Here is a 57,671-nt window from a genome sequence, read left to right as displayed (position 1 = left end):
TCTACCGAACTCTTGTCTTCTCCCCCTGCGCCATCGGGCGACCACGTTTCCAGAAACTTGATATTGTCCAACTCATCGAAGGTAAACTCTTGTGCAGCAATGACCTTGCCGTAGTGATCAACCGGCGACAGCTCACCTTCACATTCGTAATACTCCAGGCGTGCACGCACGTCATACCAGTAGTTTTCCCTGCGCAGGGTGGCGCCGTCCCCGGTTTTCAAATGGCGTTCAATCAGCGCATCGGCAGCGTCATACTCTTGTTCGAGCACCTGGACTTCATCCTGCAACTCGAAACGGCGCTCGATTTCGCGGTCGAAGTCATCGTAGGTCAAGAAGGTGCCCAGGCGCTGTGCACCGTCGGTGGTCACATAACTTTTCGTGCGCCCCAGTTCGTCGTACTCGAACTGCGCCTGAGTGGTGCCAAGCTCGGTGCTGATCAAACGCCCCGTTGAGTCATATGTGTAAATCTGCGCGCCACCCAATACGTCCACATAGGCCAGCTCCCGACCGAGTAGACTGTAGTTGTACTGCATGGTATAGGTCTTGGCTTCCGCCCCGTCCTCGCGCACCGTGCGTTTTTCCACTTTCATCTTGCCCGTACTGAAGTAATCACGCTGCAGCACCGTCTGGCCATTTTCCTTGCATTCTTCCAGGCGTGCATTCAAGGGGTTGTAGATGAAGTTGAGGTCGCTGTTACTCACGCGACGCTGGGTGGGTTCCTCACCCAACTGCGGCTTGTAAACGTAGTCGATCCGTGCATTGCGCGGGGTGATCACCCAGCTTGCCTGGCGGTGGCCCGGCAGGTAATGCATCACTCGCTTTCGCCCGCCGGTCTTGGACTCGATCATGCGGTCCAGGCCGTCGAAACGCTGCTCACCCAACAGCTTGCCATTTACCGCAATACTGGTCGGCAAGTCTTCACCACTGTGCTGAGCGTACTCGCGATGTACCGTGCTGCCATCGGCCAATATTTTATCGACCACGCGGTCAAACACGTCGTACACCGACCGCTCCGTCGCACCACGGGCATCGATCTCCCGCACGTTGCGACCCAGGCCATCGTAGAAGTACCGATGGCGGCTGATTCGCTTGCCTGTGGTATCCACCCGTTGTTCTTCGATCGGGTGGTCGAAGGTGTTGAGCCATTGCATCGTCTTGCCCCCCTTGATCTTGCCATCGGGGGTTTGCTTCCAGCTGGTGCGCAATGCCTGCGGGCCGTCCGCGAGCGTCTGGCCTGGGCGCAGCCCATTGGCATGCCGGGGCGCTTTGCGTGGGCTGTCGACGGCGAGTGCCTGCGCACTGGGCGATGAACCAATCAGGTCGGTTCGCTCCACGATCATCACGCCGTCGGCACCGATCTCGGCGTACTGTTGATTCCAACCGTCATACTTGATGGTTTTGGGCAATTCCAAGGTGATGCGCGTTACCGGTCCGCCTGGGTTGTCAGGATCGATTTCGTCCATCCAGTCAAACTGCACTTCCTTCACCAGGTTGCCGAACACATCGTAGTCGGCGGTGTAGTTGGTACGGAATTCGACCTTGCGCTTTTCATCCTGGGCGTCAGCGTCATGCCGCTCGGTCTTGACCACCCGACTCATCCCATCGAGCTCGGCCCGCGTGGCCACACCTTTGACGTCGACTTCGGTTTGTCGCGCCAGCTGCCCGTCGGTCGCCACCAGGGTATAGCTGTAGCTTCGCGACGCTGTGTACTCAGGTTCTCTGGGCGCAACGGTTTCCTTGGTGACTCGACTCAACTCGTCGTATTCGTATGCGATTTCCACCTCGTTGTCGTCGAGATTGAGCAGCGGCTGGTTGATCAGCACGCACTGGCGCAGCGTAATCTGCTTGGTCGAGTTGCGCGGCTCCGCTTCGCCCTCGACCGGCTCACCGTCATCGAAGCCGATCACTGTCTGCAGCGTTTCCAGCACGGTACTGTTGTCGAGGGTGTCATATTCGAATTCAGTCAAAGTCATGGCCTCTGGCTTGCCATGCATGACGACTGCCTGAGCCTGCACTCGGCCGTGAAGCAGCGAATCAGAGGGGTTCGCGATGTACTCGAACGTGGTGTCACGCACGGTCGTTTGCATCGACAGCCACGCATTGGCTGGCAGCTCGATCAGCTTCTCCTGCTTGGGCTGCAACCAATATTCCCCCACCTTTCGCCGTAGTGTTCGCTGGCGTGACGGTAAAACCGAACCGTGACGGCCATAGCGGTAGTTCGTGCGCAAAATGGGCGCCGGTGGTTGAGCCTCGAACCCGGGCGATGGATAGACCGTGCGGTTTTTCAAGTGCCGTACGAAGCCGTGCGGGTCTGGCGGGCAATCCTCCTCGTTGTCTCCAGGCTGGTAGTACTCGCTGACCGTTCGCACACCATTGGCCTGAACCTCCAGCGTCTGGTTGCCGGCATCGTCATAGCCGTATTCGCGCACCTCGCTTCGTTGGCGCGTCGAATCGTGGCGCATTCGCCATTGCTCGGTAACCTGCTTGGGTAGCTGGAAGTAAGGCGGTTGCAGGGCGAACTCTACGTTGGCGTCGCCGTGGTAGGCCGTAGTGGTCTGCGTCACGTACCATTGCTGTTCGGGTGCATCGGCCTTGTCGTAATCGAGCACGTCACCCAGTTGTTCGGTTACCTGCCGGGTCATCAGATGATGGCGGTCATACGTGCGGACGATCTGGCGCACGACCTCATCTTGTACAACCAACTGCTCGGTGCTGGAATACACGTACGACGCGCCAACTTGATAGAGGTTGTCCTCCCCCTCCCTCCAAGAGGCTGAGCTGTTCCCGCCCATGAAGTTCTCGGCGCTGTAGGTATACTCCGTTTCGATCAACTTCTGCCCGCCCTGAGGGTCAAGCACGTGGCGCTTCACCCGCGGCAGCCGTTCGACAGGCGCACCCGCTGGCAACCGATGGCCGGCATTATCATAGGTAATGGTCTCGACGCTGCCGGTCGGCGCGGCCACGCGCTGCAGACAGGTCATGTTTTGCGTGCTCGGGTCCTTGAGGTAGTCAAACCGCCAACTGCCTTGGTCCTGGGTTGGCAGTACCACTTTCCTGACGTCCCTCCCGGCCAGTTGCACCGAGTAGGTCGCCCGTGACGGGCCGGTCTTCGCTCGGGTGGCCACATGGAAGTTGTAACGGTCGCGGTTAACGTATTCCACCTCCAGCAAGGATTTACCGGCCATGTCCTTTATGGACTTCAGGCACTTGTGAGTAGTGTCCGGTGGATCGGTGTAGTCCAACTCGATCCAATGCCCACTCTGTGCATAGACACGATGGGGCAGCGCCACCGGTTTGCCATTACTTGAGCGGACACGCAGGTGTTCCACCTGGCCAGACTTGTGCACCACCCGATAATTATTGTCGTCGTCACGGTAAAACTTGAAACTTACGAGTTTCTGTTCATCGATGACCGCCGGCTGGCTAGTGATGCTGGAAACGACGAACTGCTCGCCCGTATACAAATACAAGGTGCGGGTCAGGGGCATGTATTGGCTGAGGCTCATGTTCCAGCCTTTGCCATAACCACTGTCTTCGGTATTCAAAGGGTTGAAGGCCAGCTGCACAGGCAGTTCAGGCCCCTGTAAATGGTTGGCTGGCACAGTGGGTAACTTGAGTGTAACCGTATATTGCCCCGTACGCGGATCGACACTGTTACTGATGAAACTCATGAAATTGAAGGCGTTGGAATGCACAACCGATGTGACTGTCATCGTATTGATCTCTGGGAATTCATGTTCGGCGGTGGCTTGCCAAGGCAAGCCACCGCCCTGTGGCTTCAGCTAGCGGCTACTGCAGATCAAGCATGAAATGGTTGCGATTCAGCCCGACATACATCACTCTCAGATAATGGCGATTGCCTTCCTGATCGAGCAGACTGAACTTGAACGGACGTAATAGGGTAGGCCGCACTTCTTCCTCGAAATCGTACAAGGGGTCAGGGTGATGCTCCAGTTGGTGCCGAAAAGGGAAGTTTATTATCCGCGTCAGGCTGATCATCAAGGCATTATCATGGGGAGCATAATTCGGGTGCAATGCCTTCAATGGCACACCACGATGTGCTGACATGAGAACCAGCTGGGGATCATAAATCATCTCTTCCTTCGAGTTTCCAAATACGTAGCCGCTGTAACTGCACAGCGTGTCCTCGTATTCCTCGGTCTCCCAGCGCATCACTGACAGGTTATCATCCGTCTCGACCCTTATCTCCACGAAGTAGATGACATTCAGCTCCCTCGTGAGATGTTTCAAATACCAGTAGTCTACCGTTAGGGTTTTATAGCTGGCGGTTGCAGGAGCTGAGTGCAACACGGTTATTGAATTGAAACCGGAGCATCATGCCGCATTGCCATGGCATTTTGCATGACCTCTCCCATCACCTCGATGGGGCATTTGAAGTCGAAGCGCTTGCGCGGTCGCATGTTCAGTTGCAGCGCAATGGCGTCCAGCTCCTCCTGGCTATGTACCGACAGGTCTGTGCCCTTGGGCAAGTACTGGCGAATCAGGCCGTTGATGTTTTCGTTGCTGCCGCGCTGCCAGGGGCTGTGCGGGTCGCAGAAGTAGATCGCCACGCCGGTTCTTTGGGTGATCTCGGCGTGTCGCGCCATCTCCCGGCCCTGGTCGTAAGTCATGCTCTTGCGCATCTCCAGCGGCATGCTATTGAGCGCGGCGCTGAAGCCTTCCAGCGCCGAAGTCGCCGTTGCGTCGTTCATCTTCACCAACATCAGGTAGCCACTGGTGCGTTCCACCAGCGTACCGACGGACGAGGCGTTGGCCTTACCCTTGATGAGGTCGCCTTCCCAATGCCCCGGCATCAGCCTGTCTTCAATCTCCGGCGGGCGCACATGAATACTGACCATCTCGGGGATCTGGCCGCGCCGATCCACGCCACCAGAGCGCGGCCGGCGCGTCGTCTTGCCTTGGCGCAGACAGATGATCAGCTCCTTACGCAGCTCACCCACTGGCAGGGCATAGATCGCGTTGTAGATCGTCTCGCGACAGACGTAGGCATCTCGCAGGTTGGGTATGTTCATGCTGCGCAGCTTGCCGGCAATCTGCTCGGGAGACAAACGCTCACGCAGCATATGGGTCACCAGTTCGAAGCGCTCGCTACCCGGCAACAGTTTTCGCATCGGTCGACAAACCTGGCGGCGGGCCTGCATTTGCTGCTGAGCCAGACGGGCCGAGTAGCCACCGCAAGCACCTCGGTTACGGCGCAGCTCACGGCTGATGGTCGAAGGGGATCGGTTGATCAAGCAGGCAATCCTGCGCAGGCTGAAGCCTTGGGTACGACCGATTTGAATGGTGGCGCGCTCTTCAACGCTGAGTTCGGTATAAGACATAGGGGCAGCACCGTACCGGAAAGGTCAGGTGTTGCACTCAGTTTTTGCCGCCGCCGCTGAACGTATCACCCCCATGCTCCGCGCCTTCATGCTCGACCCGAACAGGTTGCTTAGACCAGTCAAAAGCTTCGATGGCAACCCCCGGCCGCATCATGCCTGTTACCTTCACCTCGCCATCTTGGTGACTTATTCTTTGCGAGTGTTGCCACTGCCCGCCCAACCCCGCTTTTTTGAACTGAGCGTATATAGTGACGTCCTGCGTAGCAGTGGTTTGGAGCCAGAAGTGCCTGATCAACTCGCCTTGTTCTTCTGTAGGTGCGCCCCCCCCGAACACCCCCCGGCTGCGTTTTCAACTTCGGGTTTTTTGTACGGCGCACCACCCAGGTTTCTGGCTTATCCCCTGGCTCGATACCCTCATCCACGAAGTCTAACTGACCGCCTCCTTCCAGATAAAAACCGAACGTTCGCATATCGTCTTCGCCGATCGGTTCAACAAACGAATCCCCCTGTTCGGTGATAATGCTAACTTCCACCTGAATTTGCTGCATGCCGTTGGCGAAGCACCTAGGCGCCGATAATGTCCTGAGCGTGAAGTTCGATAGCGCCTTCCAGCCTGATGCGATTGACGACCGCGTGCCAGTACCCATGCCATCTTCGCCATGTTCGACAATGGCGTACCCGAAAGCCATGCCCATCAAGTCTGCCATCACCACGCTTGCTGAAGACTCCGGCTTGAGCGGTGGGGTGTACAGCCCGTCAGGTGTGATCTCACCCTCGCCGACCACTGTCCATTCAATTTTAGCTTCCTGCAGGGTGGCTGGTGGCGTCTGACCCGCGGCCAACAATGCCTCGCGCCAATTCAAGGAAGAGAACTGAATGGGTGCTTGCGCGTTCTCGCGGGGCACATGAAAGGGCTCAACGTATATGGCAGCAGCCGTGTTGACGATGACCACACACGCCTCGGCGGACGACTGAATACCTTCGTTGTCGTACCTCACACGAATTCGCTGACGCTGAATACCCGATGTGTGTTGTGCCGTGTAGGTGAATGTCGCCTTGTTCCCGTTTTTATCCAACTTACCCAGTTCTTCGCCTTCGAGCGACCAGTCTACGGCCGCACTACCGCTCACGACGAACTCGATGGGCCCGTCACCGTTTGACCAGTTCACGGTCTGTGGGGCAATGGTCAGGGGCTTGTCGGTTTCCACCACGAGTGCGGATGCAACCAAGGATTCGTCATCGTCCAAAGCATGACCCGTCACCAGTATCATCTGTGTCGGCCTGGCGAAGCTTTCCCGGGCAGTCGCTTGATAAAGGCCGCCATTCATCGTGCCCGTCGCCCCCGGACGGAATAAATTGCGCGCCTGCCATTCAACCACCCCGCTGCCGCCTGACATAGCGAACGGCTGTTTCATAGCAGCCCCCAGCGTGGAGATGGCAGGCTGCACTTCACGACTGAGCGCGCCACGCGCCAGCGCCCCGAAACTTACCGAGGCATCAGCCAGCAGGTGGGTTTCACTCAAGGCCACCCTACGGTCATTTCCCAGCGCTAACGAGCGCACTACATCGGCGGGCTCGCCCAGCTGGAGTTCCTGCATAATGGGTGGCGTAAGCAGCATGACGTCGGTGCTGGCTTCATTGGGCAACGGATAAGGGTAGGGTTGCGACGGCATATTACCCCCCTTGAAGTCCACGCCTTTTTGCATGAACACTACCAGTGCACCATCACCCTCAAAGCCTGGGGTTGCCGCCCATGGCGCGGGAAGAGTTATCAAGGCCCCCTTGCGCAGGTCCAACGGCTCATAGTTGCGCAAGTTGAACGAGCCCATTTTCAAAACCCTGCGCTCTTCGTTCTGTTGAACCAGCCACTGGCCCAGGCGTTTGCCAATTTGGGTGCGTTCGTAGTTGTCTAAACCAAGGTTGCAGATATAACGACTGGCCTGGGCGATGTCGATCACGATCTCTTGCTTCATGCTGATCGGGTCTAACCGCAGTTCGAATTTGCACTGCGCCTCCAGGTAGAAGCCCTGTGTTTCGCGAATAGTGAAGCTGCGATGCAAACGAGGCGGTTGGCCGGCCAGCTGAAGCCGGTAGCGGAAATCGCCAGCCAATAGGTTCATGCGTACGGTGACGAGCCGGTCTGTCGACACAGCGCCCTCGAACGATACGTGTGCTGCGCCCAGGACCAATCCCTCGATCTCGATTATCTGCTCACTGCCTTCATTGATCGAGAAGGCATCATCAAAAGGCTCGAGATAAGTCAGTTTGCCCAACGACTGCAAGTAGTGGTCCTGCAGTGAAGTATTCAACGCCTTGCGGCTGAGCGCCATCACGGCGCCCCAACCGAAGAACCGATCTTCCTCACTTAACCGCTGTAAAAGCGCCGATGTAGAGAACGGATTCATAGGTCACGCTCCTGCAAGTTCAGTAATGTAGCGAGGGGGAGTGGAATAATGACGAAGTTCCAAAATGGGATGAAGCCGGTGTCATAAAACGCAGCCACGGCAATATAATGCTCCCCCCCGGCGGCCGGCGGGGTGTACTTTCCAGACTGGCTCAAGTCGCCCTTACCACTCAGCTTGTACCAATTGGCAGGCGACAGTTCCATCTCGCTGCCGTCGTTTTTTGTCCCCCAAAAGGAAAATTGTATTCCGTCCTCCTCTTCGGTGTATCTGAAGAAGCAATTGGGTGTGGCCAGTTTTGGAAGAAACATTTCGCATACGACTGGTGGACCGTCGCCCTGTTTGACTTCTATTCTGTCGATGCGAATCGCTTGGTCCAGCTCCTCATTGCTATCATCCGGGAACTCTATTGGGGGGCGGCGGCAAAAACTGAGTGCAACACCTGACCTTTCCGGTACGGTGCTGCCCCTATGTCTTATACCGAACTCAGCGTTGAAGAGCGCGCCACCATTCAAATCGGTCGTACCCAAGGCTTCAGCCTGCGCAGGATTGCCTGCTTGATCAACCGATCCCCTTCGACCATCAGCCGTGAGCTGCGCCGTAACCGAGGTGCTTGCGGTGGCTACTCGGCCCGTCTGGCTCAGCAGCAAATGCAGGCCCGCCGCCAGGTTTGTCGACCGATGCGAAAACTGTTGCCGGGTAGCGAGCGCTTCGAACTGGTGACCCATATGCTGCGTGAGCGTTTGTCTCCCGAGCAGATTGCCGGCAAGCTGCGCAGCATGAACATACCCAACCTGCGAGATGCCTACGTCTGTCGCGAGACGATCTACAACGCGATCTATGCCCTGCCAGTGGGTGAGCTGCGTAAGGAGCTGATCATCTGTCTGCGCCAAGGCAAGACGACGCGCCGGCCGCGCTCTGGTGGCGTGGATCGGCGCGGCCAGATCCCCGAGATGGTCAGTATTCATGTGCGCCCGCCGGAGATTGAAGACAGGCTGATGCCGGGGCATTGGGAAGGCGACCTCATCAAGGGTAAGGCCAACGCCTCGTCCGTCGGTACGCTGGTGGAACGCACCAGTGGCTACCTGATGTTGGTGAAGATGAACGACGCAACGGCGACTTCGGCGCTGGAAGGCTTCAGCGCCGCGCTCAATAGCATGCCGCTGGAGATGCGCAAGAGCATGACTTACGACCAGGGCCGGGAGATGGCGCGACACGCCGAGATCACCCAAAGAACCGGCGTGGCGATCTACTTCTGCGACCCGCACAGCCCCTGGCAGCGCGGCAGCAACGAAAACATCAACGGCCTGATTCGCCAGTACTTGCCCAAGGGCACAGACCTGTCGGTACATAGCCAGGAGGAGCTGGACGCCATTGCGCTGCAACTGAACATGCGACCGCGCAAGCGCTTCGACTTCAAATGCCCCATCGAGGTGATGGGAGAGGTCATGCAAAATGCCATGGCAATGCGGCATGATGCTCCGGTTTCAATTCAATAACCGTGTTGCACTCAGCTCCTGCAACCGCCGGGCGTAATAGACGCGTGCATCCTGAACGTCGGCATTTTCATCCAGCTCCAACCTACCGCCGGCATTGCCGGAGAGAGTCCAATCAAGTGCCTGCTTGTTGGCGCTACCGGCCCAGACCACATACCCTGCATCAGGGTCACCTGGTAGGGTCAAGTTGACCGTGTTGACCATAGGGAATACCGAAACCGAAGAGGCAACCACATGGACCATGGCCTTGGCGGACCAGTCGCCTTTGCTGGCCGTTACAATCACTCGCCGGTAAGCGAAGTTGAAACTGGCCGCCGTTGGGGCTCGATAGATACCGTTCTCGATTGCCCCCACGTATTCTTCACCTGTCGGGTCACCCTCCAGCGCGGCGACGGACCATTGCACGCCCTCCAAGGGAGGGATCACCTCGAAGGTAAAGGTGCCATTGGCCACCACGACGGGTTCATTGTTAGACAGTCGGTTGGTTGTCAGCTTCGGGGCCAGGTCGCCCAATGCCGTCAAGTCACCGGGCTGATAAATGACGCGAGGCTCCACCACCGAATCGTCTGCGAACAGAAGGCCATTGAGACGGAACGCGTCAATGGAAAGTGAAACGTCTTCGAGTTCCTCAGCAAGTTGTTCCAGCCGCATGACAGGTAATTCATACGTTGCGAGGAAAGCGTCCAACTCCGATTTTAGATCATCGTGCCCCGTTCCGCCTTGGGTCTCAGTTGCGAATTGTTTCTCAACGTCAGTTTGAATCCGGATCACAGAGCGTCCGGCCTGATCTTTATCTAGCACTGGAGTGAACCTGCACTTTAAGTTCCAGTCAATCAGAACGGTAGCTTCATACTCATACTCTATCCACCCGCCCGCTGAAAAAACTGTTTCGGCCGCAAGCCCCCGCGTCTCGACACGGCCGGCCCACCGTATCTCCATCGCACCATTGACCAACGAGAAAGACCATGGGTCGCGACTGACAAAGGGAATTTCAACACCCTCTACCCCCGCGACCGGCCCCGTCCCAGGTATAACTATGGGTAATTTACTTTCACTATCAACCCCCCCTTTCGTAGCCTCGTACCGCATGAACTTTCCTGCGACGACACTCTGATATTCGAGCGTCTCGAACATTTTTAAACCTTTTATCGTCTTGAGCAGCATACGGCTGACGACCTGCTCAAAACTAATAACCAAATTACTTGAAAAACCCTCCGGCAAAAAATAGGGCAAGCTGCCTTCCCCAGGGAATCTCCGAACAAGCCTTCAGTTATGCGAGAATCCCCGCAACACCTGATCCGAGCCGCCCATGAGCCAGATGAGCTTTTCCGACTTTGAGTACGCCGGCAAGCGCAAGCAAACCCGCCGAGAGCGCTTCCTCGCCGAAATGGATCAGGTGGTGCCCTGGGCAGGCCTGCTGGAGCTGATCGAACCGTTCTACCCCAAGGCCGGCGGCGGTAGAAAACCCTATCCTCTGGAAACCATGCTGCGCATCCATCTGTTGCAGAACTGGTTCTCCCTGAGCGACCCGGCCATGGAAGAAGCGCTCTACGAAATCACGCCCATGCGCCAGTTCGCACGCCTGACGCTGAGCGCGCCAATCCCCGAAGACACCACGATCATGAACTTCCGGCACTTGCTGGAGAAGCATCAGCTCGCACCGGCAATCCTTGCGGTCATCAATGGTTATCTGCAGGAAAAAGGCCTGTCGCTGCGCCAAGGCACCATCGTCGATGCCACCATTATTCATGCCCCCAGCTCGACCAAAAATAAAGAAGGCAAGCGTGATCCCGAGATGCACCAGACCAAGAAAGGCGGTCAGTATTTCTTCGGGATGAAGGCGCACATCGGTGCCGATGTCGAGTCCGGCCTGGTGCATCACGTCCATGGCACCGCTGCCAATGTGGCCGATGTCACGCAGGTGGCTGAACTGCTGCATGGCGAAGAAAACGCCGTGTATGCAGATGCCGGTTACACCGGTGTCGAAAGGCGCGAAGAGCATGAAAATCGGGGGGTGATCTGGCAGATTGCAGCGCGTCGCAGCACCTATTCCAAGCTGAACCAGCGCAGCGTACTGTACAAAGCCAAGCGCAAGATCGAGTTCTGCAAGGCTCAGACACGGGCCAAGGTCGAGCATCCGTTTCGCGTGATCAAGCGGCAGTTTGGTTACGTGAAAATACGTTTTCGTGGGCTGATGAAAAACACGGCTCAGTTGACCACGCTGTTCGCCCTGGCAAACCTGTGGAGGGTTCGAAAACAGCTCATGGGTATGGGTGAGGTTCGCGTTTAACACGGAGAACCGGTCGAAAAAGCTCTCCGTACATGATTTTTCGGTCACTTTTCGTCCAATGACGCTGTAGGTGCCTGGAAAATTGCAACTTGCCGCGGCTGCACGACAAGTTGATCGGAGCATCCCCAGAGGGGATGTCACCAGATCTGTCATCCAAACCAATGAGCAGCAGCACCTCACCATCACCAAAATTATCGGCGCCACGTACAGCCGCACCGCGCGCCGGCCGCGTCAAAACTCGAAAATCCCCAGGTTGTAAAGCGTCCTCGGGGTTCGGGCGCAACTCACCCAACGTGAATTTTTTCTGGGAATCCTCCAGTGTTTTAAACCATTCAAGAAGGTGTGCGCCCAGTTTACCTTCTTCGAATCGAGTATCGACGCCGGTGAAAAGAAACTCCGTGGCTCCATTGCCTGCCAGGTCAAGCTCCACCGAGCCCTCATTGGTCACATGTCCAGGCGCATTCACTAAAAAAATAGTCATCGTCATGATAGGCCCGACAAGGCCATCAACAAAGCCTAAACGTTTAATCTGGGCGCGCTGGATCCCTTGCGTATTTGAGGTCTCGTAAACAATGCCCCCGACAGCTCGCATCATGCAGCGGGCTCGTCCATCGGTAAGGGTGGCCCCCTCAAACCGCAGGCGCGGTGAGTCGAATTGTACATCGCGCAAATAATGCACAGTACCTCCCGTCCCCACAAAACTATCGTAAGGCGGAATAATCGATGCTGTATTGAAGCGAGAGATATACTCTTGCAACAATAGGTAGTTGGTCTTGTCACGGTCAAACGCAGCGATCACGTCCCATCTAAGCGTTTTGGGCTCCGCCGCCATTTCCTTCAAAAAATCGTCCAACGATTGCTTGCTCATTTAGCTATTCTCCGTTGACAACAGATCTTTCTATGCTTGTTGGATACACAGAGTCGGGGTCAATCTCTGATCATTACCCTGCCATTCGGCAGTACGTGGAATGATTCGCCGTCATCGAAACTGATCGTTGCCCACAAGTGCAGGTCAGTGTCGCTCTTTAAGTTTTTCACGTCCGCCAGAGGAACCGTCGCTACCACCATCTCTTCTTTAACATCATCAACTTCAACTTTCACGGCGTCACGTATGGTTCTTTCGTAAGTAACACCAGTCGTCAGCATGCCGGTGACCTTTAGGGTCACTGTGTTACCCACCGCCATGAATGGCCAGACAGGCAGCACAATGTTAGGGTCTGTCACTAATTTCTTTTTAGAGAGTTCGCCGTTTGATTCCGCATCATCACAGAACGCCGGATGGTATCCACCTGGCGGCACTGGCTGTATTCTTAACTTCAACGCATCCGAAGTGAGTTCGCCCTCATTGGTAACGAGGGTGTAGGTCACCGGAAAGCGCTTGAGCGAACTCGCATTGTTCAGCTCCATGTTGGCCGCGATGTAGTCGGGGGGTATCGTGAAGAGCAAAGGGGCTGTTGGGTCGTCAGGCTCTTCGACCGTCACGTTGCCGGCGTAGGCATTGCCTTGCCAGTTCACTTTGATGCGGTCCCCTTCCCTTACCCCACTGCTAGGGACTTGTACCTTGGCCCCCTTCTCGAACTGGGTGGCGGACCCCACAGCTCCGTGGTCCTCCCCCGTGGTATCGATTACGTTCGGTGGCAAAAGGTGCCCGCGCACGCGCTCGACCTTGAACGACAACGGCTGCGAATTTACCGCCCAGCCCTGGCGCGCAATCTGGAAAAACACGTCAACGTCATCGCCAACACTGACGTCCAGTGACGCGGGGCTCACGCCGAACTGCATGACGCCATTCGGCTGGCTGCTAGCATCCAGACGCTGCACCATGACGTGGCGGTTATCCACCGTGTCGCCTAGCCAGTGGCAGAGCACTACGTCACCGGCTTCGGCGCGCACGGGGCACTTAGCCTTTATCACAAGCCCGGTCTTGAAGGCCTCCGGGTCCAGCACACCGCCCGAGAAACCCACGATCTCCATGGCCGGCAGGTAGGGTTCGGTGGCAGCGACCTCTAGCACTTCGAACGTTTGAGTCGGCGAGCGCAGCGCGATTTTGCTGCCCTTCAATATGATGGTGTAGTGAAGGTCGATGCTACGGCCTTTAAAATCACGCAACTGGCTCCTGGGGATCGAGCCGCTCAGCACAGCCGCTGCACCACCTTCTTTAGGTGAAACGTTGAACTCCTTCTGAACTGGCGAGCCGCTATCGTCCTCGCCATTGAGCACCACCTTGACCACATCACCTATTTGCAAGGCCTGGTAGTAGGGGATAATCACGGTGGCACCCGAACCCAGCGTACTGTAATCAATAACACGATCATGGGATTCGAGCACTTGCACCACCGGCAGTTGCTCATTCCATTCGGGTCTTTCGACTAAACCCACCAAACAGTGCAGCCGCAGCGACTCAGGTTGCTGGGTACCCTCCCAATCAAGCACCTGATAGGAATAAAACGCCGCCCCACCCCTGGCCCACAGAAGTGTCTCTTTTTTGATCTGCACCCGTTGGCCCAGCACCGGATCAGGATTAAAGACCGGGGTGGCCGAGTCGATGTCGTCGAACGGCAGGCCCTGCCCATCCGTGCCTCGCCATTTCACGGTGATGGTATCGTTATTGTGGATTCCGGGATAATTGACATAAGTATCAAGATCCCCCTCCAACGCATCCACATCGATTTCACGTCTGTCCGTCAATGTGGGAATAAACGGCAACGGCGGATTGATCGTTTGGGCGCGGGTAGCGGCACGCCCGCCATCTCTCTGATTTTTCAGGCTCATGCAGTTGAACTCCACAGGTTTGAAGTCTTTTTACCCCGTGATTCAACACCTGCCTACTAGCAGAAATAACAGGTAGCGGCTGATACCCCGGGGGGCAGCGAGCAGCAGGTACCTAGTATTTCTATCAGGTGCGCGAATGAGCGCGTGCTTTTACTCTCCAGATTCGTAGCACTCGACACGCGGCGGAGCGACCACGGCGCCACCCGCAGTTCAGGCTTATTACTTCGATAGCAAGCCCCCGTCAGGAGACATATCTATGTTATTCAACGCACCCGCAACCCCCCTGCTCATACGAAGCCTCATGGTGCTAGCCCTTGCCACGGTCAGCACCGTGAACAGCAACTTGGTACACGCCACCACGCCCACCAGCACAGTCCCGGGGACCATCACGTTGTATGGCAAAACAGGGGACATTTCAGACCCTGAAAACGACAGTAATAGCCACTGTGTTATTGAGGTTCTGCCCGGTGGCACTGGCCGAACAGTTGATTACATGCTCAGCAACCCAGACTCGAAATGCTTTCAATTGCGGGTTGAAAGTATCTCAATGGAGCACATGCCGCCTGCCACGCAGGTGCTGCTGACGGACGATTACTTTTGCGACACCACGCTGGGTGACGATTACCAGCCGAAACTTGATCCTAGCACGAACAAGAACTTCTGGATCAAGCTAAAAACCGGAGCCGACGGTTCCATACTTGCAAAACGAAGTATCAGCGGACTGAGCACGAAAGGGTTCCTTTACAACCAAGCAGAGGAAAAAGTCACCAAAGGCATACAATTGGTGGACATGGCCCTGTCGGGCTCCCCCCAGGAAATGACCCACACGCTATCCTGCGTGCGCGTCATAACTTCCAGCAACAAGGATACGAAATTTGGAGAAATCTTAAAGCTTGGAAAACAAGAATGGACGTCCAAATGGAGAGAAGGTGATGAAGATGCTGCGCCGAAGAAGGAGTGCGCAAAAGGCGTCATGTCCGGGCGTTATCACATGGGTAGAGAACAAGGTGATACTATGCACAAGTGTGCTGAGTTCAATACAGCTGTAGCCATTGAAAGAACGCCGTGGTCAACTATGTTTCGCGAATGCGGTATTCCCTTGAGCGGCGCTTACGTCAGCGACAAGGGCAGATACCAGGACTGTAATGAGGCTGACGTGACTGATTGGGAAAGTTTTGAGTACCGCTACTTCACCTGCCCTGTCGACCAAGTCATGGTTGGCCGCGGCCACGCCTATCAAAAATACGACGATACCGATGATACCGGTAACGACAGAGGCGATGAAAACGGGCGTACTGACTACCGATGTGCAAAGCTTTATGAGGGTGTCGTATCCGAAAGTAATCGTATCAGTGTATTGCCAGGTAAATGGACCGACCCCATAACCGAGGACGGCTCTGACCATCATGGTGATGAGCATGATGGTTATTTTAACTGTCCTGCAAACGAGGTGCTGGTAGGCCGTGCCCACCGCGGTGACGAAAGGAACTTAACCCGTTATCAATGTGCCAAGTTGCGCTTGCCCGCTCATTAATCCATTCACCAGGGTAAACTACCATGATCGCCACCTCGTCCGCGCACTCCAATGCGTTCAACTTTCTCGGTTTCATGCAAGGCGGAGTTGATCCGCGCACCGGCCAGTACACACTGGGCATCGAACTGCCCAAAATAGTCGCCAACAACCTGATCGGCCCTAACTTACCCCTTGCACTGAACTACAGCCCGTTGCAAGATGAAGACCATGGCTATGGATCAGGCTGGAGCATCAACCTCAGCCGCTATGATGTCAGTAGTCGGGCCTTGTCGCTCATCAACGGTGAAAGCTATCGTGTGACCAGCGTCTCATCCAAACCTGCTTATATTCATGAGCAGAAAATTGTGAGCTTCGAGTTTTACAAAGACGACGAATTCAACTACCGCGTCATTCATCGCTCGGGCATGATTGAACACCTGCGCACTTATTCTGAAAATGGCAAGCAAATTGCGCTGCCGTATCGAATCTATTCCTCGACTGGGCACTGGGTCGAACTCACCTACGAGGCCAAACCTGAAAACAGAAATCACCAGTGCCTAAGCGAAGTTCACGATGCAACGGGCAAGCGCCTGTTATGGGTGGAATACCAGAGCGTCGACCGCTACAGCATCCATTTGTACCCGGACGATAACGCCAGCACTTATGTGGTCTCGCTCAAAGCACGCGACGTCAGCGAGGTCTTGCTACCCGATGACCGCGGTGCGAAATGGCGTTTCGGCTATCTCAAAGATGCCTCTACCCAGAACATGCAGTGCTTGCAGACCATACACACGCCTAGCGGCAGCTTCGAACACCTTAGCTATGACAATGCAGGCCACCTAATGCCCAAAGGTAGCCCCATACCCAGGCTGCCCAGGGTCGAAACACACCAGGTGAACCCGGGTTTCGAACAGCCTGCAATGGTGACCCGTTACAGCTACTCCGCAGAAAATTTCATGGGCGGAAATAGCAACATGCCTTGGACGGAGGGGGAAGATACACTCTTCAAGCTACCAGGGGTTTATACCTACAGCTCCTCGCAACTACATGAAGTAGGTGGTGAGCTGGTTCGAAAGGTCACTCGCATTTACAACCGCTACCATCTGATGACCAAAGAGATTACCGAAGAGTTCGGCCGGGTCGCTCAGCCAGTAGCGCCGCTGGATGGCACAGCCGCAGAGCCGAAGGACGACTGGCACATCCGTGAGACCGAGACGTCATACCACGAAAACCCGAACGTGGAGTTCGCCCTGCAGCCTCGGTACTACCAGGCGCCAAAGTTCGTTGTCGAGCGCTGGAAGCTAAAGGACGATCCCACTCAGCTGCGCCAGGAAGTCACCACAACCCTGTACGATGACCACGGTAATCAGACCCTGGAGCTACAGCCTGACGGTGTGTTTACCGTCAGCGAATACTACGAGGCCGGGGAGCAGGATGGCTGCCCTGCAGACCCGCTAGGCTTCAAGCGCAGCCTCGCCAAGCGCACGGTGTACCCATCGGGGACACAGCCACCCTCCTGGGTCCCGCCCGAGGACATGCCCGCCACCGTCCCCGCGCCTGTGGCGGTCGAAAGTGGCGCACCGATAATGACCACGTATCTGCGCTATCAGCTGTTCGACATGCTGTCCGAAGAAAGCCGTCTTGTCGGTGCACCGAGCCAATACCTGGTTGAAGAGAGCATCACTGAGTGCAGCGGCCTCGGGGACGACGAGCGACTGCTGGAGCGGACCACGCAGGGTTACCACCATGCGCCAGACCAACCGGCGCTGCACGGCCGTCAAATCACTGAAGAAAAAATCCTGTACAACCCCCAGGCCAAAGGCTTGCTGGCCAGCGAGGAAAAAGTTTCCACACGCTGGAGCTACCCGGGCGCGACCACGAAGAAACGTGAGGCACCGCTTGAAATCAAAGAAACCGTAACCTGCAGAGGCGTGCAAAAAAGCTTTGTACGCTCGGTTTCCAGCCTGACAGGCCAAACGCTGATGGAGCAAGATGTTCACGGTGTAGCCATCGAGTACGAGTATGACGCGCTGCAACGGGTGATCAAACAAACCCTCGCTGCGGGTAGCCCGAATGCGTCCGTTCGCTCGTATAGCTATCGCTTGGTCGCCGCCGAGGGCCAGCAGGCCGGGATGACGGTTACCGACCCTTCCAACGTGGTCACCCATACCTTTTACGATGGTCTCAACCGCGCCATCAGCCAGACACGCCAAACTGAAAACGCAGAGCAACCCCAGCTGGTTTACGAGGCAATGCATGACGCATTGGGGCAGTTGATCCGCGATACTACCTACGACTACCATCCTCGCCTCAAGGGCGGCATGCTGGCCATCGATACCCACTACAGCTATGACGCCTGGGGCGAGCTTTGCGAAACCCTGAATGCTGACGGCACCCGACAACACACTGCCTTCTCCCCGTTTGGCACCCAGGGTGACATGGTCGCCAACTGGATGACCAGTCCCACCCAGCCGGAGCTGCGCCAGCATTTCACCCTGACCCAAAGCAATTTAAAGGAAAAGCCGTGGCAAATAGAGCGCTTTGATGCCGGCCGCAAACAAGTCGCGCGTCAGAACTTCTTTTACGATGGCCTAGGCCAAAGCACCCGTGAAGAGCAGCGGATTCGAGACCCGGAAAGCAACAATGAAACACTGACGGTCAGCAAATACCAGTACGATGAGTACGGCCGCATGACGTACACCGAACGACCAGACGGCACTGCGATGAGCAGAACATTTGCGCCGCACAGCCGCAATGAACTGGTCGAAACGATGTATGTGCACGAGAAACGCAAAGGTAAACGAACGCTGGCTGCTGGCGAGTTGGCCCATGCGCGTACGTACGATGGGCAAGAGCGCATGCTGACCTTCAGTGACGGTAAACGCACGGAACACTACGAGTACAAAGACAAGGCTGGCAACGACAGCGAGCAACAACTGGCCAGCAAACGTATCACTCAAAGCAAGCGAGAATTCAACTTCAGCTACGACCCCACCCTTTCCCTGCAACCCACTTCCATCACGGTAGGGCAAAACCAGCCGACCGCTTATGAATACGGACATCATTCCCCTGCCATCAGCCGTGCCGTCAACGACCATGGCACGCGCACCTATGACTACACCGACCAAGGCTACCTGCGACAGGAGACCTGGGACGACGCGCAGGCTGCCAAGCAGTATGTTTGCACGCATACCACCTCGCTTCAGGGCCGACAGTTACTGCGCGAGAGCAGTGATAACATCACGACTGAACACGGTTACGATGACATCGGCCGCCTTAGCTGGACCACCCAGGGCAACCTGCGCTCAGACTTCGAGTACAACGATGATGGGCGGCTGAAACTGACCAAAACCCAAGACCTGAAAACCTTGCATCGTGTCGACTGCGAGCAGGTCTACGATAGCCATGGCCAGGAGATCGACCGCATTCTGAGCCGCTACAATGATCAGCTCAAAACGACTGAACACCGTATTAGCCAAGTCTGGCGTAACGACGGCCTGCTCCATAGCCGCACGCTGTACCACGAGGGTGAACTGCAGCTCACGGAATTTTTCGACTACGATCCACGCAAACGGCTTGAGTCGTATTGGTGCGAGGGTAAGCAGGACGCGTTCCCCCGCAACGCCAAAGGGGACCCGATCGAAGAGCAAGTGTTCACTTACGATGATCTGGATAACCTGGTGAAATGCGAAACCTGGTTCCCCGATACCCCTAAGCATACCGCCACGTATCGCTGTGAAGGCTTCCAGTTGATGCAGGTGACGCATTCTCCCCCTGGCTACCTGCCCGACCGCGATATTCGCTACGATGATGATGGCAACATGCTCAACGACGAAGCTGGCAACCAGCTCGTCTATGACGACCATGGCCGCCTCGCACAAGTGTTGAGCGAGGGTGGCGACACGCTGTTCAGTTACCGCTACGACGGCCACGATCACCTTGTAGGCGTGCGCCACGGCAATGGTGCAGAGGTGCTGCGCCGCTATCAAAACGACCGTTTGCACACCACGATCGACAACGATGTACGGACCGAGTACTTGTATGAGGGCAGCCGCCCACTGGGCTTGCAATCGAGCAACGACAGCGATGGTAGTCGCCTGCTACTGACCAATATGAGCAATAGCGTGCTAGGTGAGAGCACAAAGGACACGGTGTGCGAAGCCCGTTACAGCGCTTATGGCGACAACGGCAAAGAAGACCCTGACAACGCGCTGCACGGCTTGTTGGCCTTCAACGGCGAGGCGCGTGAACGCGCCTTGGGTTGGTACCTGCTGGGGCGAGGTTACCGCGCCTATAACCCGCAGCTGATGCGCTTCCACAGCCCGGACTCGATGCCACCTGAGATCGCGGGTATCAACCCCTATCAATACTGCCTTGGCGACCCGGTGAACTGGCGCGATCCCAGCGGGCATGCGAGCTACAGGGCACCTTCAGACGAACCGGCGATCGGGTTCAGGAAGAGGAAAGGTCCCAGTAAAACCGGGGCGTGGATTCAGTTGGGCGTTAGTATCGCTGTCGCGGTGATTAGCGCCATCCCATTTGTAGGGAGCTTGATAAAAGTCTCAGCTACGGTTGGGCTCATGGCGGCGTCGATGACTACGAAGGTATTGATGGTCGTGGGCGCGGTAGGGGTGGCTGCCATGGCTGCGGGCCTTGGACTTCAGACTATGGCTATTTTCGAGAAGAACCAAGCAAAACAAACGTTGTATCAGTCGATCGGTGGCGGGCTCTCCATGCTAGGTGGGATAGCCGCCGGTTTCTCAGGGTACAAGACGTGGTCATACGCGAAAGCTGAAAAAGCAAAGAAAGCCGCTAATGCAAAAGCCGCAGAAGCCGCAACTGAAAAACCTGCCACGAGCGCTGATACAGGCCCTTCTGGTGTTGCCAGCGACGTTGATGCGATTAAAAGCTCGGTAGAGGCGGCGAACGCTAAAGCCACCGATGCACTGAGGAAAGTTGACGAGCTCGCGCTGCAGCAGGGCCCTCAAGGTGACAGGGGCCCAGCCGGACCAACCGGACCAACCGGACCAGCTGGAGCCGATGGACAGCCAGGACCCCGTGGCCCCCGGGGGTACTCCACTTCCATATCAGGCGTAAAGGATGCGGTGTTTGACATTCTAAGAGATTTTGGCCTTATACCAACCCCCTCTGGCGGATCGGAAAACAGTGCGAAAGCTAGTACGCCAGTAGTCACGAGTTTCGGGATGACTCCTGCTGGCGCTCGTGATCTAGCGAACAGCTTCAAGAAAGATAACTAGAACCAGAAATGATATACGGCCGTCTGCCTCGCAAGAGGCAGACGGCTTACAGTTTCATGGACTAATCCCACCCCCGCTCAGAACCCTCCTACATACCGTTCCCACTCCTCTCTCTACCCTCCTCACATCGCCTGACTCACCGCCCAAGGCCGCGAGTCTGGTCAACACAACACGCCTCCTGCCCTGAGCACACGGCAGCGACGCGGCCACCTTCGACACCATTCGAGACATCCCCATGCTACGCGCCAAACGGCGTCGGCAGCTGCCGTCGCGCCTTCGTTTCGCACGCTTGCTGGCCTTGGGTGGCAGCTGTCTGCTGCCGGCTGCCCAGGCCAACGAACCCGAACTGACATTCCACAGTGGTTTCCTGCGCCAGTCCCCTGGCCAGGCGCATGGCAGTGCCGAGTTGGCCCTGCAGGCCCTGGCGGCCCACCAGCCAATGGCAGCCGGGCGCTACACCGTGCAGGTGCGGGTGAACCTGGCCCACGCCGGTGACTATGCCCTCGACTTCCAGGAGCATGGCTCAGACCAAGGGCTGGTCCCCTGCCTGGGTCCAGAACTGATGGCCGAACTGGGCCTGCGCCTGGACCGCCTGGCGACCCCCATGGCGCCCAACCAGCAATGCCTTGACCTGGCCGCCCAATTGCCCGGTGCCCAGGTCGAGTTCGACAACAGCCAGTTGCAACTCGACATCGCCATCCCCCAAGCGGCGTTACGCCGCGATGCGGCAGGCAATGTGGCGCCAGAGCGCTGGAGCCAGGGCATCAACGCTGGCTTCGTCAACTACCAAGCCTCCGCCATGCACAGCAGCCAGAAGGGTGGCCCAACCCGCAGCCAGCAAGACCTGTATCTGAACAGCGGGCTCAACATTGGCGGCTGGCGCCTGCGCAGCAACCAGAGCCTGCGCGAGGATGAACACGGACAACGGCGCTGGACCCGCAGCAATACCTATGCCCAGACTGACCTCCCCGGCACCTGGGGCACACTGACCCTGGGCGAAACCTCCAGCAATGGCGAGGTGTTTCGCAGCCTGCCGTTCAAAGGCGTGCAACTGGCCTCGGACCTGGGCATGCTCCCTGACGTGTTACAAAGCTATGCCCCGGTAATCCGTGGCGTCGCTCAAACCCGCGCCAAGCTCGAAGTGCTGCACAATGGCTACCCGATCTACAGCACCTACGTCGCGGCTGGCCCCTATGAAATCGACGACCTGGGCATTGGCGGCGGCAGCGGCGAGCTGGAGATCGTGCTGACCGAAGCCGACGGGCAGGTACGTCGCTTTCTACAGCCTTACTCCAGCCTGGGCAGCTTGCTGCGCGAGGGCGTATGGCGCTACAGCGCAGCGTTCGGGCGCTACAACGCCCTCAACGGGCAGGACAAGCCGCAACTGTGGCAGGCCACCCTGGCACGCGGGTTGGGTTGGAAAACAACGCTGTACACCGGCGCTCAAGGTGGCGAGCATTACCGGGCCGGGCTGCTGGGCCTGGGCCGCGACTTCGGCCCCGTGGGTGCTGTGTCGTTCGACGTCACCCACGCCAGCAGTGACGTGGGTCAAGCCCTGGGCACCGTGACTGGGCAGAGCTTCGCCGCACGCTACGGCAAGACGTTCCAGACCCGCACCAACCTGCGCTTCGCCGGCTACCGCTATTCCACCGAAGGCTACCGTGACTTCGATGAAGCGATAGCCCAACGCAGTGCCGACAGCCATTACAGGGGTAACCGCCGCAGCCGGGTAGAAGCCTCGGTACAGCAGCCACTGGGTTCACGCAGCTCACTGAGCCTGAACCTGACCCAGGACGACTACTGGAACAGTAACCGGCAGCGCCGGCAGTACCAGCTTCAGCTCAATACACAGCATCATGACATCAGCTACAACCTGTTCGCCTCGCAGTCACTTGGCCGCAACAACTTCGACGATCGCATGGTTGGCCTTAGCGTCACGATTCCGTTGAACCTGGGCAACAGCAGCAGTGCCACCTTCGATGTGCAACAACGCGGCGGGCATCACAATGAACGCGCCAGCCTCAGCGGCAGCGACCTGGACTACCGTTTGGGCTACCAGGCAGCTGTCAGTCGGGATGACCAGGGCCGCAACAACCTGGAGCTTTCGGCGAATTACCGAAGTGCGCACGCCAGCTATGGCGCGGGGCTCAGCGAAAGTAGTGACCGCCGCACGCTCTCTGTCAACGCCAGCGGCGGCCTGCTGGCCCACGAGGGCGGCATCACCTTGACGCCCTATCTGGGAGAAACCAGTGCCTTGGTCCAAGTGCCGTCTATCGCGGGTGTAGGCGTGGAAAACGCCCCGGGCGCGCGCACCGATGCCAACGGATATGTCGTGGCACCGCATCTGCGCCCGTACCGGGTAAACCAGTTGAACCTGCTTACCGACCAACTTGGCCCAGAGGTCGAGGTAGAAAACGGCACCCAACCGGTCGTACCGCGCCGCGGCGCCATCGTCAAGGCCACCTTCCCCGCACGGCAAGTCACCCGCCTGATACTCACGTTGCAGGACAGCAGCGGGCAACCGTTGCCATTTGGTACGCAGGTCAGCGACGCGCAAGGCACTAGCCTGGCGATCGTCGGCCAGGGTGGCCAGGCACTGATCGCCACCGGCACAGATCCGCAAACCCTGAACGTGCGCTGGGGCAAGGCTGATGACCAAGCGTGTCGGTTACCTATCGCCCCGGCGCAGATGGAGCTTCGCCAAGGCTACCGCTCACAGACGCTCACCTGCCCACCCCTTTGAACACATCGCCCCAACACTGGCGCTTCACCTACGGATGTTCCCATGCCCGCAATCAGACACCTCTGCACGGCCTTTGCCATGCTCGCTTTCGCCGGTCAGGCGTATGCGGCACCCAGCTGCACCTGGGCTAGCACAGCCGGCCCGCTGAGTTACTACATAGACCTTGGCGCGCCTTGGGTAGCCCGGGACGCACCCATCGGCACCCTCATTGGCACGGTGCAAACGTTCGCCACACCCGAGGTGACCGGGCGCGAAATCCGCTGCGTCAATGACGGCACTGGCACATTAACTTTCCAGGCTTCGCCCACTGGCGCCCTGTACCCTGGGCCCCTGCCTCAGGTAGGCCCCTGGGACGTCAATGGCAAGGTGATGGAAACCGGGATAAAGGGGGTAGGCCTGTATATCCGCTTGGGCTTCCCTTTCAACGGAGCTGGTAGCAATACATTCACACCGACAGATGACGTAGCTATTCCCTATACGGGTGAGAACAACCGGGACTCAGGCGTAACCCCCCTGCAGATCAAAGAACTTTACAGCACCATGGCACTGATCAAGACCGGACCGATCCCTACCGGGCGGCAATTCTTCAGCGGCCAGATGGTCCGTAGCCAAATCAGCTTTCTTGGCGATGCACTGAACATTCATGTCAGCGGCGTAGTGCAGCAAGCACATTGCACCCTGTTGGCGAACCCGGTGAGCGCCGACCCGGTGCAGCTGGGAACCTATACCCTCGCAGATTTCACGGGGCCCGGCAGCTACACCGATGCGAAGGACTTCTACGTCACCCTCAGCGGTTGCAGAGACGACCCAGCCGGCGGTATCGCCAGCGCCTATATTCGCCTGGAAGGGGCAAAAGGGTCGGTGCCCTTGGAGCCAGCACAGGGCGTGTTCAGCCTGGACAACAAGCCGGGTAGCGCAACGGGTATAGGCATCCAGCTACTGCGTAGTAACGATAGCCCGATGCCCCTTCAGCAGGATGAAGCGGTCACGCCACTGGTTGTCGACAAGACCGTGTTGCATTTCAAGGCGCGCTTCTTTCAGACAGCGCCAACGGTGACCGCAGGGCCGGCCAACGGGGCGCTGGACTTCACCATGACCTACCGATAAATGAGCCTGGCGTGGGCACGGGAAGTGCCCACCAGGACAAAAAATATTGGCCATAAAAAAAAGGCAGAGACTTTCGTCTCTGCCTTTTTTACTATATGGAGCGGGAAACGAGACTCGAACTCGCGACCCCGACCTTGGCAAGGTCGTGCTCTACCAACTGAGCTATTCCCGCAATTTGAAGCTTTACCACGTTCGGCGTGAAGCGCCTTTACAGCCTTCACCACCACTGCACCGCATAGACGCCACAGTATTTAAACTGGAGCGGGAAACGAGACTCGAACTCGCGACCCCGACCTTGGCAAGGTCGTGCTCTACCAACTGAGCTATTCCCGCATTTGGCGTCCCCTAGGGGACTCGAACCCCTGTTACCGCCGTGAAAGGGCGGTGTCCTAGGCCACTAGACGAAGGGGACACACAACACTTTTCAGTGCACCAGAACATGAACCTCACGATTCAGCCTGGATTTTCTTTTCCTGCCCCGCCGTTAAGCAGTGCCGGAGAAACTGGAGCGGGAAACGAGACTCGAACTCGCGACCCCGACCTTGGCAAGGTCGTGCTCTACCAACTGAGCTATTCCCGCATTGGCGTCCCCTAGGGGACTCGAACCCCTGTTACCGCCGTGAAAGGGCGGTGTCCTAGGCCACTAGACGAAGGGGACACGCTACAAGCATTACTGCTTGCTTTCACTCCCTGCTGCGTTTCGCTGTGTGCTTTACGCTGCAAGTGGCGCGCATTCTATGGATGGTTCGGGGAGGCGTCAACCCCTTTGTAGAAATTTATTTAAATCAATGACTTCCGGGCACACCCAGCGCTGTTTCGGCAGCCCCGGCGGGGTTTGGCGTTGATTTTCTGGCGTCAAGTCAGCATTAATGTGCCAGCATCCAGTCATGGCACAGTTTGCCGATAGAAAAAGAGAATGGCTGTCAGGGCCTCTCGCGAGCACGCTCGCTCCTACACTCAATCATGCAAACCTATTCATGAGGCATTAACGGTGACACCACTTCTGATCACCCTGCTCATCGTGGCGGGCATCGCGTTGCTGATCGTGATCGGCTACCTCAACAATGTGGTCGAAAATGGCAAGCTTGAGCGCGCCCGGACGAAGATCGAGCTCGCCGACCGCCTGCGCCGCTGCGGCGAGATCACCGAGACGTTCCCCGGCCAGTTCATGACCCCGCCCCTCAAATTGCTGCTGACCCGCCTGGAGCTGAACCTCAACCAGCGCCTGCTGGCGGTGGACAAGCGCAATACCGAATTCAAGGCGCGCATCGCCGAACTGGAAGGGCTGATTGCCCTGGGCGACAAGATCCCGGTCAACAACCCACCTAACCCGATCCACACCGAGATCAAGGCCAAGGACGTACGCTTCTTGCTGGAGGCGCTGCACAATCAGGTGACCCGCGCTGCCCATGAGGGCTTCTTGCCTGCCGTCGAGGCAAAGCATTGGGTCAAGGAAATCCGCCATATCCTGGTGCTGCTGCATATAGAGTTCTTCAACAACCTCGGCCAACAGGCCCTGCAAAAAGGCCAGCCCGGCCAGGCGCGCCTGGCCTTCGAGCGCGGCGTACAGTATTTGCGCAAGCAGCCGGAGCCGAAAGCGTATGAAGAGCAACTGACGTATCTTGAGAAACTGCTGGCTCGGGCCAATGCCCAGGTGCTGGACCGCATGGCCCCGGCCGAGGACGAACACAACGAATTGACCGATGGGCTGAAGACCGATGAGGAGGAGACCTGGAAAAAGAAAGTCATCTATGACTGAGGCTTTGTCTGCAAGGGCGATGCCGGGTGGGCCGCTTGCCTCCTGTCAGTTCTGCCAGTTGTGAACGAACGCAAAGGGGGGCTACGGTGCATGGCAGCTAACCCAACCGCAGGTGCCCCATGGAAGCCCCTAAAACTGCCACCGCTTATGAAATGCATGGATGGCGAGCCCACCTTGTTTGCGACACAGTGGAATTGAACGAAGCGCTATCCAGGGTCCATGACACTCATCCAGACGACCTCCCGGAAGACTGCGATACGCTGGAATTTGAGATCCCAACGTCATTGGGCTTTGCCTCGCACTTGGTCAGTTGCAGGCTGGGCCGACCACTGCTGAGTTTTTCGACCTCACCCGGAAAAGACACAATCTGTGTTCGCCGGCGATTTCTGAACTACCAACACATCACCCTACGCCGGAAGCCGGGAAGCACATCAGCCGCTATAGAGGCGATCACTGTTTCGTATGAAAGTAGCCATTTGAACTTGTTTCGTGAATTTGATGCTGCCGCATGCAAAGGACTGTACGAGCCAGGTAAAAGGGTGAGGCTTGAAATTGAGCAAGGACGATCGAGCTTCTCTATCGGCTACCCGTGGCGCGCGCAGCGGGAACGCAGTTACGACTTCGACGTGCGCTACCTGACGCTACCGCCCAGCGAGCAACATGTCACGCTGCATGACGTGGATGCGCTACCCGCCAGTGAATGGCTAATGCGTCCCTTGCGCTTCTACCCGCGGGCCTCGGAGAACTCAGCACACTCTATTTTCTATATCGCCTGGCGTGAAGACAACAATGGTATCTTCGCCCCACTCACGATGACCTCCGCGAGCGCTCCTGCTGTAAGCAAGCAACCCTACGCAACCAACACCTCGTACATGAATACCTATGTCGGCCTGGATACAGTCCCTGACGCAGGTTATAGGCTCAGCGACTTCTACAGCTTGAGCCTATTGATCCACCCACGCACTTTGCATGGCTGCACAGGGGCGAAAGAACTCGACAATGTTATGTGTGGCCTGTTCGAGAAAACCCCACCTTCCATAGTGGCCGTTGAGGCGGGCACGCCCCCGGCCTCTGGTGTGGCGCCGCTCGTCAAGATGGTGAGTGCAAGCGAGTTATATAATAAAGCCTCAAACCCAGGTGCAGAAGCCAGCAACCAGGAACCTGTATGGATAGATGTTGTACCCACAGGCAATCTCACCTTTCCTCTGTACAGTACTTATGTGGTGCTCAATAGAGCGCCAACACATGAGTTCAAGTTAAGCAAAAGCGGCGACAAGCTAAAACTGGTTATGACTCACCTCGACGCCAATGGGCTCGAGCGTGAAGTCGATCCGCTTGCCACTGAATGGAGCCTCTTGGCAGGCGGTGGGCAGATTGATGCCGACGGGGTCTTCACGCCAAGCTCATCGAACAAGTTCGCGGTGATACTCGCCATCGAACCCAACCCAGAGCACCATTTCTGGGCGGTGGTGATCGTGCCCGTTCCATTGATGTCGGTGGATGATTTCCTGAAGCTCACCAGAAGGAGTTGAACCGCTGCAAGCGGTATGACTCACCCACATCGGTTACAAATCAGTTCACGCACATAGGTAACAGTCTTTTACTGGCAAGGTCGGTTTTCGAGGATCTGACCAAGCCTTGGCGAGAGCTGAAACCTATGGACCTGAAAATGCTTTTCATCGCGGATTACCTGCAGGGGCCGCCCAGTTCAGGTCGTCCACCTGGTTATACAGAAATGGCGATGAAGTCACGCTCGTCGGCGAACAGCACCTGCACTTGCGCCGCCAGAAAGGGCCGGGGCTGCTGGCCAGTATTCCTGGTCATTCATCGTTGCCGCCGCCACCGTATTCGCGGGTAAACCCGCTCCTACACGGGGGTGGAAACGCATCGGTGGCCAGACACAGGCCGTTGTAGGAGCGGGTTTACCCGCGAAAGGGCCGGGTCTGCTGGCCAATATCCCTGGTCATTCACCGTTGCCGCCGCCACCGTATTCGCGGGTAAACCCGCTCCTACAAGCGAAGAGGCCGGCACAGGCAACATCGATCAGCAGTCAGTCAACGCCAGAAAGATCGCCGCCAACCGCTCCAGCCCCACCTGGTCCGCCTCGCTGAACCGCCCGACCGTCGGGCTGTCCAGGTCCAGCACGCCAATCAACCTGCCGTCCTTCACCAACGGGATCACCAGCTCGCTGTTGGAGGCACTGTCACAGGCAATGTGGCCAGGGAATGCATGTACATCCTCGACCCGCTGGGTCTGCCGCGTTGCCGCCGCGGCACCACACACACCTTTACTGAACGGAATGCGCACGCACGCCACCTGGCCCTGGAACGGGCCCAGCACCAGCTCTTCGTTGCGGTTGAGGTAGAACCCCGCCCAGTTCAGGTCGTCCACCTGGTTATACAGAAACGCGGAAAACTGCGCGGCGTTGGCGATGAAGTCACGCTCGTCGGCGAACAGCGCCTGCACTTGCGCCGCCAGCAGGTTGTAGCCGTCGAGGCCGGCGCCACTGGCATTGAGGTCGATCATTTACTTTTGCTCCAGCAATTGCAGCCCGACCCAGTAGCGGGCGAACTGATAGGCACAACGGCCATTACGGTTACCGCGGCCGGTGGCCCAGCGCACGGCGAGGATGTCGAGTGCTTCGGTGCGCTGCCACACAAGGCCCGCAGGTTGTGCCAACTGGCCAATCCAGTGCTCGACAACGTTCAGGAAGTGATCCTGGGTAAACGGGTAGAACGACAGCCACAGGCCAAAACGGTCAGACAGGGCAATCTTGTCCTCCACCGCTTCGCTGGGGTGCAGTTCGCCGTCCACACGCTTCCAGTTCTCGTTGTCGCTCTCCTTCTCGGGCACCAGGTGGCGGCGGTTGGAGGTGGCGTACAGCAGCACGTTGTCCGGGGCCTGCTCCAGCGAGCCGTCGAGCACACTCTTGAGCACCCGGTAGTCGCCCTCCCCGGCTTCGAACGACAGGTCGTCGCAGAACAGGATGAAGCGTTGCGGCAACTTCTGCAGTTGCTCGACCACCCGCGGCAGGTCGGCCAGGTGGTCACGTTCGATTTCGATCAGGCGCAGGCCGGCGCTGGCGTGCTCGGCCAGCAGGGCACGTACCAGCGACGACTTGCCGGTACCACGCGAGCCCCACAGCAACGCGTGGTTGGCCGGCAGGCCGTTGATGAACTGGTGGGTGTTGCGGCCCAGCTGGTCACGCTGTTTGTCGACGCCGATCAGGTCGGTCAGGCGGATGTCCAGGCTGACGTCCAGCGGCAGCAGGTAGCCGCTGCGGCCATCACGCTGCCAGCGCGCGGCCAGTGTGATGCCCCAGTCGATGTGCGGGCGTTGTGCCGGCAACAGGGGTTCAAGGCGCGCCAGTACCGATTCGGCGCGGTCCAGAAAAGCGATCAAGCGAGCGTCCATGACGACTCCTAACAATTTCAGTTTTTTGGGGGCCGCTGCGCGCCCCTTCGCGGGCTTGCCCGCTCCCACAGGGCTTGCAGCCTGGGGCTAAGCTGTACCTGTGGGAGCGGGCAAGCCCGCGAAGGGGCGCCAAGCGACCCCCGCTTGGCGATCAACTGAAATGAACAGACAGACCCACCAGCAGCCGGGGCTATTCGGCTATGCTTGCGCAGCGCAAGGAACGGGAAACCGGCTCGGGACTCATGGATATCAAGTTCACCAATCGCCTGTCATACAAGCAAGCCCGGTTGACAGTCCTGGTCGGCTTCATCCTGGGAACATTGCTCAGTCTCATCCAGATCGGCATCGATTATGCCAGCGAAGACGCGTCCATCAACCGTGAAGTGAAAGCGTTGCTGCAAATCAGCCACAACCCGGCCTCGCGCATCGCCTACAACATCGACTCGGAACTGGCGCTGGAGCTGACCCGCGGCCTGCTGCAGTCGCCGGCCGTCATCCGCGCACGGCTGATCGACAACAACGAAACGGTACTGGCCGATGTCGAGCGGCCAAAACTGCAGGACCGCTCCCGGCCACTCAGCGACTTCCTGTTCGGCGAGCAACGCCAGTTCAAGGAGCGCCTGTACCTGACCCACATGCCGGAGCAATACCTGGGCACCCTGTACCTGGACATCGACACCTTCGCCTTCGGCAGCCGCTTTCTCGACCGTGCCGGCATCACCCTGCTCAATGGGTTCGCCCGCAGCCTGGTGCTCACCGGCCTCCTGTTGGCGCTGTTCTACATGATGCTGACCAAGCCGCTGGTGACGGTGATTGGCGCACTCAGCGGCAGCGACCCGCGCAAACCCCGGCAAACGCGCCTGGAATGCCCACACGGACACGAGCATGACGAAATCGGCGTGCTGGTGAAGGTCGCCAACCAGCAGTTCATCAGCATGGCCACCGAGATCGAACAGCGGCGCACTGCGGAAAACCGTCTGACCCAGTACCTGAACGAGCTGGAAGACATCGTGTCGGCGCGCACCAACGAGCTCAAGGCCAGCAACAGCAGCCTGAGCCTGTCCAACCAGGAGCTGGAACAAGCCCGCAGCCGAGCGCTGGACATGGCCCAGGCTCGCGCCGCCTTCCTGGCCAACATGAGCCATGAAATCCGCACCCCGCTCAACGGCATGCTGGGCATGATCGCCCTGGCGCTGGACAACCCGCTGCCCAGCGAGCAACGCCAGCAACTGGCTATCGCCCATGACTCGGGCAAGGTGCTGGTAGAGCTGCTGAACGATATTCTCGACTTGTCCAAGTTCGATGCCGGCCAGCTGGAACTGGAACGCATTGCGTTCGACATGGGCTCGATGGTGGAAGACACCGCCAACCTGCTGTCGCAGAACACCGCGCAAAGCGTGGAACTGACCTGCCTGATCGCCAGCGACTTCCCCAGCAGCGTGCTCGGCGACCCCACGCGCGTGCGGCAGATCGTCAGCAACCTGCTGTCCAACGCGCTGAAGTTCACCCGCTTCGGCCGTGTCGATGTGCGCTTGATGGCCATTGTCGGTGGTGTACGTCTTGAGGTACGGGATACCGGCATCGGCATCCCCGAAGACGCCCAGGCGCGCATCTTCCAGCCCTTCACCCAGGCCGGTGCCGGCATCACCCGCCAGTACGGTGGCACCGGCCTGGGCCTGGCGTTGACGCGCAACCTGTGCAAGGCCATGCAGGGCCACCTGCACATTCGCTCCGAGCCGGGCTTTGGCAGCTGTTTTACCGCCGAGTTGCCGCTGACCGTGCACACCGAAGCCATCCCGCCGGCGCCCTTGCATGGCCGCGTGGCCGCACTGAGCGCAGCCGGCAGCGGGCTCAATGAACTGTTGCAGCACTTGCTGCCTGCCTGGGGCCTGACCTACCAGCGCCATGACAGTTGCGCCACGCTGGATGCCGCAGTGATCGACCTGTTGATCACCGACGACGTCGAGCACCTGTTCGAACTGCGCCCGGCATTGAAAACCCCGATTCTGCTGGTGACTGCCTATGGCAACTTCCTGCCCAACGAGCAGTCCTTGGCTTTGGCCCCGCTGCACCAGCTGGCCCGACCATTGGCACGCAACGCCCTGTACCAGACCCTGCGCCGCACCTTGCAAGGCCATGAGCCCGAACACCCGCTGGCCATCCCGGCCATTACCCAGGAGCAAGGCCGTGCGAGGGTCCTGCTGGTAGAGGACAACCCGGTGAACCAGCTGGTGGCCAAGGGCATGCTGGCCAAGCTCGGCTGCCAGGTGCAACTGGCCACCCAGGGCGCGGAGGCCCTTGAGCTGCTGGCGCGTGAGGAATTCGACCTGGTGCTGATGGACTGCAACATGCCGGTGATGGACGGCTACGAGGCCAGCCGGCGTATCCGCCAAAGCGGTCGCTGGCCCGAGTTGCCAATCGTCGCCCTCACCGCCAACGCCATGCCCGAAGAGCGCGAACGCTGCCGGGCGGCGGGCATGAACGACTACCTGGCCAAGCCATTCCGCCGCGAAGAGCTACTGGCCCTGGTTGACCATTGGGTGCCCTTCAGCGGCTGAGCAAACGCTCGATGTCCGCCTGCAGGGCCTGTGGCTTGGTGGAGGGGGCATAGCGCGTGACCTGGCCACTGGCCGGGTCGACCAGAAACTTGGTGAAGTTCCACTTGATCTTCTGGCTACCCAAAATACCCGGGGCGCGTTGCTTGAGTTCGACGAACAGAGGGTGAGCGCCCGGGCCGTTGACCTCGACCTTGCGAAACAGCGGAAAACTCACGCCGAAATTACGCTCGCAGAACTGCGCAATGTCCCGCGCATCGCCAGGTTCCTGCTTGCCGAACTGGTTGCACGGAAAGCCCAGTACCACCAGACCACGGTCGCGGTAGGCCTGCCACAGTTGCTCCAGGCCCTTGTACTGCGGGGTAAAACCGCACTGGCTGGCGGTATTGACCACCAACAGCACCTTGCCCGGGAAGTCGCCCAGCGTCTTGTGCTCGCCGCTCAGGGTCACGCAGGGGATGTTCAGCATCGTTGCAGCCATGATCGGGCTCCGGTCAGTCGCGCGGACGAAGGTCGATGCACACCGAGTTGATGCAGTAGCGCAGGCCGGTCGGTGGCGGGCCGTCAGGGAACACATGCCCCAGGTGCGCATCGCAACGGGCGCAGGTGACCTCGGTGCGGATCATGCCGTGGGAGGTGTCGCGAATCTCGATCATCGCGCTGTCCTCGATCGGGGCGTAGAAACTTGGCCAACCACAGCCAGCGTCGAACTTGGTCTGCGCATCGAACAGCGCCAGGCCGCAGCAAATGCAATGGTAGATGCCATCGCGGCGCTCGCTGTTGTACTTGCCGCTGAATGGCCGTTCGGTGCCCTTGAGGCGGCAGACCTGGTACTGCTCGGGGTCGAGCATCGACCGCCATTCGTCCAGGGTTTTTTCGATCTTTTTCATGTAGAAACCTCGGCAGACTGAATTTCACCCCACACCGTCTTTTCCGGGGCGCGGGTGGCACGTATATTAGTTGGCTTCGTGTGCCAGGCGTTCAGTCTGGCACCCGCTTTCTGCCCTTTCAAACCTTTCGGCGGGGCGTAGCGCGTTTTCTCAATCGGGATCCCATCATGCAGTTCAGCAAATCGAACAAGCTCGCCAATGTCTGCTACGACATTCGCGGCCCAGTGCTCAAGCACGCCAAACGCCTGGAGGAGGAAGGCCACCGCATCCTCAAGCTGAACATCGGCAACCCGGCGCCGTTTGGCTTCGAGGCGCCTGATGAAATCCTTCAGGATGTGATCCGCAACCTGCCCACCGCACAGGGCTACAGCGACTCCAAAGGCCTGTTCAGTGCCCGCAAGGCGGTGATGCAGTACTGCCAGCAGAAAGAAATCGAAGGCGTCACCATCGAGGACATCTACCTGGGTAATGGTGTGTCCGAGCTGATCGTCATGTCGATGCAGGCGCTGCTCAACAACGGCGACGAAGTGCTGATCCCGGCCCCCGACTACCCGCTGTGGACTGCCGCCGTGAGCCTGGCCGGCGGCAAGCCGGTGCACTACCTGTGCGACGAGCAGGCCGACTGGTTCCCTGACCTTGAGGACATCAAGGCCAAGATCACCCCGAACACCAAGGCGCTGGTGATCATCAACCCGAACAACCCGACCGGCGCCGTCTACTCCAAAGAGCTGCTGCTGGGCATGCTGGAGCTGGCCCGCCAGCACAACCTGGTGGTGTTCTCCGACGAGATCTACGACAAGATCCTGTACGACGAAGCCGTGCACATCAGCACCGCCTCGCTGGCCCCGGACCTGCTGTGCCTGACCTTCAACGGCTTGTCCAAGTCGTACCGGGTGGCGGGCTTCCGCTCTGGCTGGCTGATCATTTCCGGGCCCAAGCACCACGCACTCAGCTACATCGAAGGCATCGACATGCTGGCCAACATGCGCCTGTGCGCCAACGTGCCGGCCCAGCATGCCATCCAGACCGCGCTGGGCGGCTACCAGAGCATCAACGACCTGGTGCTGCCACCGGGGCGCCTGCTGGAGCAGCGCAACCGCACCTACGAACTGCTCAACGACATCCCCGGCGTCAGCTGCGTGAAGCCGATGGGCGCGCTGTATGCGTTCCCGCGGATCGACCCGAAGGTTTGCCCGATCCTCAACGACGAGAAGTTCGCCCTTGACCTGTTGCTGTCGGAGAAGCTGCTGATCGTACAAGGAACGGCGTTCAACTGGCCGTGGCCGGACCACTTCCGCGTGGTGACCTTGCCGCGGGTGGATGACCTGGAAGCGGCCATTGGCCGGATCGGCAATTTCCTGAAGGGTTATTCGCAGTAGGGTTCGACGGGGGGGCGCCGGGGGCCACGAGAGGTTCGACGCGGGATTGGTGGTGGGGCGCAGATCGAGCGCCGCCCGCGCGGCGCTTCGCGGGTAAACCCGCTCCTACGTTTGTTTCGGGCCAATTATGCCTGTGGGATTTGCGCGAACGCCCTGGCGCATGGCTCGATATCGCGTCGTACAAACAAGGCGATCGCGCGCGCCTGGCACAGGATGGACTGGCCCAAAACAAACGTAGGAGCGGGTTTACCCGCGAAGCGCCGCGCGGGCGGCGCTCGATCTCACAGGCGCCACACCCCTTGCGGCAAACACCCAGCGGCCTTGACGCAACCCCAAGCCGAATGTTTCTTACATCCTGCAACGCTCTATCCCACAGCCCCCACGCCATCCTCTGCCATACTCCGCCGTACACAGTTTGAAATAGTCCCCCGATTGAATCGGCGCGGCAGGCCCCTTATATACCCCGCAGTAAGCGACAACTCATCCGTCAGGAGAACGTAACAACCATGATGCGCATTCTGTTGTTTGTAGCCACCAACCTCGCGGTGGTGCTGGTTGCAAGCATTACCCTGAGCCTGTTCGGTTTCAACGGGTTCATGGCCGCCAACGGGGTCGACCTGAACCTCAGCAGCCTGCTGGTGTTCTGCGCCGTGTTCGGCTTTGCCGGCTCCCTCGTCTCGCTGTTCATCTCCAAGTGGATGGCGAAGATGACCACCGGCACCCAGATCATCAGCCAGCCGCGCACCCGCCACGAGCAGTGGCTGCTGCAAACGGTCGAAGAGCTGTCCCGCGAAGCGGGCATCAAAATGCCTGAAGTGGGTATCTTCCCGGCTTACGAGGCCAACGCCTTCGCCACCGGCTGGAACCGCAACGACGCGCTGGTCGCAGTGTCCCAGGGCCTGCTGGAGCGCTTCTCGCCCGATGAAGTGCGTGCGGTACTGGCCCACGAAATTGGCCACGTTGCCAACGGCGACATGGTCACCCTGGCGCTGGTGCAGGGCGTGGTGAACACCTTCGTGATGTTCTTTGCCCGCATCATCGGCAACTTTGTCGACAAGGTGATCTTCAAGAACGAAGAGGGCCAAGGCATTGCCTACTATGTAGCAACCATCGTTGCCGAGCTGATCCTTGGCATCCTGGCCAGCATGATCGTGATGTGGTTCTCGCGCCGCCGCGAATTCCGCGCAGACGAAGCCGGTGCGCAACTGGCCGGTACTGCGGCAATGATCGGCGCCCTGCAGCGCCTGCGCGTGGAACAAGGCCTGCCAGTGCACATGCCTGACACCATGAAGGCTTTCGGCATCAATGGCGGCCTCAAGCACGGCCTGGCAGGGTTGCTGATGAGCCACCCGCCGCTGGAAGAACGCATTGAGGCCCTGCGCCGCCGCGGCTGATCCACCTGAGAAAAAAAAGGGCGACTTCGGTCGCCCTTTTTTATTCCCGGCCTTACGCAGCTTCTGTGGGAGCGGGCGCGCCTGCGAACACCGGCAAAGCCGGTGCCATCTAACGCGCCGCCTGGTTCGCGGGCACGCCCGCTCCCACATGGGCCGGGTCAGCCTGCCCTACCTGCTTACCGGCTGAGCCGGTACACCCGCTCCAACAAACTCGACGCCCCGGCCTGCACAAACTTCGGGCTCTCCTCAATCACCTCAACAGCCTCCAGTTGCTCCACCTGCCACCCCGCAAACCCCTGCCTCAGCTCTTCATCCCTGACCGAAAACGGCGGCCCGGCCAACAATGACTGGTCATACTCCAGCGTCACCACCAACCCCCGGCAGCTTGTCGGCAGCAACCCCGACAACAGCTGCATATACCGCGCACGCATCTGCACCGGCAGCGCAATCACCGCCGCCCGGTCATACAGCCCCACGCAGTCAGCCACATCCTCTGCCCGCAAGGCAAAGAAGTCGCCACACCACAGCTGCACATCTCCACTGCGCCAAACCTCGAATGCGCCCTGCTGCCGCACCTCGGCCTCAAGCCCGTGCTCGAGGAAAAAATCCTCCACCGCCCGCCGCGACAGCTCCACACCCAATACACGATGGCCCTGACCGGCCAGCCAGGCCAGGTCCAGGCTCTTGCCACACAACGGCACCAGCACGCGGCTGCCGGGCGCCAACTGCAGCTGTGGCCAATACGTCTGCAGATAGGGGTTCACCTGCGCCTGGTGAAAGCCGATCTGGTTATCGGCCCACCGCTGCTGCCAGAACGCTGGTTCCATGATTACTCCCGATTTTTAGATGATTTGTCGGTAAAACTTGGTTTGGATTTCGATCTGTAGTTAATCGATGATGGTTGCATCTTAACCTTCAGGACCCCGCCATGCTGCCCAGCCTGTTCATTTCCCATGGTTCCCCCATGCTTGCCCTGCAACCCGGCGCCAGCGGGCCGGCACTGTCCGGGTTGGCCAACGCCCTGCCCCGGCCGAAAGCGATCGTGGTGGTGTCGGCACACTGGGAAAGCCGCGAGCTGCTGGTCACCGGCAGCGCACAGCCCGAAACCTGGCATGACTTCTACGGTTTCCCACCGGCCCTGTATGCGGTGCAGTACCCGGCGCCGGGCGAGCCCGGGCTTGCTGGCCAGGTCAGTGAGCGGTTGAAGGCTGCGGGGTTACCCGCGCACCTGGACATGCAACGCCCATTCGACCATGGCGCCTGGGTGCCACTGTCGCTGATGTACCCGGATGCGAGCATTCCCGTGGTGCAGGTTTCACTGCCCAGCCACATGGGGCCGGCGCTGCAGCTAAAAGTGGGCCAGGCACTGGCGGGGTTGCGTACCGAGGATGTACTGCTGATAGGGTCGGGCAGCATTACCCACAACCTGGGTGAGCTGGACTGGCATGCAGGGCCGGATGTGATCGAGCCATGGGCGCTGGCGTTCAGGGATTGGGTGGTAGACCGGCTGCAGGAGGATGACCAGGCGGCGTTGCTGGATTACCGGCAGCAGGCGCCGTTTGCGGTGCGCAACCATCCCAGTGATGAGCATTTGCTGCCGCTGTTCTTTGCCCTCGGGGCCGGGAGCAAGTTCGGCGTGGTGCATCAGGGGTTTACCCTGGGCGCGCTGGGGATGGACATCTATCGGTTCGACTGAAGGGCCTCTTCGCGGGCAAGCCCGCTCCTACAGGTACTGAAATCTGTGGGGTACCTGTAGGAGCGGGCTTGCCCGCGAAAGGGCCGGTACAGGCAAAAAAAATCCCCGACCTAAGCCGGGGATTTTTTCGTTACGCCAGGATCAATCCTCGCGGTAGCGACGCAGCTTCAGCTGCTTGCCAGCCACGCGGGTGTCCTTGAGCTTGGACAGCAGCTTCTCGAGGCCGTCTTCCGGCAGCTCGACCAGGCTGAAGCTGTCGCGCACCTGGATGCGGCCGATAGCGTCACGCGCCAGGCCACCTTCGTTGAGGATCGCCCCCAGCAGGTTCTTGGCAGCGATGCCATCACGGGCACCCAGGGCGGTACGGCAACGCACGCGGCCTTCGGCCAACGGCAGCGGTGCACGGCGCTCACGATCACCACGGTCAGGACGCTCGCCACGCTCACCGCGCTCGGTACGCTCACCACGCGGGGCGAAGCTCGGCACCAGTGGCTGCTCGCGCTCTACCGCCGCCAGGTCCAGCGCCTGGCCATTGGTGGCCTTGCGCAGCAGGGCCGAAGCCAGGGCACGCGCGCTGCAACCCAGGTCGGTGGTCAGGCGGTCGAACAGCTCGCCGTGGGTGGCTTCTGCTTCGGCTACCAGCGGCGCCAGGCTCGAGGTCAGCTTCTTGATGCGGGCATCCAGCACGGCCTGGGCATTCGGCAGGCGCGCTTCGGCAACCTTCTGCCCGGTAACACGCTCGATCACCTGCAGCATGCGGCGCTCACGCGGGGTAACCAGCAACAGTGCACGGCCATCGCGACCGGCACGGCCAGTACGGCCGATACGGTGTACGTAGGACTCTGGGTCGTACGGCATGTCAACGTTGAACACGTGAGTGATGCGCGGTACGTCCAGGCCACGGGCAGCGACGTCGGTGGCGACGACGATGTCCAGGCGGCCATCCTTGAGCGAGTCGATCACGCGCTCACGCTGGTTCTGGGCGATATCGCCGTTCAGTGCAGCAGCCTTGTAGCCTTTGGCTTCCAGCGCGGCGGCCAGGTCCAGGGTGGCTTGCTTGGTACGCACGAAGGCGATCAGCGCGTCGAACTCTTCCACTTCCAGCAGACGCAGCACAGCCGGGATCTTCTGGTCCGCGTGGACCATCAGGTGGGCCTGCTCGATCGCGGTAACGGTCTGGGTCTTGGTCTGGATCTTGACGTGCTTGGGTTCACGCAGGTGACGCTCGGCGATCGAACGGATCGACGACGGCAGGGTAGCGGAGAACAGTACGGTCTGACGGGTAGCCGGGATTGCGTCGAAGATCACTTCGAGGTCGTCCATGAAGCCCAGCTTCAGCATCTCGTCGGCTTCGTCCAGTACCAGGTACTGTACGGTCGACAAGACTTTTTCGTCACGACGCAGGTGGTCGCACAGACGGCCCGGGGTGGCCACGACGATTTGCGCGCCGTTGCGGATCGCACGCAGCTGTGGGCCCATCGGGGCACCACCGTAGACGGCGACAACGTTCACGCCCGGCATCTGCTTGGCGTAGGTTTCGAAAGCGGTAGCAACTTGCAGCGCCAACTCACGGGTTGGCGCCAGGATCAGGGCTTGCGGTTCGCGCTTGCTCACATCGATCTTGTTCAGGATCGGCAGGGCGAAGGCAGCGGTTTTGCCGGTGCCAGTCTGCGCCTGGCCGATCATGTCGTGACCGGCGAGGATGATCGGGATCGATTGTTGCTGAATGGCGGACGGCTCTTCGTAGCCGGTAGCCACAACGGCAGCAACAATGTTCGGGTTAAGATCGAGAGCGGCGAAGCCGCCGGTTTCCTGGGTCATGGGTCTGCCTCTAGGTGCATCCGCAAAGACCCATGCTCCAAAGCTGCACATGCCTTGAAAGACCGTCAGGTCACCCAGGCAGCTTTGGCGGCGGGGATTTGCGAAAACGATTGAAAAAGAAAACTTGGGAAGGTCCGCCTAGCGGACGCGCAGCCGAAGCTGGACTCGGAGGATTTGCACCACCTGATTTTGAGGTCCGCTAAAAGACCGGCGCGTACTATACCTGAAATAGTCGCGTACGTGAGGAATATTTTCATGGAGGCAGGGCCAGTATCGGGCCATCAAGCACGACAGGCTGAATCGATAATCCCCTGAAGCCTGGCGCGCTCGGTGTCGGCGCGCGTCAGCCACTCACGTCGCCGGCCGAATCTCGCGGATCAGCCCCTCGAGGCTGTACCCTAAACGCGGCGCCAGCGCCTCGGCCCGGGCTCTCAAACCGTCCAGGTCCAGCGACTGCTCCAGGTCTGCCGGCACCAGCAAAATCACATTGCCCTCCTTCACAGGCAGTTCCCAGTAATGCCGGTGGTACAACCCGCGCAACAACGCCGCGCCCAGCGGCCTGCCATCATCGGTGGCCCACTGGTTGATCACCAGCCAGCCGCCCGGGTTCAGGTGCTGCTGGCAGTTCTCCAGAAAGTTCCACGCCAGGTGCCCGACCCCAGGACCATGGTCGGTGTACAAGTCAACGAACAGCAGGTCGGCCTTCTCTGCCGTGGGCAGCAGCTCCAGGGCATCGCCGATGCGCACATACAGCCGCGGGTCGTCGTCCAGGCCCAGGTAATCCATGGCCAGGCGCGGCACATCCGGGCGCAGCTCGATGGCCTCGATGTCTTCCAGCGGCAGGAACTTCATGCAGGCCTGGGTCAGCGTGCCGGCGCCCAGGCCCAGAAACAGTGCACTCTCAGGCAGTTCGTGGCACAGCGCCCCCACCAGCATGGCGCGGGTGTAGTCGTACTCCAGCCAGCTGGGGTCGGCGGTGAACACACAGCTTTGCTCGATCGCATCGCCGAATTCCAGAAAGCGGTAGTCGTCTACTTCGTACACGCTGATGACGCCAAACGCATCTTCCACCCGTGCCAGCAGCCGCTCTTGCCGTTCCGCCGTCATGTCCACCACCCGCCTGCGCAAAAACGCGCATTGTCCGCCAACACCCTTGATGCAACAAGCGCAGCGCCAACTGTTACCATGGCCCATAGCCTACAACCGACAAGACCGAGCCCAAGATGAACCAACCGTGGAGCCCCGACAGCTGGCGTGCCCTGCCGATCCAGCAGCAACCGACCTACCCCGATGCCGCGCACCTGCTGAAGGTTGAACAGACCCTGGCCAGCTACCCGCCGCTGGTGTTCGCGGGTGAGGCGCGCGAGCTGCGCCGGCAGTTCGCCGAGGTCACCGAAGGCCGTGCCTTTCTGCTTCAGGGCGGCGATTGCGCCGAGAGCTTCGCCGAGTTCTCGGCTGCAAAAATCCGCGACACCTTCAAGGTGTTGCTGCAAATGGCAATTGTCATGACCTTTGCGGCCGGCTGCCCGGTGGTGAAAGTGGGGCGTATGGCCGGGCAGTTCGCCAAACCGCGCTCATCTGGCGATGAAACCATTGGCGACATCACCCTCCCCGCCTACCGTGGCGACATCGTCAACGGCATCGGTTTCGACGCCAAAAGCCGCATTCCGGACCCGGAACGCCTGCTGCAGGCCTACCACCAGGCCACCGCCAGCCTCAACCTGCTGCGCGCGTTCGCCCAGGGCGGGTTTGCCGACCTGCACCAGGTGCACAAGTGGAACCTGGACTTCATCGCCAACTCGGCGCTGGCCGACAAGTACCACCAGTTGGCCAATCGCATCGATGAAACCCTAGCGTTCATGCGTGCCTGTGGCCTGGACAGTGCGCCGCAACTGCGCGAAACCAGCTTCTTCACGGCTCACGAAGCGCTGCTGCTGAACTATGAAGAAGCCTTCGTGCGCCAGGACAGCCTGACCGGCGACTACTACGACTGCTCGGCGCACATGCTGTGGATCGGCGACCGCACCCGCCAGCTCGATGGGGCCCATGTGGAGTTCCTGCGTGGCGTGCACAACCCGATTGGGGTCAAGGTTGGCCCGAGCATGAACCCCGAAGAGCTGATCCGCCTGATCGACACGCTCAACCCGGCGAACGACCCGGGGCGTTTGAACCTGATCGTGCGCATGGGCGCGGGCAAGGTTGGCGACCACTTGCCGGGGCTGATCCGCACTGTCGAGCGCGAGGGGCGCAAGGTGCTGTGGAGTTCCGATCCGATGCACGGCAACACCATCAAGGCCAGCAGCGGTTACAAGACCCGCGATTTTGCGCAGATTCTGGATGAGGTGAAGCAGTTCTTCCAGGTACATCAGGCCGAGGGCAGCCATGCTGGCGGTATCCATATCGAGATGACTGGGCAAAACGTCACCGAATGCATCGGCGGTGCCCGGCCGATCACCGAGGATGCGTTGTCTGACCGGTATCACACCCATTGTGATCCGCGGATGAATGCTGATCAGTCGCTGGAGTTGGCATTCCTGATTGCCGAAACCCTCAAGCAGGTACGGCGCTGAGCGCTTTTCGCTTTTGATCTTGCTTCTAAGTGCGCGGTAGTTCAGGCAACGCAGATTGCGACTTCAGGAGGCCTTGCGGCCATCGCAAATGGACTGTACGCCCGATCAGAACCAGCGCTTAAGCTTTTGGGCTTTTGGGCCTTTGGGTTGTGCGCTTTCACATCAAGTAGACATTCATTCACGATGTAGGCGCCTGTTCACCTTTCCGCCCTTCCGGCGGGTTACTTTGGTCATGGCCAAAGTAACCAAAACCGTCGGCTCCCATCATCCGGCCCCTACGCTACGCTCCGGGGTCCCCTCGCTCCGGGCTAGCTCCCGGGAGGACCGCGCTGCAGGCCCCATCCTGGGGCCCAGCGCTTGACGGGCATCCATGCCCGTCACCTCCCTCCGCAAGCCCTGCGCTCGGCCTCCTGAAGTCGCAATCTGCGTCGCCTGAACTACCGCGCGCTTAGAAGCAAAAGCCAAAGCAAGAGCAAGAGCAAGAGCAACGGCGTTCTTCCAGGTACACCAGGCCGAGGGCAGCCATGCCGGCGATATCCTTATCCAGATGACCGGGCAGAACCTCACCGAATGCATCGGCGGGGCCGGCCGATCACCGAATTCGCTTCTCGCTTTTGATCTTGCTTCTAAGGCGCGCGGTAGTTCAGGCGACGCAGATTGCGACTTCAGGAGGCCGAGTGGAGGCATTGCGGAGGGAGATGACGGGCATGGATGCCCGTCAAGCGCTGAGGCCCCATGGATGGGGCCTGCAGCGCGTGCTCCCGGGAGCAAGGCCGGAGCGAGGGGACCCCGGAGCGCAGCGTAGGGGCCGGATGATGGGAGCCGACGGTTTTTGGTCCCTTTTTGCCACGACAAAAAGGGACCCGCCGTAAGGGCGGAAAGGTGAGTCGGCGTCGCCATCGCAAACGGACTGTACGCCCGATCAGAACCAGCGCTTAAGCTTTTGAGCTTTTGAGCTTTTGAGCTTTTGAGCTTTTGAGCTTTTGGGCCTTTGGGTTGTGCGCTTTCACATCAAGTAGACATTCATTCACGATGTAGGCGCCTGTTCACCTTTCCGCCCTTCCGGCGGGTTACTTTGGTCGTGGCCAAAGTAACCAAAACCGTCGGCTCCCATCATCCGGCCCCTACGCTACGCTCCGGGGTCCCCTCGCTCCGGGCTAGCTCCCGGGAGGACCGCGCTGCAGGCCCCATCCTGGGGCCCAGCGCTTGACGGGCATCCATGCCCGTCACCTCCCTCCGCAAGCCCTGCGCTCGGCCTCCTGAAGTCGCAATCTGCGTCGCCTGAACTACCGCGCGCTTAGAAGCAAAAGCCAAAGCAAGAGCAAAAGCAAAAGCAAAAGCAAAAGCTGGAGCTGGAGCTGGAGCTGGAGCAAAAGCGACTGCCACGCCTGGCATCACTTCCTCAGTGGATCATCCCAGAAATGCCGCTCGGCCTCTTGCTGGATATCCGCCCGACTCAACCCCAAGTCGCGCAAGGTTGCATCACTGAGGCTGGCCAGTTCCTGACGCTGACGGTACAACTCCAGCCAACGCGCCGGACGCTGCAAGGCCGCATGCCACAGGTAGCTCAGGGAAAAGGCAGGTTGCTGGATGCTGCTGACATGACCTTTCATCGTGAAGCCCTCCGTGTTGATGGCCTCAGTCTCACGCCAGGCATAAGATCAATCCAACGAATGTTTCTGATGCAATGCATCTCGGAGATTGATGCAATGTCCCAGTACCAGAGCCTCGACGCGGATGTCCTGCGCACCTTCGTCGCCATTGCCGAGCAAGGCGGCTTTACCCGCGCAGGCGAAGTGGTCAACCGCACCCAGTCAGCGGTCAGCATGCAGATGAAACGCCTGGAAGAAGACATTCTGCAGCGCCAGCTATTCGAACGTGATGGCCGTCAGGTGCGGCTGACCGCCGAAGGCCAGGTACTGCTGGGGTATGCCCGACGCATTCTCAAGTTGCATGGCGAGGTGTTCAACACCCTGCGCATGCCACACATGGTTGGGCTGGTGCGCATCGGCACACCAGACGACTACGCCATGCGCTTCCTGCCGACCATCTTGTCGAGCTTTGCCCAAGCCTACCCGCTGGTGCAGGTGGAAGTGCATTGCGATTCGTCCAAGCAGTTGATGCTGCGCCAGGACCTGGACCTGACCATCGTCACCCGCGAGCCCGGCAACGAGATTGGCCAGTTGCTACGCCAGGAACGCCTGGTGTGGGCCGCGGCAGAAGGCTTTTGCCCGCACGAACAGCGGCCGATGCCGGTGGCGCTGTTCAACACCGACTGCTTCTGTCGCGCCTGGACCTGCAATGCGCTGGAGGCACAGGGCATCGATTACCGTATTGCCTACACCAGCCCAAGCCTGGCGGCAATCTTTGCCATCGTCACCGCCGGGCTGGCAGTGACCGCGCAGCTGCAGAGCCTGATCGGGGGCAACATCCGCATTCTGGGTGAGAGCGAAGGGCTGCCACAGTTGCCCATGGCCAATGTAATGCTGGTGCGCAGTACGCAGACCCCCTCGCCAATCACCGACTGCATGGCCGACTACATCGTTGAGGGTTTCAAGTGATCGGGGGCCGAAAAACGGCCCCAACCTCTCAAAGCTCAAACCCCAGCATCACCGCACAGACCACCAGGAACACACAGAACATCACCCGCAATACCTTCTCCGGCAACGCGTGGGCCAGCTTCACGCCCCAGCTGATGCTGAGCAAGCCCCCCACCGCCAAGGGAATCCCCACCCCCCAGTCAACACTATGGTGCACGCCATAGGTCACCAGCGTGACCAAGGTACTCGGCGCCGCCAGCGCCAGTGACAGCCCCTGCGCCACCACCTGAGTAGCGCCGAACACACTGGTCAGGATCGGCGTGGCCACCACGGCCCCACCCACCCCGAACAAGCCGCCCATGGTGCCGGCAAAGCTGCCCAGCACACCCAGCCACGGCCAGGCATGACGCAGCTCGGCACTCGGCGGCGACACCTTCATGAACATCCGCACCACGTTCCACACCGCCAACGCTACCAGGAAGCCGACAAAACCCAGGCGCATGGAATGCGCATCAAGCCCCACCGCCCAGATCGACCCCAGCCAGGCAAACAAGAAGCTGCACGCCGACAGCGGCAACGCATGGCGCAACGCGATGCGGTTGCGCTGGTGATACCGCCACAGCGCCAGCAGCACATTGGGCACCACCATCACCAACGCGGTCCCCTGCGCCAACTGCTGGTCCAGGCCAAACAGCACGCCCAATGCCGGAATCGCAATCAGCCCGCCGCCGATGCCAAACAAGCCCCCCATGGTGCCCAGGGCAGCGCCCAGCACGATATACAACAACCACTCGATCATCAGGGCCTCGTCCGCCTGTACCAATAATGCGAGCATGCTAACGAGTGTGCGCTGGCGGGGAAACGCACAGCAGCGCACAATGGCTGTGCGTTTTTCGCAAAAGCAAGGCAGCCATGAACCCCGATACCCTGACCGACCAATTGAGCCTGTTCCTCGATGTGCTGGAAACCGGCAGCTTTTCTGCCGCCGCCCGTCGCCACCCGCTGACCCCGTCTGCGGTAGCACGGCGCATCGACAACCTGGAAAGCGCCGTCGGCAGCCGCCTGTTCACCCGCAGCACCCACGCGGTGCGGGCCACGCCTGCAGGCAACGCCTTTGCCGAGCGGGCCAGGCGCATCATCGAGGAGTTGCGCCTGGCCCGGGCTGAAGCGGTGTCACTGAGCAATGCCCCGGAAGGCCTGATCCGCATCGACGCCCCTGCCGCGTTTGGCCGCCGCCACCTGGCCCCGGCCATTGCCGACTTCCTGGTGGCCTACCCGGGCCTGGACGTGCAACTGCGGTTGATCGACAGCTTCGTCGACCTGCAGGGCAGCCACCTGGGCGAGGTCGACCTGGTGCTGCGCGCCGGCCCCTTGGCCGACACCCGTCTGGTCGCCACGCCGCTCGCCTACATGGTGCGCATTGCCTGCGCCAGCCCCGCCTACCTGGCCAGCCGCGGCATCCCCACCTGCCCCAGCGAACTGCCCGGGCATGACGGGCTGGACTGGGATGGCCTGGCGCCGCCGTTCGCCTGGCGCTTCAGTGTGGCCGGGCAAACCCGCCTGTACCGCCCCGCGCGCATGCGCATGGCCGCCAACAATGCCGAAACCCTGCTGTTCGGCGCCCTCGCCGGCCTGGGGATAGCCCACCTGCCCACCTGGCTGATCAGTGAATACCTGCTGCGCGGCGAGCTGATCCCGTTGTTTTGCGACGGCGGCATGCCTGAAGCCGAGACCAGCGGCATTTACGCGCTACGCCTGGCACATGAAACGAACTCTCGCAGCCGTTTGCTGCTCGAATTCCTCAAGAGCCGCTTCAGCCCGATTCCACCCTGGGACCTGGCCTTGCGCAGTGAACTGCGCGATTAATTCGCGCACTGATGATCAGCGTGCCAGAATTTTCCATTGATGACTTTCAAGGACCTGCATGAACGCCGACACCCAAGCCTCCTGTGACGAACTGCTGCTGGACAACCAGGTCTGTTTCGCCCTGCACTCCACCTCGTTGCTGATGACCAAGGTCTACAAGCCGCTGCTGCAGGCGCTGGGCCTGACCTACCCGCAATACCTTGCCATGCTCGTGCTCTGGGAGCGTGACGGCCTGACCGTGGGCGAAATCAGCCAGCACCTGCTGACCGACCCAGGCTCGCTGACCCCGCTGCTCAAGCGCCTGGAAAGCGAAGGCCTGTTGCAGCGCAACCGCAGCCGCGAAGATGAACGGGTAGTGATGGTACAGCTGACCGACAAAGGCCGCGCCCTGCAACAGCAGGCCAAACAGGTGCCGCAATGCATTCTCAAGGCCAGCGGGCGGAGCCTTGAGCAGTTGCAGCAACTGCAAGCCGACCTGCTGAACCTGCGCGAAAACCTGCAGAAAAACCTCTGAGCGCTATGCTGTGAAGTGGCCGTTCCGATGAACGGCGATGATTTATCTTGCGCACTAACTAATTGCGCGCTAATTTAAATCCCACACCAACCCCCGCCCTCCTGCAAACGGGAGCGCACAGCACATTAGCGAGGCTCAAGATGCAAAAGGTCACTCCGCTGTACATCGCAGAAGCAACCTCCACCGGTGGGCGCGACGGCAAATCCCGCTCCAGCGACGGCAAGCTGGAAGTCAAGCTCAGCACCCCCAAAGAGCTGGGCGGTGCGGGCGGTGACGGCACCAACCCCGAGCAGATGTTCGCCGCCGGTTACTCGGCCTGCTTCATCGGCGCCTTGAAGTTCGTGGCCGGGCAAGAGAAGAAAGCCCTGCCGGCAGATGCCTCGATCACCGCCAAGGTGGGCATCGGCCAGATCCCGGGCGGTTTCGGCTTGGACATCGACCTGCTCATCAACCTGCCGGGCCTGGCACAGGCCGATGCCGAAGGGCTGGTGGAAAAGGCGCATCAGGTTTGCCCGTATTCCAATGCCACCCGCGGTAATGTGGATGTGCGCCTGCACGTAACCGTCTAAGGCGCAAAGGCTGGCGCGATCCCCTGTGGGAGCGGCCTTGCGTCGCGAACGGGGCGCGAAGCGGCCCCAGGCGTTCGGCATGTAGGCAGAAATTGCCGGGGCCGCCTTGCGGCCCTATCGCGACGCAAGGCCGCCCCCACAAAAGCGCGAGCACAAGCACGCGCTGAGGATTGGGAAAACACAGGCATAAAAAAACCCGGCTTGCGCCGGGTTTTTTGCGTCTCGCAAGAAGCATTACTTCTTGGAACGGCCTTTGAAGCTGTTGTCGCGAGTGTCGATGTCGATCCACTCGTCGATCTGGATGAAGTCGGCAACCGAGATCTCGGTACCGTTCGCCAGCTTGGCAGGCTTCATGACTTTGCCGGAGGTGTCACCGCGAGCAGCGTTCTCGGTGTAGACAACTTTACGGCTGATGGTGGTCGGCAGCTCAACCGACACCAGACGGCCTTCGAAGAACACGGCTTCGCAGACGTCTTCCATGCCTTCTTCGATGTACGGCAGAACGGCTTCGATGTCCTCGGCGTTCAGCTCGTACATGGTGTAGTCGGTGGTGTCCATGAAGGTGTACTCGTCACCATTGATGAACGACAGGGTCGCTTCTTTGCGATCCAGGATCACGTCGTCCAGCTTGTCGTCCGCACCGTATACGGTTTCGGTCTTGTAGCCGGTCAGCAGGTTCTTCAGCTTGGTCTTCATGATCGCGCTGTTACGGCCCGACTTGGTGAACTCAGCTTTTTGAACCAGCCACGGGTCATTGTCGATCCGCAGTACGGTACCGGGTTTCAGTTCTTTACCAGTTTTCATTACGAAGTATCCGAATCTGGATGGATTTATAAAAATCGAGGCCGCGTATCATAGCGAATTTCGGTAAAAGTGTACTAGCGCTTCGGCAAGGTCCGGCTGAGCGGCCTGTCGCGCCCCCCAAAGGCGGGCATGCTGCTGCAGTTCCGGCCAATGCTGGCGGGCCGCCCGCCAGGCCTGGCCCATGTCGATATTCATGTTCCAGGCACGCCACAGGCCCAGTAGGGCTGCATCGGCATCGTCTGACAGGCCGCAGCGATAATGCGCGAGGAACGCTTCGAGTTTTTCCCAATGGGCATTCTCGTCCTGCACATAGATGTGCCACAGCATCGGCTGCCCCGCCCACTGCGCACGCACGAACGAGTCTTCGCCACGCACGGCATTGAAATCGCAGCTCCATAACAGCCGGTCGAAGTCATCCTGGCTGACGAAAGGCAGCACCTGAACGGTCAGCGCCCCACGGGTGCGCACATCACCCACGTGCAGCGGCCCCTCGCCCAACCACTGGCTGAGCCCCGCGACGATGCGCCCTTGCGGGACCAACAGGTGGCAGGCCTGGTCAGCTGTAGCCAGGGCATCAAGCCAGTTGCCCAGCTGCGGGTTTTCATAGGCAAACAGCGAGATCAGCAGCGTATCCGGCACAAGGTCTACACCAAGCCCCTGCAAAAAGGCACGGCGCGCCTCCGCCGACTGCTGGAACGCGTCACGCCGGGCCAGCAGCGAACCCTCGCGCAGCAAACCACCCGTTTTGTCGGTAAAGCCCGGGAAGAAAAATACCTTGCGCAAACCGTTGGGCTGCGGCGAAGGCAAACCATGGCAACCCTCCACCCAGTCCTCGGCACTCAGGTACTCGAGGTTGAGCCAGAGCGGCGGCTGCGGAAGGGCGCGCATGGCCTCGACATACGCCGCGGGCAACTGGCAGGCGAAGGCGCCGATCACCACATCGGCCGGCGCCACCGGCAACCACGCTGCCGGCCAGTGGCGCACATCCACGCCGTGTTGCCACTGTTGGGCCGCCGTGCCATCGGCGCCAGGGCACATGGGCGTGAAAGCGTTGAGGTCATCCACCCACAGGCGCACCGCCAGGCCGTGCTCGGCCACCAACTGCCGGGCCAGGCGCCAGGTCACGCCAATATCGCCGTAGTTGTCGACGACGCTGCAGAAGATGTCCCAGGTGGCTTTCATGCGCCCCTCCCGTGCGGGTGCAAAAACAGCGAATTCTGCGCATAAATTGGCGCAGACAAAAGCACCTGCGCAGAAAAATGCCCAAGCGCATGCGACAATGCCCCCCTACCACGTTGCCAGGAGGCTGCCATGCCGCGCCACCGTGAACTGAAGATCACCCTCAAGCCGTTGCCGTTGATCATGTGCGTTGCCTTGGGCCTGTGGCTAGGCGCCATGGCCATTGCCGTGAGCCTGTGGCTGGCCCAGCAGTTGTGGCCACAGCAGGTGCAACCTCTGGCCCAGGTGGTAGCCCCGCATGCAGACCGCCCCGTTGCAACGCCTGCACCGGCCACTGCCCAGGATGCCCAGGCCGAGATGTTCGAACGCTACAAGGACATCCTGCACAAACAGGCGCTGCAACAGGCCACCGATGCCGCCCAAGGCAACCCGCGCAACCTCAACAGCCCCAAGTGCCAGTTCTGGCTGCAGCAAAACCGTACCGCGCCCACCGAAAAAAGCCAGGCCAACGTGCTGGAGTTCTGTTACTGACCATGGACAAGCCCCACCTGCTGGCGCTGATTGTCGCCACCCTCGCGCATGACCTGGACGTGCTGACCCGCGCGGCGCAAACCGCCTACGAGGCCGCCACCGCCGAAGAGAACATTGCCGAGAACAAGTATGACACGCTGGGCCTGGAGGCCTCGTACCTGGCCACCGGCCAGGCCCGCCGCAGTGCCGAGATCCGCCAGGCGCTGGTGATCTACCAGCAGTTGCTGCTGCGTGATTACGACCCAGCGCGCGGTGTGCAGGTAAGCAACCTGGTGACCCTGGAAAATGAAGATGGCGCGCAACGCCAGCTGTTTCTCGGGCCAGAGGCAGCGGGGTTGAAGATTGGCGAGGGTGACGGGCTGGTGACGGTGATTACCCCGCGTTCGCCGCTGGGGCAGCAACTGCTGGGCAAGCGCGTGGATGACGAGGTGAACCTGGGCGCACAGGTATCGTTCATTGTCGATGTTGTCTGAACCGGCCTCTTCGCGGGCGCGGGCGGGCCCGCAAAAGGGCCGGCACAGGCAATAATTCTCTAAAGGGCCTGCAAGGCATCGAACCGCCCCGCCAGCCCCTGTTCGGCAAACTGCTGCACCACAAAATCGATGAACGCCCGGGTCTTGCCCGGCAACAGCTTGTGCTCGGCGAAATACAGGCTGATATGCCCATCGTCCACATACCAGTCCGGCAACACCCGCAGCAGGCGCCCGGCCAGCAAGTAGGGCACGGCAAACGGCAGGCTCACCAGGGCAATGCCCAGCGGCTGCTGCGCCTGCCAACGGCTGGTCAACGGCCACGAGCGCACCCGCCCGGTCTGCGGTGACCGCACCAGGATGCCGTCATGGCGTTGCAGCGCCTGCGGGTCTTCTATCGGCGCGTGCCGCTGCAGATAGGCCGGCGCCGCCACCAACACCCGGTGCGCGGGGGTCAGCTTGCGCGCCACCACCCCTGGCGGCAGTTCGAAACCACCGCCAATCGCTGCATCGAAGCCCTGGCCGATCAGGTCGACCTGGCGGTTGTCGAAATGCCAATCCGGGGTAATCGCCGGGTAACGGCGCAAGAATTCCCCCAGCAACGGCAGCACGTACAAACGCCCGAACACGGTGCCCATGCTCACCCGTAACGACCCAGCCGGCTGGCCTTCTGCACTGGCCAGGTTGGCCACGGCGTACTGAATGGTGCGAAAGCTGTCACTGACCTCGCCAAGAAAACGCTGCCCCGCTTCGGTCAAGGTCAGCTTGCGGGTACTACGCTGGAACAACCGCACACCCAGGCGCGCTTCCAGCTGCGCAACGTGCTTGCCCACGGCAGCCGGGGTAAGGCTCAGGCGCCTGGCGGCTTCGGCAAAACTGCCGACCTCGGCACTGCGGATGAAGCACTCCAACGCGCTGAATGATTCCATGGCCATGATTAGCAACCAAAGGTTTACTCTGCTGATAGTGATTACCATCTTATCAGTAGGCAATCGAGCGCCGATACTGTGCCCATCCAAGGCATTTCGGCCTGGCTTCCAGCAGGAGAACAGCATGTCCAAGCAACTTACACTCGAAGGCAAAGTGGCCCTGGTTCAGGGCGGTTCCCGAGGCATTGGTGCAGCCATCGTGCGGCGCCTGGCCCGCGAAGGCGCGCAAGTGGCCTTCACCTATGTCAGCTCTGCCGGCCCGGCTGAAGAACTGGCTCGAGAAATTACCGAAAACGGTGGCAAAGCCTTGGCCCTGCGGGCTGACAGCGCTGATGCCGCGGCCGTGCAACTGGCGGTGGATGACACCGTAAAAGCCTTGGGCCGGCTGGATATCCTGATCAACAACGCCGGTGTGCTGGCAGTGGCCCCGGTGACAGAGTTCGACCTGGCCGACTTCGATCGCATGCTGGCCGTGAACGTACGCAGCGTGTTCGTCGCCAGCCAGGCCGCCGCACGCTATATGGGCCAGGGGGGTCGTATCATCAACATTGGCAGCACCAACGCTGAACGCATGCCGTTTGCCGGTGGCGCACCGTACGCCATGAGCAAGTCGGCACTGGTTGGCCTGACCCGCGGCATGGCACGCGACCTCGGGCCGCAGGGCATTACCGTGAACAATGTGCAGCCCGGCCCAGTCGACACCGACATGAACCCGGCCAGTGGCGAGTTTGCCGAGAGCCTGATTCCGCTGATGGCCATTGGGCGGTATGGCGAGCCGGAGGAGATTGCCAGCTTTGTGGCATACCTGGCCGGGCCTGAAGCCGGGTACATCACCGGGGCCAGCCTGACTGTGGATGGTGGGTTTGCAGCCTGATTGAACGGTTGCCTGTGCCGCGACAACGCCGGCACAGGCTTAGCCTTTCTGTGCCCCCAGGCACTGTTCCATCACGTCCAGAAAAGCCCGGGCAGCCGGTGTGGGGCTGGACGACCACACCGCATACAAGTGCCGCACCGGGGCATCCACCAACCGCGCCACTGCTACACCTTCGATGCCTTGAGCCACCCGCTCGGGCACCAGGCCGACGGCCATGCCCCGCTGCACGAATTTCTCCACCAGACGAACATGCCCGATCTCGAACTGCACCCGACGCTGCAACCCCACTGCTTCAAACGCCTCGTCGGTCTGGCGTCGCGCCCCGGTGCCTTCGGGGAAGTCCACCAACACCTCACCTGCCAGGTCAGCCAGCGCCAGTTGTGCCCTGCCCGCCAGGCGATGCCCCAACGGCAACACCGCCACCAGTTCTTCCCGGGCCAGCAACCGATGCTGCACCCCCTGCACCACCTCGCCCTGCCACAGCCCGATAAAACCCACGTCCAGGCGCCGCTCGAGCACATCAGCAATCAGCAATTCGCTCTTGGCCGTGAGCCAGCGTACATCCACATCCGGGAAACGACCGTGAAACACCGCCAACAGGTCGACCAGGTCCAGCGCGGTGAGCGAGCTGATTTCACCAATCGCCAGCCGCCCGCGCACCTGGCCGCAGGCCGCTGCCACGTCATCGGCAATGCGCCGGGCCGCCTCCACCGCGGGCCGTGCACTGAGTACAAAGGCCTCCCCCGCAGGTGTCAGGCGCACCCGTCGCGAACTACGCTCGAACAGGCTCACCCCCAGCTGCGCCTCCAGCCGCGCCACCTGATGGCTAAGGGCCGACTGCACCACATGGCAGCGCTCCGCCGCGCGGGTAAAACTGCCGGTGTCGGCCACGGCAAGGGCATATTCGAGCTGCTTGAGGTTCATCGATCTATCTGCTTTCAAGATGAATAGGTTGAAAAGTATACATTGGTGTCATGCCTGACACTTCCTGATAATCATCACCACACACCACTGCCCCCACGAGAATTGCATGCACACCCCCACTCTCAGCCGCGCCTTGATCCTGCTGATGGCTACCGCCACAGGCCTGGCCGTGGCCAGCAACTATTACGCCCAACCGCTGCTGCACAGCATCGCCCAGCAGTTTGGCTTGAGCACCGCCAGCGCCGGCAGCATCGTGATTGCCGCGCAGCTCAGCTATGGCGCCGGCCTGTTACTGCTGGCACCGCTGGGCGACCTGTTCGAACAGCGCCGGCTGATTACCGTGATGACCGTTGTCTCCACCCTGGGCCTGGTCATCAGCGCCTGTGCACCCAGCCTGCCCTGGCTGCTGCTCGGCACGGCGCTGACCGGGCTGTTCTCGGTGGTGGCACAGATCCTCGTGCCGATGGCAGCGACCCTGAGCGAGCCGCATCAGCGTGGGCGCGCGGTCGGCACGCTGATGAGCGGCCTGCTGCTGGGCATCCTGCTGGCGCGTACTGCTGCCGGCTTCATGGCCGAGCTGGGTGGCTGGCGCAGTATCTACGTGCTGGCCGCCGTGCTGATGGCAGTTACCGCCGTGGCGCTGTACCGCAGCCTGCCACAGCACCACAGCCACGCCGGGCTGAAATACCCGGCACTGATCGGCTCCGTGTTCCGTCTGTTCATCGAAGAACCCGTGCTGCGCCTGCGCTCGCTGCTCGGTCTGTTGGCATTCAGCCTGTTCGCCCTGTTCTGGACACCCCTGGCGTTTCTGCTGGCGAAAGGCCCCTACCACTATTCGGATGCAGTGATCGGCCTGTTCGGCCTGGCCGGTGCGGCGGGTGCGTTGTCGGCTAACTGGGCCGGGCGCCTGGCAGACCGCGGCAAGGGCGCGCTGGGTACCACCGTGGGCCTGGTGGTGTTGCTGCTGTCGTGGGTGCCGCTGGGGTTTGCCGAACAGTCGCTGCTCGCCTTGCTGCTGGGCGTGCTGATGCTCGACCTGGCGGTACAACTGGTGCATGTGAGCAACCAGAACGCAGTGATCGCCCTGCGGCCCGAGGCACGTACGCGGCTGAATGCCGGTTATATCACCTGCTACTTCATTGGCGGGGCGCTTGGGTCGTTGCTGGGCACCCAGCTGTTCCAGCGCCAGGGCTGGATGGGGATCGTGGTGGCCGGGCTGGTGATTGGCGGGCTGGCGTTGCTGGCCTGGGGATGGGCCGAACGCAAGCGCAAGAATGCCTTGCAGGTGGCCTGAAAAACGCTCGCTGGATTCTTCGCGGGCACGCCCGCTCCCACAGGTGCCTCACAAACCTCAGGGCACTGATACGCCTGTGGGTACGGGCATACCCGCGAAGAGGCCAGCCACGGCGACAAAGTACCGCACTACCCTCCGTCGCAATGCCGTTGACTTGCCTGCCAGGGCAGCGCTCATTAAGCGCTGGAATGCCCTTTCCCTGACAGGATGAATTTATGACAAGACTCACGGTACAGTCCGGCGATTTCTTGCAAGGTGAAGGCGAGTATCGCAATGGATCGCTCACACTCAAGACCGCGCGCAGCCCCTCACCCGGTGAGCGGATTTCCCTGGCACGCATCAGCGACTTGCGGCTGGCCAGCCTGGAAACCAACCGCAGCCTTGGCAGCGCCTTGGGCTGGGGCGTGGCCGGCGCCCTGGTGGCAGGGCCAGTAGGGCTGCTGGCCGGGCTGTGGTTGGGTGGCAAGGAAGAAGAAGCAACCTTTCTGGCCACCTTCAAGGATGGACGCAAGCTGATGGCCATTACCGATGGCAAGACCTGGTCGAAGATCGATGACAACTGGCGGCAGCACAAGCGGCCGATCAAGACAGGCTGACTGAATACGCCGGGCCTGGATCGTTTTATGTAGAGGGCGGCTGGTAAGATGCCGCCTTTTTCATGGCCTGTGCCGGCCTCTTCGCGGGTAAACCCGCTCCTACAGGGGTATCACCACCTGGTGCATCACCAACCGGTGTATCGCCACCCGGTGCATCACCCACGGGTGTATCGCCGCCCGGTGCATCACCAACTGGTGTATCCCAACCGGTGTACCACCAACCAGTGTAGGAGCGGGTTTACCCGCGAAAGGGCCAGTACAGGTATCGCGCATCCAGGAGCCCCACCGCATGCCCCCGCATCACCCCCGCCTGCCCCTGAGCCTGCTCAGCCTGGGCCTGGCCCTGCAGTGCCCCTCTGTGTTTGCCGAAGACAGCGTGATGCTGGCCCCGTTGCAGGTCTCCGACACCTACGCCAATGATGGCTACCAGGCACGCCAGGCCGCTGTGGGCGGCTTCCAGCCCGCGCCACTGCTCGACACCCCCGCCTCTGTCAGCGTGTTCAGCCAGCAGTTGCTGGAAGACCGCCAGGTACGCAAGCTTAGCGAAGTGTTGCAAAGTGATGCCTCGGTCGGCGAAAGCTATGCCCCCATCGGCTACTACGAAAACTTCAATGTGCGCGGCTTCGAGCTGAACGCCGCCAGTAGCTATCGCATCAATGGCCAGACCATTGCCGGCGAACAGAACGTAGCCCTGGAAAACAAGCAGCAGGTGGAATTGCTCAAGGGCCTGTCCGGGCTGCAGACCGGCGTGTCGGAGCCGGGCGGCTTGATCAACTATGTGACCAAGCGGGCCCAAGACATACGCAGCGTCACGGTATCGACCAACGAACAGGGCGAACGCTATCTGGCCACCGACCTTGGCGGCTGGTTCGGCAGCGAAAAGCAGTTCGGCCTGCGCGCCAACCTGGCCCATGAAGACATCCGCACCTACGTCGACCACGCTGACGGCAAGCGCGACTTCGCCTCGCTGGCATTCGACTGGCAGATCAACCCGGATGCCACCCTGCAGCTGGATGCCGAGTATCAACACCGCGAACAGTCGTCGGTGCCGGGTTACCAGCTGCTCGGAGGCACTGAAGTGCCACACGGCGTCGACCCGGAAGACCGCCTGGCCTACCAGCATTGGGCAAAGCCCGTGCAGAACGACTCACTGAACCTGGGCGGCCGCTTCGAATACCGCTTCAACGATACCTGGACCGGCACCTTGAGCGCCTCCCGCAGCAAAGTGGTGATCGACGACTACAGCGCGTTTGCCTGGGGTTCGAGCGAGGGGGCGTTTTTCGGCAGCAATGGCGACTACGACATCTATGACTTCCGCAGCCCCGACGATACCCGCCGTACCGACGAGGCACAGGCCATGCTCAACGGGCACTTCGATGCGCTGGGCGTAGGGCACGAGCTGACCGTGGGTACCAGTGCGCAGCGACGCACACTGGATCAGCGCCCCAGCTATATGGAATGGGTCGGCACCGGCAACATCAACACCGGCGCCCCTGCATTCGACCCGTCCGACAAACCCGTAGGCGCCAGCGAGCGCCGACTGGACAGCCGTCAGTACGGCTTGTTCGTCAGCGATCGCATCAGCTTCAACGAGCAATGGCAGACCGTGCTGGGTGCCCGTGAAGTGCGCCTGGATGAAAAGACCTGGGACGAGAACGGCATAGCCGGGCGCCATACCCGCCAATACGAGCTGCTGCCCAATGCTGCAGTTATCTATAAGCTGCAGCCGAACACCACTGTATATGCGAGCTACGCCAAAGGGCTGTCTGCAGGCGGTACCGCACCATTTTCCACTGAGAACAGATTCGAGATCCTTGCACCCACCACCTCCCGCCAACTTGAACTTGGCCTCAAGCACGACTGGCAAGGCCTGAGCCTGAGTGCCGCCCTGTTCCAGATCCGCCAGGCGTACCAGTACGCGCGCCCGGACGGCACCGGCAACTTCACCTACGTGCAGCAAGGCCAGCAGAAAAATACCGGCCTGGAACTGGGCGCCAGCGGTCGGGTGACCCCCAACCTGCAGGTACAGGCCAGTGCGGCAGCCATTCGGGCGCGGGTGCAGAACAGCGGTACCGAAGCCTATGAAGGGCACCAGGCGATCAACGTGCCTAAATTCCGGGCGGCGCTGCATGCGGAATATGCCCTGCCGGTTCCGGGGCTGGCGCTGCTTGGCGGGGCGC

43 protein-coding genes, 5 tRNA genes and 2 pseudogenes (2 of these 50 only partly in view) are annotated in these 57,671 nt (G+C 60.1%); 24 read left to right on the top strand and 26 right to left on the bottom strand.

Features of this window, described 5'->3' with window-relative positions:
• The 5 genes from AA098_RS08155 to AA098_RS29135 form a co-directional block, all read right to left on the bottom strand.
• Positions 1 to 3,713, bottom strand: partial view of an RHS repeat domain-containing protein gene (locus AA098_RS08155; RefSeq protein ID WP_064614049.1) — the 5' portion only. 277 nt of this gene lie to the left of the window's left edge; only the first 3,713 of its 3,990 coding nucleotides appear in the window; it begins with the start codon at positions 3,711 to 3,713; its stop codon lies off the left edge, out of view.
• A 76-nt stretch (positions 3,714 to 3,789) separates the two neighbouring features.
• The gene (locus AA098_RS08150; RefSeq protein ID WP_156747517.1) at positions 3,790 to 4,251 is read right to left on the bottom strand and encodes a hypothetical protein; all 462 of its coding nucleotides are present in this window, start codon (positions 4,249 to 4,251) and stop codon (positions 3,790 to 3,792) included.
• 62 nt (positions 4,252 to 4,313) lie between these two features.
• Positions 4,314 to 5,342 carry an IS30-like element ISPsp7 family transposase gene (locus AA098_RS08145; RefSeq protein ID WP_011911495.1) on the bottom strand — a complete coding sequence of 343 codons (1,029 nt, stop codon included), beginning with the start codon at positions 5,340 to 5,342 and terminating at the stop codon, positions 4,314 to 4,316.
• A 119-nt stretch (positions 5,343 to 5,461) separates the two neighbouring features.
• A complete protein-coding gene (locus tag AA098_RS08140) occupies positions 5,462 to 7,747 on the bottom strand; it encodes a hypothetical protein (RefSeq protein WP_064614047.1) in 2,286 nt (761 codons plus the stop codon).
• The gene (locus AA098_RS29135; protein ID WP_156747516.1) at positions 7,744 to 8,055 is read right to left on the bottom strand and encodes a hypothetical protein; all 312 of its coding nucleotides are present in this window, start codon (positions 8,053 to 8,055) and stop codon (positions 7,744 to 7,746) included. Before AA098_RS29135 ends, AA098_RS08140 begins: the two co-directional genes overlap by 4 nt.
• Before the next feature lie 159 nt (positions 8,056 to 8,214).
• Here AA098_RS29135 and AA098_RS08125 point away from each other — a divergent pair, with 159 nt between their 5' ends.
• The gene (locus tag AA098_RS08125) at positions 8,215 to 9,243 is read left to right on the top strand and encodes an IS30-like element ISPsp7 family transposase (RefSeq protein ID WP_011911495.1); all 1,029 of its coding nucleotides are present in this window, start codon (positions 8,215 to 8,217) and stop codon (positions 9,241 to 9,243) included.
• Here the strand turns inward: AA098_RS08125 and AA098_RS08120 are convergent.
• A complete protein-coding gene (locus tag AA098_RS08120) occupies positions 9,232 to 10,473 on the bottom strand; it encodes a hypothetical protein (RefSeq protein ID WP_156747515.1) in 1,242 nt (413 codons plus the stop codon). The genes AA098_RS08125 and AA098_RS08120 overlap by 12 nt on opposite strands.
• Positions 10,474 to 10,549: 76 nt before the next feature.
• On the opposite strand from AA098_RS08120, the gene AA098_RS08115 reads away from it, so the two are divergent.
• Positions 10,550 to 11,530, top strand: a complete 981-nt coding sequence (locus tag AA098_RS08115; protein WP_003117291.1) for an IS5-like element ISPa41 family transposase — start codon at positions 10,550 to 10,552, stop codon at positions 11,528 to 11,530.
• Here AA098_RS08115 and AA098_RS08110 read toward each other — a convergent pair.
• The gene (locus AA098_RS08110) at positions 11,502 to 12,398 is read right to left on the bottom strand and encodes a hypothetical protein (RefSeq protein ID WP_064614043.1); all 897 of its coding nucleotides are present in this window, start codon (positions 12,396 to 12,398) and stop codon (positions 11,502 to 11,504) included. The genes AA098_RS08115 and AA098_RS08110 overlap by 29 nt on opposite strands.
• A 59-nt stretch (positions 12,399 to 12,457) precedes the next feature.
• Complete coding sequence (locus tag AA098_RS08105) at positions 12,458 to 14,302, bottom strand: hypothetical protein (RefSeq protein WP_064614042.1); 1,845 nt, start codon at positions 14,300 to 14,302, stop codon at positions 12,458 to 12,460.
• 256 nt (positions 14,303 to 14,558) lie between these two features.
• Between AA098_RS08105 and AA098_RS08100 the strand changes: the two genes are divergently transcribed.
• From AA098_RS08100 to AA098_RS08085, 4 genes are all read left to right on the top strand, one after another.
• Positions 14,559 to 15,836 carry a hypothetical protein gene (locus tag AA098_RS08100; RefSeq protein WP_064614041.1) on the top strand — a complete coding sequence of 426 codons (1,278 nt, stop codon included), beginning with the start codon at positions 14,559 to 14,561 and terminating at the stop codon, positions 15,834 to 15,836.
• Positions 15,837 to 15,859: 23 nt separating this feature from the next.
• Positions 15,860 to 21,073 carry an RHS repeat-associated core domain-containing protein gene (locus AA098_RS30015; protein ID WP_064614040.1) on the top strand — a complete coding sequence of 1,738 codons (5,214 nt, stop codon included), beginning with the start codon at positions 15,860 to 15,862 and terminating at the stop codon, positions 21,071 to 21,073.
• A 235-nt stretch (positions 21,074 to 21,308) separates the two neighbouring features.
• Positions 21,309 to 23,816, top strand: coding sequence for a fimbria/pilus outer membrane usher protein (locus AA098_RS08090; protein WP_003247109.1), 2,508 nt, complete (start codon positions 21,309 to 21,311; stop codon positions 23,814 to 23,816).
• A gap of 42 nt (positions 23,817 to 23,858) precedes the next feature.
• Positions 23,859 to 24,923, top strand: coding sequence for a fimbrial protein (locus AA098_RS08085; protein WP_064614039.1), 1,065 nt, complete (start codon positions 23,859 to 23,861; stop codon positions 24,921 to 24,923).
• Between the two features lie 96 nt (positions 24,924 to 25,019).
• On the opposite strand, the gene AA098_RS08080 is transcribed toward AA098_RS08085, so the two are convergent.
• From AA098_RS08080 to AA098_RS08060, 5 genes are all read right to left on the bottom strand, one after another.
• Positions 25,020 to 25,095 (bottom strand) — tRNA-Gly (locus tag AA098_RS08080).
• Positions 25,096 to 25,180: 85 nt separating this feature from the next.
• A tRNA-Gly gene (locus AA098_RS08075) sits at positions 25,181 to 25,256 on the bottom strand.
• A 3-nt stretch (positions 25,257 to 25,259) separates the two neighbouring features.
• Positions 25,260 to 25,335, bottom strand: a tRNA-Glu gene (locus tag AA098_RS08070).
• A 92-nt stretch (positions 25,336 to 25,427) separates the two neighbouring features.
• Positions 25,428 to 25,503: transfer RNA gene (locus AA098_RS08065), tRNA-Gly, on the bottom strand.
• A gap of 2 nt (positions 25,504 to 25,505) precedes the next feature.
• Positions 25,506 to 25,581, bottom strand: a tRNA-Glu gene (locus AA098_RS08060).
• Positions 25,582 to 25,914: 333 nt separating this feature from the next.
• Between AA098_RS08060 and AA098_RS08055 the strand changes: the two genes are divergently transcribed.
• Together AA098_RS08055 and AA098_RS08050 are read left to right on the top strand one after the other, a co-directional pair.
• Complete coding sequence (locus AA098_RS08055; protein WP_003247107.1) at positions 25,915 to 26,682, top strand: hypothetical protein; 768 nt, start codon at positions 25,915 to 25,917, stop codon at positions 26,680 to 26,682.
• A gap of 119 nt (positions 26,683 to 26,801) precedes the next feature.
• Positions 26,802 to 28,214, top strand: coding sequence for a hypothetical protein (locus AA098_RS08050; RefSeq protein WP_173880973.1), 1,413 nt, complete (start codon positions 26,802 to 26,804; stop codon positions 28,212 to 28,214).
• Between the two features lie 511 nt (positions 28,215 to 28,725).
• Here the strand turns inward: AA098_RS08050 and AA098_RS08045 are convergent.
• Positions 28,726 to 29,208 carry a GAF domain-containing protein gene (locus AA098_RS08045; RefSeq protein ID WP_003247105.1) on the bottom strand — a complete coding sequence of 161 codons (483 nt, stop codon included), beginning with the start codon at positions 29,206 to 29,208 and terminating at the stop codon, positions 28,726 to 28,728.
• A complete protein-coding gene (locus AA098_RS08040; RefSeq protein WP_064614038.1) occupies positions 29,209 to 30,096 on the bottom strand; it encodes an ATP-binding protein in 888 nt (295 codons plus the stop codon).
• 200 nt (positions 30,097 to 30,296) lie between these two features.
• Between AA098_RS08040 and AA098_RS08035 the strand changes: the two genes are divergently transcribed.
• A complete protein-coding gene (locus AA098_RS08035; protein ID WP_064614037.1) occupies positions 30,297 to 32,654 on the top strand; it encodes a response regulator in 2,358 nt (785 codons plus the stop codon).
• On the opposite strand, the gene AA098_RS08030 is transcribed toward AA098_RS08035, so the two are convergent.
• Both AA098_RS08030 and msrB read right to left on the bottom strand, forming a co-directional pair.
• Entirely contained in the window at positions 32,644 to 33,132 is a 489-nt protein-coding gene (locus AA098_RS08030; protein ID WP_004575941.1) for a glutathione peroxidase, read from the bottom strand. The two genes, AA098_RS08035 and AA098_RS08030, sit on opposite strands and share 11 nt — an antisense overlap.
• A gap of 13 nt (positions 33,133 to 33,145) precedes the next feature.
• Complete coding sequence (msrB, locus tag AA098_RS08025) at positions 33,146 to 33,541, bottom strand: peptide-methionine (R)-S-oxide reductase MsrB (protein WP_003247101.1); 396 nt, start codon at positions 33,539 to 33,541, stop codon at positions 33,146 to 33,148.
• Between the two features lie 167 nt (positions 33,542 to 33,708).
• Between msrB and AA098_RS08020 the strand changes: the two genes are divergently transcribed.
• Both AA098_RS08020 and htpX read left to right on the top strand, forming a co-directional pair.
• Positions 33,709 to 34,920, top strand: a complete 1,212-nt coding sequence (locus AA098_RS08020) for a pyridoxal phosphate-dependent aminotransferase (RefSeq protein ID WP_004575940.1) — start codon at positions 33,709 to 33,711, stop codon at positions 34,918 to 34,920.
• Positions 34,921 to 35,426: 506 nt separating this feature from the next.
• Entirely contained in the window at positions 35,427 to 36,314 is an 888-nt protein-coding gene (gene htpX / locus AA098_RS08015) for a protease HtpX (protein WP_004575939.1), read from the top strand.
• A 176-nt stretch (positions 36,315 to 36,490) separates the two neighbouring features.
• Here the strand turns inward: htpX and AA098_RS08010 are convergent, their stop codons facing one another.
• Entirely contained in the window at positions 36,491 to 37,141 is a 651-nt protein-coding gene (locus AA098_RS08010) for a thiopurine S-methyltransferase (protein ID WP_064614036.1), read from the bottom strand.
• A gap of 101 nt (positions 37,142 to 37,242) precedes the next feature.
• Between AA098_RS08010 and AA098_RS08005 the strand changes: the two genes are divergently transcribed.
• Entirely contained in the window at positions 37,243 to 38,010 is a 768-nt protein-coding gene (locus AA098_RS08005) for a class III extradiol ring-cleavage dioxygenase (protein WP_064614035.1), read from the top strand.
• A gap of 141 nt (positions 38,011 to 38,151) precedes the next feature.
• Here the strand turns inward: AA098_RS08005 and AA098_RS08000 are convergent.
• Both AA098_RS08000 and AA098_RS07995 read right to left on the bottom strand, forming a co-directional pair.
• A pseudogene (locus tag AA098_RS08000) lies at positions 38,152 to 39,865 on the bottom strand (DEAD/DEAH box helicase).
• 317 nt (positions 39,866 to 40,182) lie between these two features.
• Positions 40,183 to 40,938 (bottom strand): spermidine synthase, encoded by a 756-nt coding sequence (locus tag AA098_RS07995; RefSeq protein ID WP_003247095.1) that lies wholly within the window; start codon positions 40,936 to 40,938, stop codon positions 40,183 to 40,185.
• Between the two features lie 116 nt (positions 40,939 to 41,054).
• Here AA098_RS07995 and AA098_RS07990 point away from each other — a divergent pair, with 116 nt between their 5' ends.
• Together AA098_RS07990 and AA098_RS29130 are read left to right on the top strand one after the other, a co-directional pair.
• Positions 41,055 to 42,401 (top strand): class II 3-deoxy-7-phosphoheptulonate synthase, encoded by a 1,347-nt coding sequence (locus tag AA098_RS07990; protein WP_003247094.1) that lies wholly within the window; start codon positions 41,055 to 41,057, stop codon positions 42,399 to 42,401.
• Between the two features lie 493 nt (positions 42,402 to 42,894).
• Positions 42,895 to 42,987, top strand: a pseudogene (locus AA098_RS29130) (3-deoxy-7-phosphoheptulonate synthase); the annotation flags it as partial.
• An 808-nt stretch (positions 42,988 to 43,795) separates the two neighbouring features.
• Here AA098_RS29130 and AA098_RS07980 read toward each other — a convergent pair.
• Positions 43,796 to 44,014 carry a DUF1127 domain-containing protein gene (locus AA098_RS07980; protein WP_014591954.1) on the bottom strand — a complete coding sequence of 73 codons (219 nt, stop codon included), beginning with the start codon at positions 44,012 to 44,014 and terminating at the stop codon, positions 43,796 to 43,798.
• Between the two features lie 96 nt (positions 44,015 to 44,110).
• On the opposite strand from AA098_RS07980, the gene AA098_RS07975 reads away from it, so the two are divergent.
• Positions 44,111 to 44,962 (top strand): LysR substrate-binding domain-containing protein, encoded by an 852-nt coding sequence (locus AA098_RS07975; RefSeq protein WP_003252879.1) that lies wholly within the window; start codon positions 44,111 to 44,113, stop codon positions 44,960 to 44,962.
• 28 nt (positions 44,963 to 44,990) lie between these two features.
• Here AA098_RS07975 and AA098_RS07970 read toward each other — a convergent pair whose 3' ends face one another.
• Positions 44,991 to 45,740, bottom strand: coding sequence for a sulfite exporter TauE/SafE family protein (locus AA098_RS07970; RefSeq protein ID WP_064615173.1), 750 nt, complete (start codon positions 45,738 to 45,740; stop codon positions 44,991 to 44,993).
• Positions 45,741 to 45,853: 113 nt separating this feature from the next.
• Here AA098_RS07970 and AA098_RS07965 point away from each other — a divergent pair, with 113 nt between their 5' ends.
• The 3 genes from AA098_RS07965 (at position 45,854) to AA098_RS07955 (ending at position 47,890) form a co-directional block, all read left to right on the top strand.
• Positions 45,854 to 46,807, top strand: coding sequence for a LysR family transcriptional regulator (locus tag AA098_RS07965; RefSeq protein ID WP_003252875.1), 954 nt, complete (start codon positions 45,854 to 45,856; stop codon positions 46,805 to 46,807).
• Between the two features lie 58 nt (positions 46,808 to 46,865).
• Complete coding sequence (locus AA098_RS07960; RefSeq protein ID WP_014861691.1) at positions 46,866 to 47,321, top strand: MarR family winged helix-turn-helix transcriptional regulator; 456 nt, start codon at positions 46,866 to 46,868, stop codon at positions 47,319 to 47,321.
• Positions 47,322 to 47,461: 140 nt separating this feature from the next.
• Entirely contained in the window at positions 47,462 to 47,890 is a 429-nt protein-coding gene (locus tag AA098_RS07955; protein WP_003252872.1) for an organic hydroperoxide resistance protein, read from the top strand.
• Between the two features lie 234 nt (positions 47,891 to 48,124).
• On the opposite strand, the gene efp is transcribed toward AA098_RS07955, so the two are convergent.
• Together efp and earP are read right to left on the bottom strand one after the other, a co-directional pair.
• On the bottom strand, positions 48,125 to 48,694 hold the full coding sequence (gene efp / locus AA098_RS07950; RefSeq protein ID WP_003252871.1) for an elongation factor P: 570 nt from the start codon (positions 48,692 to 48,694) through the stop codon (positions 48,125 to 48,127).
• Between the two features lie 48 nt (positions 48,695 to 48,742).
• Positions 48,743 to 49,876: an elongation factor P maturation arginine rhamnosyltransferase EarP gene (gene earP, locus AA098_RS07945; protein ID WP_064614034.1), complete on the bottom strand. Its 1,134-nt coding sequence runs from the start codon at positions 49,874 to 49,876 to the stop codon at positions 48,743 to 48,745.
• A gap of 129 nt (positions 49,877 to 50,005) precedes the next feature.
• Here earP and AA098_RS07940 point away from each other — a divergent pair, with 129 nt between their 5' ends.
• Both AA098_RS07940 and AA098_RS07935 read left to right on the top strand, forming a co-directional pair.
• The gene (locus AA098_RS07940; RefSeq protein ID WP_064614033.1) at positions 50,006 to 50,404 is read left to right on the top strand and encodes a hypothetical protein; all 399 of its coding nucleotides are present in this window, start codon (positions 50,006 to 50,008) and stop codon (positions 50,402 to 50,404) included.
• Between the two features lie 2 nt (positions 50,405 to 50,406).
• Entirely contained in the window at positions 50,407 to 50,877 is a 471-nt protein-coding gene (locus tag AA098_RS07935) for a GreA/GreB family elongation factor (RefSeq protein ID WP_004577091.1), read from the top strand.
• Positions 50,878 to 50,936: 59 nt separating this feature from the next.
• Here the strand turns inward: AA098_RS07935 and AA098_RS07930 are convergent, their stop codons facing one another.
• On the bottom strand, positions 50,937 to 51,809 hold the full coding sequence (locus tag AA098_RS07930; protein ID WP_064614032.1) for a LysR family transcriptional regulator: 873 nt from the start codon (positions 51,807 to 51,809) through the stop codon (positions 50,937 to 50,939).
• A 118-nt stretch (positions 51,810 to 51,927) separates the two neighbouring features.
• On the opposite strand from AA098_RS07930, the gene AA098_RS07925 reads away from it, so the two are divergent.
• Positions 51,928 to 52,677 (top strand): 3-oxoacyl-ACP reductase family protein, encoded by a 750-nt coding sequence (locus tag AA098_RS07925; protein ID WP_004577090.1) that lies wholly within the window; start codon positions 51,928 to 51,930, stop codon positions 52,675 to 52,677.
• Positions 52,678 to 52,716: 39 nt separating this feature from the next.
• On the opposite strand, the gene AA098_RS07920 is transcribed toward AA098_RS07925, so the two are convergent.
• Positions 52,717 to 53,601, bottom strand: coding sequence for a LysR family transcriptional regulator (locus AA098_RS07920; RefSeq protein ID WP_047605072.1), 885 nt, complete (start codon positions 53,599 to 53,601; stop codon positions 52,717 to 52,719).
• Between the two features lie 106 nt (positions 53,602 to 53,707).
• Between AA098_RS07920 and AA098_RS07915 the strand changes: the two genes are divergently transcribed.
• From AA098_RS07915 to AA098_RS07905, 3 genes are all read left to right on the top strand, one after another.
• Positions 53,708 to 54,895 (top strand): MFS transporter, encoded by a 1,188-nt coding sequence (locus AA098_RS07915; RefSeq protein ID WP_014754115.1) that lies wholly within the window; start codon positions 53,708 to 53,710, stop codon positions 54,893 to 54,895.
• A gap of 215 nt (positions 54,896 to 55,110) precedes the next feature.
• Positions 55,111 to 55,491: a hypothetical protein gene (locus AA098_RS07910; RefSeq protein WP_003252855.1), complete on the top strand. Its 381-nt coding sequence runs from the start codon at positions 55,111 to 55,113 to the stop codon at positions 55,489 to 55,491.
• A 289-nt stretch (positions 55,492 to 55,780) separates the two neighbouring features.
• Positions 55,781 to 57,671, top strand: the 5' portion of a protein-coding gene (locus AA098_RS07905) for a TonB-dependent siderophore receptor (protein WP_064614031.1). Its footprint extends 242 nt past the window's final position; 1,891 of the gene's 2,133 nt are visible here — the first part of the coding sequence; the start codon lies at positions 55,781 to 55,783; the stop codon falls past the right edge of the window.

The organism is Pseudomonas sp. JY-Q (genome assembly GCF_001655295.1).
Classification (GTDB): domain Bacteria; phylum Pseudomonadota; class Gammaproteobacteria; order Pseudomonadales; family Pseudomonadaceae; genus Aquipseudomonas; species Aquipseudomonas alloputida.
Note: the sequence above shows the minus strand (reverse complement) of the source record. Positions and strands in the feature narration are given on the sequence as shown.

Excerpts from the sequence above, each read along its gene's own strand:
- AA098_RS29135 (WP_156747516.1), bottom strand. The coding sequence starts at position 8,055 with ATGTTTCTTCCAAAACTGGCCACACCCAATTGCTTCTTCAGATACACC.
- AA098_RS08090 (WP_003247109.1), top strand. The coding sequence starts at position 21,309 with ATGCTACGCGCCAAACGGCGTCGGCAGCTGCCGTCGCGCCTTCGTTTC.
- AA098_RS08010 (WP_064614036.1), bottom strand. The coding sequence starts at position 37,141 with ATGGAACCAGCGTTCTGGCAGCAGCGGTGGGCCGATAACCAGATCGGC.
- AA098_RS08030 (WP_004575941.1), bottom strand. The coding sequence starts at position 33,132 with ATGGCTGCAACGATGCTGAACATCCCCTGCGTGACCCTGAGCGGCGAG.
- AA098_RS08140 (WP_064614047.1), bottom strand. The coding sequence starts at position 7,747 with ATGAATCCGTTCTCTACATCGGCGCTTTTACAGCGGTTAAGTGAGGAA.
- AA098_RS07910 (WP_003252855.1), top strand. The coding sequence starts at position 55,111 with ATGACAAGACTCACGGTACAGTCCGGCGATTTCTTGCAAGGTGAAGGC.
- AA098_RS08085 (WP_064614039.1), top strand. The coding sequence starts at position 23,859 with ATGCCCGCAATCAGACACCTCTGCACGGCCTTTGCCATGCTCGCTTTC.
- AA098_RS07940 (WP_064614033.1), top strand. The coding sequence starts at position 50,006 with ATGCCGCGCCACCGTGAACTGAAGATCACCCTCAAGCCGTTGCCGTTG.
- AA098_RS07960 (WP_014861691.1), top strand. The coding sequence starts at position 46,866 with ATGAACGCCGACACCCAAGCCTCCTGTGACGAACTGCTGCTGGACAAC.
- AA098_RS07995 (WP_003247095.1), bottom strand. The coding sequence starts at position 40,938 with ATGACGGCGGAACGGCAAGAGCGGCTGCTGGCACGGGTGGAAGATGCG.
- AA098_RS07915 (WP_014754115.1), top strand. The coding sequence starts at position 53,708 with ATGCACACCCCCACTCTCAGCCGCGCCTTGATCCTGCTGATGGCTACC.
- AA098_RS07920 (WP_047605072.1), bottom strand. The coding sequence starts at position 53,601 with ATGAACCTCAAGCAGCTCGAATATGCCCTTGCCGTGGCCGACACCGGC.
- AA098_RS08100 (WP_064614041.1), top strand. The coding sequence starts at position 14,559 with ATGTTATTCAACGCACCCGCAACCCCCCTGCTCATACGAAGCCTCATG.
- AA098_RS08035 (WP_064614037.1), top strand. The coding sequence starts at position 30,297 with ATGCTTGCGCAGCGCAAGGAACGGGAAACCGGCTCGGGACTCATGGAT.
- AA098_RS07930 (WP_064614032.1), bottom strand. The coding sequence starts at position 51,809 with ATGGCCATGGAATCATTCAGCGCGTTGGAGTGCTTCATCCGCAGTGCC.
- efp (WP_003252871.1), bottom strand. The coding sequence starts at position 48,694 with ATGAAAACTGGTAAAGAACTGAAACCCGGTACCGTACTGCGGATCGAC.
- AA098_RS07965 (WP_003252875.1), top strand. The coding sequence starts at position 45,854 with ATGAACCCCGATACCCTGACCGACCAATTGAGCCTGTTCCTCGATGTG.
- htpX (WP_004575939.1), top strand. The coding sequence starts at position 35,427 with ATGATGCGCATTCTGTTGTTTGTAGCCACCAACCTCGCGGTGGTGCTG.
- AA098_RS08110 (WP_064614043.1), bottom strand. The coding sequence starts at position 12,398 with ATGAGCAAGCAATCGTTGGACGATTTTTTGAAGGAAATGGCGGCGGAG.
- AA098_RS07975 (WP_003252879.1), top strand. The coding sequence starts at position 44,111 with ATGTCCCAGTACCAGAGCCTCGACGCGGATGTCCTGCGCACCTTCGTC.
- earP (WP_064614034.1), bottom strand. The coding sequence starts at position 49,876 with ATGAAAGCCACCTGGGACATCTTCTGCAGCGTCGTCGACAACTACGGC.
- AA098_RS08020 (WP_004575940.1), top strand. The coding sequence starts at position 33,709 with ATGCAGTTCAGCAAATCGAACAAGCTCGCCAATGTCTGCTACGACATT.
- AA098_RS08105 (WP_064614042.1), bottom strand. The coding sequence starts at position 14,302 with ATGAGCCTGAAAAATCAGAGAGATGGCGGGCGTGCCGCTACCCGCGCC.
- AA098_RS08115 (WP_003117291.1), top strand. The coding sequence starts at position 10,550 with ATGAGCCAGATGAGCTTTTCCGACTTTGAGTACGCCGGCAAGCGCAAG.
- AA098_RS07970 (WP_064615173.1), bottom strand. The coding sequence starts at position 45,740 with ATGATCGAGTGGTTGTTGTATATCGTGCTGGGCGCTGCCCTGGGCACC.
- AA098_RS07925 (WP_004577090.1), top strand. The coding sequence starts at position 51,928 with ATGTCCAAGCAACTTACACTCGAAGGCAAAGTGGCCCTGGTTCAGGGC.
- AA098_RS30015 (WP_064614040.1), top strand. The coding sequence starts at position 15,860 with ATGATCGCCACCTCGTCCGCGCACTCCAATGCGTTCAACTTTCTCGGT.
- AA098_RS08040 (WP_064614038.1), bottom strand. The coding sequence starts at position 30,096 with ATGGACGCTCGCTTGATCGCTTTTCTGGACCGCGCCGAATCGGTACTG.
- AA098_RS07990 (WP_003247094.1), top strand. The coding sequence starts at position 41,055 with ATGAACCAACCGTGGAGCCCCGACAGCTGGCGTGCCCTGCCGATCCAG.
- AA098_RS07935 (WP_004577091.1), top strand. The coding sequence starts at position 50,407 with ATGGACAAGCCCCACCTGCTGGCGCTGATTGTCGCCACCCTCGCGCAT.
- AA098_RS07980 (WP_014591954.1), bottom strand. The coding sequence starts at position 44,014 with ATGAAAGGTCATGTCAGCAGCATCCAGCAACCTGCCTTTTCCCTGAGC.
- AA098_RS08125 (WP_011911495.1), top strand. The coding sequence starts at position 8,215 with ATGTCTTATACCGAACTCAGCGTTGAAGAGCGCGCCACCATTCAAATC.
- AA098_RS08050 (WP_173880973.1), top strand. The coding sequence starts at position 26,802 with ATGGAAGCCCCTAAAACTGCCACCGCTTATGAAATGCATGGATGGCGA.
- AA098_RS08145 (WP_011911495.1), bottom strand. The coding sequence starts at position 5,342 with ATGTCTTATACCGAACTCAGCGTTGAAGAGCGCGCCACCATTCAAATC.
- AA098_RS08005 (WP_064614035.1), top strand. The coding sequence starts at position 37,243 with ATGCTGCCCAGCCTGTTCATTTCCCATGGTTCCCCCATGCTTGCCCTG.
- AA098_RS07955 (WP_003252872.1), top strand. The coding sequence starts at position 47,462 with ATGCAAAAGGTCACTCCGCTGTACATCGCAGAAGCAACCTCCACCGGT.
- AA098_RS08045 (WP_003247105.1), bottom strand. The coding sequence starts at position 29,208 with ATGATCGACCTCAATGCCAGTGGCGCCGGCCTCGACGGCTACAACCTG.
- msrB (WP_003247101.1), bottom strand. The coding sequence starts at position 33,541 with ATGAAAAAGATCGAAAAAACCCTGGACGAATGGCGGTCGATGCTCGAC.